This window comes from Knoellia locipacati (assembly GCF_044791685.1).
Lineage (GTDB): Bacteria > Actinomycetota > Actinomycetes > Actinomycetales > Dermatophilaceae > Knoellia > Knoellia locipacati_A.
The window spans coordinates 1194348-1250571 of record NZ_CP087730.1; the positions used below are offsets into that span (position 1 = coordinate 1194348).

The following is a 56224-nucleotide window of genomic DNA, read 5'->3' on the forward strand; positions in this document are numbered from 1 at the left end:
GCGAGGACCATGGTGACCGCGAGTCCCACGGCCTTCTCCATCGGCGAGAACGCCAGCCACGTGTCGGTCTGGAGCGGGCCGGCGACGAGCCGGATCAGCTGACCGACGAGCCACGGGATGCGGATGACGACCAGGAAGGCGAGGCAGAAGGTGAGCATCGGGAGCAGCCCCGCGGTCGCCATCATGCGCAGGCCGTTCCAGAACGCCGACCAGCGCTCGCGCACGTCGGCGACCAGTCCGCCGCCATAGCGACGGACCGGCGCGGGGATCCGCTCCCAGCGCGGGTTCGGCTGGACCGCAGGGCTCTCGGGCGCCGAGAGCTTGTGCCCGAGGACGACGGCGCCGACGGTCAGCCACGCGAGCGGGACGACGACCACCGCGTCGACGGCGCCGAGCAGGCCGAAGAGCCACGTCGTCGCGGTGTCGACGGGGTTGGCCATCGGACCGAGGGTCTCGATGACCTGGTCGTACTGGTCGAGGACGAGCTGCGAGGCACGCCGCTCCTCGACCCAGGTGACCCCTGCCTCGCGGATCTCGGTGACCTTCTGGGCGACCTGCGAGGTGTAGTAGACCTCGACCAGCGCGCCCACGAACGCCAGCCAGAGGAAGCGCGTCACGCTCTCGATCCTGCCGAGCGCGTAGCGCAGCACCCAGGCGATGGCGACGATCGCGAGGATGACCTGCCAGTCGTAGATGGCGAGCCGGCCGGCGAAGTCGACGTCCGGCGGCCCGTCGAGGCTGAACTGGTTGAACTCGGCGTAGGCTGCCTCGTTGGTGAAGCGGTAGAGGTCCTCCTTGAGCAGCCCGTAGGAGACGTAGACGGCGAGGAAGGGCACGAGCACGCTCACCGCGACGTCGACGAGCCGCATCTCGCGCTTCTCGGTCGGAGCCTGCCGGGCCTCGCGACGGGACAGCTCGGCGATGTTGGGCAGCGCCCCCCGCGTCAGCCACAGCATGGCGATCATCGCGAGGAGGAAGCCGAGCGGTGCGAGGACGAGGATGAGCTGCGCGACGAACGCGTTGTGGTCGCTGACGACGACCGCGAGCCAGAGCGCGCCGCTCCGCAGGGCGAGGCCCAGGCAGGCGATGACGACGAACGGCGCCCAGTAGACCCGCAGGATCCGCCACGCCGACACGAGAACGGCGGGGATGTCCCGCACCCTCAGCTCGTCGTTCATGCCGCAGCCCCCCGAACACTCGCCCGTGCGCGGGCGCCCCTCATGACGACCGGAGCATATCCAGTCAGCCGTGCTGTGGCCCGGGCGAGCCGTCGAGGAAGCTGCGCACCGCCGCGAGGAACTCCGTGGGCCGGGCCGCATGGACCTCGTGGCCCGCGTCGATCGTCACCCCGGTGGCCGAGGGGATGGTGGCGACGAGGTCGTCGATCCACTCCTGCGGGACGAAGCTGCGCGGCCCACCACCGATGGCGAGCACCGGCACCGCGATCCGCCGGAGCAGGTCGGGCCATCCTGCAGACGGGCTGTCGACCTGCGGACGGGTCTGCTCGACCATCGCCCAGTCGAAGTCGATGTCACCCCGGGGCCGCGAGGGCATGGACGGTCGGCGCGGGCGCATGAGCCCCACGTCCTCGAGGACGAGCCGTCGCACCAGCGGCGAGTCGGCTGCGACCCGACAGGCGACGAGGCCCCCGAGGGAGTGCCCGACGACGTCGAGCCGGACTCCGTCGTCGGCCAGCTGCGGGAGAAGGGCCTCGACGTCCGAGGCCATGAGCTCGATCGAGTAGGCGCCGGACCGGTCGCTCGCTCCGTGGCCGCGCAGGTCGACGGCGTGGACGGTCCGGTCCCTCGACAGGTCCGCCGCGACGACGTCCCAGTCCGAGGCCGTGAGGCCGGTGCCCGGCAGGAGGACGGCGGGCGGCAGGGTCGACCGCGCCGCATCGTGCACGAGGACGGCGAGGTGGGTTCCTCCGACGTCGAAGCGACGCAGCTCGGCCATGCCGTCAGTCTTGCCCTACCCGCGGGTCAGCGTCTGGGCGATGGCCGAGTTGCCGGCGATCTGGCCCGCCGCCGCAGCCTGGACGACCGAGGCCATGGGCGTCGGGAACACAGCGAGGTGGGCGAGGTCCCCGCCGGCGGTGACCCCCGGCACGCTCGTCCGACCGAACTCGTCGACGCGAACGCAGCCGGACGGGTTGAGGTCGAGGCCGAGCTGCTCCGCGAAGGGTGCGGACTGGTGCAGCGTCGGCACGACGAAGAGGACGGCGACGTCCTGGGCCGACCCGTCGTCGAGAGTGAGACGCAGCCCGTCGTCGTGAGGCTCGACGACGCTGACGCGGGCGGACACGCGCGGGACGTCGAGGACGGACCCCTCCGGGAGCTCCTGCCCCTCGTCGAAGACGACGAGCTCACCCGCGACCGGCCCGAGCAGCGCGGACAGGTGCGGCGCCGCGCCGGCCCCGAGGATGCCGATCCGCCGGCCGGCGAACTCGAACCCGTGGCAGAACGGGCACTGCGCCGCGAGGTCACCCCATACGTCCTGGAGACCGGGGACGGGCGGCAGCTCGTCGCGGACCCCGGTGGCGAGCACGACGGCATACGAGGTCATGACCGCACCACTCGCGAGCGTGAGCCGGAAGCCCTCGCCGTCGCGCTCGACCGTCGCGACGCGCTCGTCGCGCACCGAGACGGTGTCGTATGCCGTGAGCTCACGTCGGGCGGCCGCGCGGAAGTCCGCGGGTGGCGTGCCGTCGTGGGTGAGGACGTTGTGCATGTGGCTGACGGTGGCGTTGCGGTAGGTGCCGTCGTCGAAGAGCGTGACCTGACGGCGCACGCGGCCGGCGGTGAGGGCGGCCTGGAGCCCAGCGGGACCGCCGCCGATGACCGCGATGTCGGTGTGCTGTGGAGTCGTCATGCTCCGATGGTGAACCTTCAGGTCAACCTGAAGGCAAGTCCGGCTACGGCGGGGCGGCAGCGGGCCCTCCGCGGCCCGTCGTGCGGGGCGGCACGTAGCCACCCTCGGGCGGGACCATCTCGGCGCGGACGCCGAGCAGCCGGATGGGGCGGTCGTCGCCGAGCCCGTGCAGCAGCTCGAGCGCGGTCGCCGCGATGACCTCCGGGTCGAACGTCGGCTCGGGCAGCTTGCGGATCCGGGTCGTCGTGAAGAACGGCGCGAAGCGGACCTTGAGGTGGACCCGGGCGCAGGCGCGGTCCTCGCGGCGGATGTCGTCGACGACCTGGACGGCGAGGGCATGCACGGCGTCGGCGACCGCGTCGGGGTCGGTGAGGTCGACCTGGAAGGTCGTCTCGCGGCCATGAGCGCGGGCGACCCAGGGCGTGTCGTCGATGACGGTGGCGCCGAGCCCGCGACCCAGCCGGCCGTAGTGAGGTCCCATGCGTGGCCCGAACTCGGCGGTGAGCACCTCGTCGGAGGCGTCGGCCAGCTGTTGCACCGTGTCGTAGCCGTGGGAGGCGAGCCGGGCGGCGATCCGGTTGCCCACGCCCCACAGCGCCGTCGTCGGCCGCTCGCCCATGACCTCGAACCAGTTGTCACGGGTGAGGACGAACGTGCCCTGCGGCTTGCCGAAGTCGGTGGCGATCTTGGCCCGGACCGTCGTGTCACCCACACCGACCGAGCAGTGCAGCTGCGACGCCTCGAGCACCTCGGTGCGGATCGCGTCCGCGTGGGCGACGGCCTCGGTCACGTCGTCGCCCGGCGTGGTGAGGCCGACGAAAGCCTCGTCCCAACCAAGGACCTGCACGACGGCGCCCTCGTGGGCCCTCAGTGCCTCCATGACCACGGCGGAGGCGGCGTCGTACGCCGGGCCGTCGACGGGCAGGAACACGGCGTCCGGGCACTTGCGCGCGGCGAGCCGCAGCGGCATCCCGGAGTGCACGCCGAACGCGCGCGCCTCGTAGGACGCGGTCGACACCACGGCCCGCTCGGTCGGGTCCCCGCGACCGCCGACGACGACCGGGACTCCGGCCAGCTCGGGCCGCCGCAGGATCTCGACCGCCGCGATGAACTGGTCGAGGTCGACGTGGAGCACCCAGCGGGCCATGGGCTCCAGTGTGCCGTCAGGACCCGACAGGGCGAGGGAGTACGTTCAGGTGGACCTGAAGGAGGGCGGACCATGGACAACTGGAGCATCAGCGACCTCGCCGGTCGCTTCGGCCTGCCGACGCACGTCCTGCGCCACTGGGAGTCGATCGGCCTGCTCGAGCCGCGACGCGACGCCTCGGGTTACCGGCGCTACGGCCACGACGACCTCGTCCGGGTCGCGATCATCCAGCGCAACAAGGTCGCCGGCATGACCCTCGAGCAGATCCGCGTGCTCCTGGACGCCGGTGCGTGGGACCGCCACCAGGTCCTCGAGGCGCACCTGCGCGACATCGACGACCGGATGCTCGCCCTCGAACGCTCGCGCGAGATGACCGAGCACTCCCTGCGCTGCCGCGCTCACGACATCACCACCTGCCCGCGCTTCGTCGCCGCCGTCGACGACCTCGTCGAGGGACACCGTCACCCCGACCTCACGCATGCGTGACGTCGTCGTCGTCGGAGGCGGGATCGTCGGTCTCGCGACGGCATACGAGGTCCTGCGCCGGCGACCGGGCGCCGACGTCCTCGTCATCGAGAAGGAGGCCGAGGTCGCGCGCCACCAGAGCGGCCACAACAGCGGGGTCATCCACGCGGGTGTCTACTACGCGCCGGGCAGCCTCAAGGCGAGGTTCTGCACCGAGGGCGCGGCGGCGACGCGCGACTACTGCGACGACAGGGGCATCCCCTACGTCGACACCGGCAAGCTCGTCGTCGCGACGTCCGAGGTCGAGGTCCGGCGGCTCACCGACCTCACCGAGCGCGCCCGCGCCAACGGGCTCACCGTGACGCCGCTGACCGGGGCCGAGCTGCGCGAGCGCGAGCCCCACGTCACCGGTCTCGCGGCCCTGCTCGTCCACGCGACCGGCATCACGGACTACACCGCCGTATGCCGTGCGCTCGCCTCCGACGTCGTCGCGGCCGGCGGCGAGGTGCGCACCTCAACGGCGGTCACCGCGATCGACGAGTCGACGGGATCGGTCACACTCACGCTGGAGCAGAACGGCTGGGAGACAGCGGAGTCCGCACGACTGGCCATCATCTGCGGCGGCCTCCAGGCGGACCGGCTGGCGGCGATGTCGGGGCTCAACGACGGCGCTGACGCGTTCCGGATCGTGCCGTTCCGGGGCGAGTACCACCGCCTCCCCGAGAGCCGCAACGGGCTCATCGACGCCCTCATCTACCCGGTGCCCGACCCGGACCTGCCCTTCCTCGGGGTCCACCTCACCCGGATGATCGACGGCGGGATCACCGTCGGCCCCAACGCGGTGCTCGGCTTCAGCCGCGAGGGTTACGGCAAGGGCTCGCTCGACCTGCGCGACGTGGCGAGCTACGCCCGTTTCCCCGGCATGTGGAAGGTGGCCCGCGAGCACTGGCGCACCGGCCTGGCCGAGCAGCGTGACTCGTGGCGACGCCGCGGCTACCTCGAGCTGGTGCGGCGCTACTGTCCCGAGCTCACGCTCGACGACCTCCTGCCGGCACCGGCCGGCATACGCGCGCAGGCCGTGCTGCGCGACGGCACGCTCGTCCACGACTTCCTCGTCCGGCGGACCGCGCGGACCGTCCATGTCTGCAACGCCCCCTCCCCCGCCGCCACGTCGGCGTTCCCCATCGCACGCCACGTCGTGGACCTCGCGACGGCCACCGCGTGAGCGGTCAGGAGCTCCTCGACCTCGCTGCACGGATCGGCCCGGTCATGGTCTTCCTCGTGGCGATGACGGTCGTCGCGGAGGTGGCCGAGATCGCCGGCGTGTTCGACGTCGCCGCGCACTGGACCTCGCACGCGGGTCGTCACCGCACCTGGCTGCTCTGGCTCCTCATCGTCGCCCTCGCCACCGGCTGCACCATCGTGCTGAGCATCGACACCACGGCCGTGCTGCTCACGCCCGTCGTCATCGCCATGACCCGGCAGCTGGGCATCCCCGCGATGCCGTTCACCCTGACGACGGTCTGGCTCGCGAACACCGCCTCACTCCTGCTGCCGGTGTCGAACCTCTCCAACCTCATTGCGCTGCACCGCTTCTCGTCGCTCGGCATCGGCACACACGAGTACATCGCGCTCGCGTGGCGGCCGGCGCTCGCTGCGATCGTCGCCACCGTGGTCGTGCTCTTCGTGCTCCACCGACGCGACCTGCTCACCCGCTACGACCCCGACCCGCCTGCCGACCCGCACGACCGGATCCTGCTCTGGGTGGCCGGAGCCGTGTGCGTCTCACTGGGTCCCGCCTTCGTCAGCGGCGTGACGCCGGCGGTCCCCGCAGGCATCGGCGCCGTCGTGCTCGTCGCGGCCCTCGCCTGGCGATGGCCGGCACGGCTGCGGACGGTCGCCGTTCCATGGGTGATGGTGCTCGCCGTCTGCGCGCTCTTCTTGGTCGTCGAGATCGCCATGCGGCACGGGCTCGAGCCGCTCCTGGCAGGGCTCGTCGGGACGGGCGACGGCGACGCCTGGCGGGTGGGGCTCGTGGGTGCGGCCGGGTCGAACCTCGTGAACAACCTCCCCGCCTACCTCGCGCTCGAGCCCGTGTCCGACGGCTCCGGCGAGCGCCTCATGGCCCTGCTCGTCGGCGTCAACGCCGGCTCGATCGTCACGGTGTGGGGCTCGCTCGCGACGCTCCTGTGGCGCGACCGGTGCCGTCGCGCCGGGCTCACGATCAACGCCTGGCCGTATGCCGTCCGCAGCCTGGTCTGTGCCGTCGCCGCCGTCTCGGCCGCCCTCCTCGCGCTCAGCCTCGGCTGACCGACGCAGCGTCGCGCACCCACCCGGGACGCGCCTGCCGGGGCACTCCTCCCCATTGCCCCGGCCCGTCCGTGAGCCGTAGGTTCCACGCAGCGGGTCGCACGGTGCGACCCTGGGGAGGGGAGTTCCACCATGTCCAGAACCACGCGCCTGTTACGCACCCGCATCGCGGCGGGAGCCCTGGGGGCCCTGGCACTCACGGGTGCCACGCTCGTCGCGACGCCGGAGGCGGGGCTGACCAGCGGTGCGTTCGCAGCCGAACCCGAGTTCCCGGCCAACTGCGAGGAGGACGAGTCCTCGTCCGAGTTCGGAGGAGCCAAGATCAGCCAGACCTACAGCGACCTCTTCTCGAAGGGTGCTCCGGCTGCCCGCTACCTCGACAGCTACACCCCACAGGGCCTCGGCCTCTGGGAGAACTGGCAGGGCGGGTCGGGCACGGAGGACCTGCTCCTCGTCGGGATGCACTACTTCAACGACCCGGCCACCTCCGAGGATGACGAGGAGAGCCACCGCTCGCGCCTCTACGGCATGACGACGTCCGGCGCCGTGCGTGGCTTCGCCACGCTCCCGATCGGGGCCCACACCGGCGGCGTCAAGGTCCACGACGGCTGGGTCTACGTCCAGAAGAGTCAGACCGAGATCCTGCGCTACTCGGTGGAGCGGGTCCGGCAGGCCTTCACGGACCCCTCCAAGCGCAAGCTGGGCCCGGGGCGCGACACGGCACCGGTCGAGGGTGCGAGCTTCTTCGACATCGACGACGGCTACCTCTACGCGGGGCGGCACGACGAGAACGTGCGTGGGGAGATGCGTCGCTACACGATCAAGGCCAACGGCGACCTCGCCCTCGACGAGTCCTGGGGACCTCTCGAGATCCCAACGAAGGCCCAGGGCGTCCTCGTCCTCGACGACACGTTCGTGTTCTCGACCTCACTGGGACGTGGCAACCGCGGCAACGTCTACGTCGTCCAGCGCAGCTACGGCGTCGGCGAGGAGTTCACGCAGGCGCCCTACCGCTGCTTCCAGTCGGTGGCGATGATCCAGGAGCTCGTCAGCTGGAACGGCGTCACCTACCTGCTCAACGAGAGCGGCAGCGCGGAGTTCGCGGACGGTCGTATCCACAACATCCGCAACCTGCACGTCGCGAGCACCGCGAGGCTGCGCAGCCTCGTGTGGTGACCCGGCCGGTCACCTGACCTCAGTGGGTATGGGCCTGCCGCGGTCACGAAACGGCCACGGACGCAACCCGCCTCCCGGATGGCGCGTCTACAGGGGTGGAGGATGTCCGGCAACGAGAGCAGGGGAGCGACATGGCAGGCAGCACCGGGCGGCGACTGGCGACGGCGGGGGTCGTCGCAGTCCTCACGGGCTCCCTCCCGGCGTGCGCGGGGGTCAGCTGGACCCCCGACGACGTCGCGGCGGGCCAGAGTGCGGGGGAGCCGAGTGGCAACGCCGGCGCGACGGCGTCACCGTCGTGGGGCGCGGGTCCCAGCATCGCGGTGAGCCCGAGCCGCACGACCGCGCCCACGTCGGCGACCCCCGTGCCCACTCCCGCGGCGACGCGCAGCGCCGGGACTCCGAGCCCGACGCCCAGCGCCTCCGTCACCGCCGGGCCGAAGCCCTCGGCCACCGCCCGGCCCACGCCGTCGGCGAGCGCGCCGCCGGTCCGCGAGGACCTGCGCCTCGGCGACCGCGGGCCCAAGGTCCTCACGCTCCAGAAGCGCCTCTCCTCCCTCGGTTACTGGATGGGCGAGCCCGACGGCCACTTCGGCTCACTGACCCAGCAGGCGGTGTGGGCGCTGCAGAAGACTGCCGGCATCTCCCGCGACGGCCGGGTCGGACCCCGGACCGAGCGCGCGCTCGACGAGGGCGTCCGACCCGGGACCCGACTGTCCGGCAACGGCGTGGACATCGACCTGCGGCGCCAGATCCTCATGGTCGTCCGTGGCGGCACGGTCCGGTACACCCTCAACACGAGCACCGGCGGCGGCTACGAGTACGAGCAGAAGGACGGCGACACCGCCATGGCCCGCACCCCCAAGGGCACGTTCCGGGTCGGCTACACCGTCGACGGGCGCGACGAGGGGTTCCTCGGTGAGATGTGGCGACCGCGCTACTTCAACGGCGGGTATGCCGTGCACGGCTCGTCCTCGATCCCGCCCTATCCCGCCTCGCACGGGTGTGCCCGGGTGAGCAACTCGGCGATGAACATGATCTGGGAGCGGGACCACATGCCGAAGGGCTCGACGGTCCTCGTCCGCTGAGGCCGTCACCGGCTCACGGTCAGCGGTGCGCGGGTCAGCGGTGCGCGGCGGCCTCGACGGCGCTCGCCTCACGGGGCAGCGTCTCGCGGGCCCGTGACCACGGGATCGTCGCGGCCAGGCTGAGCAGTCCGGTGACCCCGAACGCCAGCGCGTAGCTGCCAGAGTCGACGAGGGCTCCGGCGACGATCGGGCCGATGATCGCGCCGGCGTCGGCGGACATCTGGAAGGCGGCGAGCGCGGGGCCGCCGTTGCGGTCACGTCCGACGACGTCGGCCATGCTCGCCTGCTGTGCCGGGTTGAGGGCGCCCGAGCCGATGCCGGCAATGACCGAGAAGAGGACGAGCACCGGGAACGAGGTGGCGAGCCCGGTGGCGATCGTCGCGACACCGGCCACGGCCAGGCCGCCGATGATGAACGGCCGGCGGCCGATGCGGTCGCTGAGTCGGCCCGCGACGTTCATGCCGACGGCGTTGGCGCCGGCGTAGATCGCGAGGACCGCACCGGCGAGCCACGGCTCCTTGCCGATGTTGGCGGCGACGAAGAGTGGGATGATCGCGTTGCGCACCCCGAAGTTGGCCCACCCGTTGGCGAACCCGGACACGAGCCCGGCGCGGAAGGCGCTGTCCTGCAGGCCCTCGCGCGCCGTCATCACCGGGAGGACCGGCGCGTCGGTGGGCGGCCGGAGGGCATGGCCGTTAATGAAGATCGCGACGAGCGCCGCGGCGACGACGAGCGCGGCGGCATACACGAGGAACGGGACACGCAGCCCGAGGCCGCCGAGGGCGCCACCGACCGCGGGACCGCCGATGCCACCGATGAGGAAGGCCGAGCCGTAGGCGGAGGAGACCCGGCCCCGGATCGACGGCGGGGCGAGGCGGACGACGAGCGCCGTCGCCGACACCGTGAACATGACCGAGCCGATGCCACCGAGCCCGCGGAAGACGACGAGCTGCCAGTACGACTGGGCGAAGGCGGTCGCGGCCGTCGACGCCGCGACGATGAGGAGTCCGGCGAGGTACATGGGTCGCTCGCCGAGCCGGACGATGAGGCTACCGCTGGCCGGCGCGAAGATCAGCCTGAAGAAGGCGAAGACGCTGACGACCACGGCACTGGCCGTCGCACCCACGCCGAAGCTCTGCGCGAACTGCGGCAGGACCGGGGTGATGAGCCCGAAGCCGAGCGCGATGACGAAGGCGGAGGCGACCAGGACCCAGATCTCGCGCGGGATGCGGACACGCTCGGGCGGCGCGGGACGGGTGGTGGTCATGACAGGTGACAAGTATGCCGTCCACCTCCGACATTCCCTCGTGCGCAGTCGGGCGCAGCCGGGTGCGGTCAGGCGAGCACGGCGACGGCGATGGGGACGAGGGCGGCGAGCACGACGACGGTGTCGGCCAGGTGCCACGGCGCGGCCGCGAACCAAGTCCGCCGGGACGCCGAGGCGAAACCGCGGGCTTCCATCGCCACCGCGAGGTCGGCCGCCATCCGCAGTGTCCGGACGAGCAGCCCGAACGTCACCGTCGCGAGCCCGCGCACGAGCGCCACGGGTCGGCGTGCATCGGTGCCGAGACCGCGTACCCGCCGGGCCAGCGAGATCTCGGACCACACCTCGCCGAACGTGTGCACCCGCTGGAGCGCAGCCGCGAGCGCGACGACCGGACGGGACGGCATACGGAGTCGTTGGGCGAGGTGGTCACCGAGCCGGTCCGGGTCGACGAGAGGGAGCAGGACAGCCGACGGCAGCACGATGATGAGCACGCGCAGCGCCGCGGTGAGGGCCGTCGTCGTGTCGTGCCCGCCGAGCAGCCAGGTCGACCAGCCGACGGAGAGCGCGCCGAGCACCCCGGGCAGCGTACGCAGGACGACCCGCCTGAGCCGGCCTCGTGGGCGCGGCCCTGAGCCGGGAGTGGCCCACAGCGCGAGGACGGCCAGCACCACCTGTGCGGCGAGGACGACGAGGGAGGTGCGCCAGTGGCCGGGGATGATCCCCGCCGGGATGGCGACGAGCGCCCCGACCATGAGGGCGAGGGGGCCAGCCTGCGCGGCAAGCACCCGACGCGGCTGCTCGGGCTCCGACTCGGCCGCGGGCGGCGCGAGCTGGACCACCGTGTGCGCGCGGCCGATGAGCGCCTCGTCGTGGGTCGACACGACCACCGCTCCCCCGGCTTCGCGGTAGGCGGCGAGCAGCCCGACGACGGCCGCCCAGGTGTGCCGGTCCTGCCCGACAGTGGGTTCGTCGGCGAGGAGCAGGGGCGGCTGGTGGAGCACCGCCGACGCGAGGGCGAGCCGTCGCTGCTCGCCCCCCGAGAGCTCGCGCGGGTCCGCGGCCTCGAGGTGACCGAGTCCGAGATCGGCGAGCAGCGTCCGGGCGAGCGCGACCCGCTCGGCGGAGTCCTCACCCAGCGCACGGCTCGCGACGAGGACCTCGTCGAGGACCGTCCGCCCGAGGATCGTCGAGCTCGACCATTGGGGGACCCATCCGAGCCGCGAGGCCAGCTCGGTCGTGGACAGGTCGGCGACGGGCACCTCCCCGATGCTCACCGTGCCGGTGGCTGGCTCGAGCGCCCCGGCGAGGCCCAGCAGAACGGTGGACTTGCCGGACCCGCTCGGCCCGACGAGCGCGGTGGCGCTGCCCGGCTGCGGGGCCAGCGGCACGTCGAGCCGCGCGGCGGTGCGGGTGCGCGCTGACCCGTCGACGAGTCGGACCGTGCGCTCGATGGTCAGCGGTGTCGCTGCGACCTCTTGCGTCCGGCGAGGTGACGAGACTGCCCCCAGAGCGGCGGACGCAAGTGGGGTGGGCGTCGGCGCACCCGGCACCCAGATCCCCATGTCGAGCAGTCGCTGCCGCTCGTCGGCCAGCACCTCGCGCACGGACCCGTCGGCGACGAGCGCACCCGACTCGTCGAGCACAAGCATCCGCTCGACGAGGTCGACCCACGGTCCGAGGACGTGCTCGACGACGACGGCCGTGATCGGGTATGCCGTGAGCGCCCCTTCGACGCTCTCGCGCACCTGGGCGGCGTGGCCGGGGTCGAGCATGGCGGTGGGCTCGTCGAGCAGGAGCACGCTCGGGTGCAGCGCGAGCGCGCCGGCGAGCGCGAGGCGCTGGGTCTCGCCGCCGGAGAGCGCCGACGTCGGGGTGTCGTGCGGCTTCGCCAGTCCCACGGCCGCCAACGCCGTGGTGACGGAGGCAGGCATCTCGGCACGCGGCATACCGACGTTCTCGAGACCGAAGGCGACGTCGCGCCCGACCGTGGCCGCGACCAGACCGGCACCGGGTTCCTGGAGCACGAGCCCCACCTCGCCGGCGCGCGCACCGGGCGGGTGTCCGTCGATGGTCACGGTCCCGCTCAGCTCACCGGCGTCCGCCGTCTCGAGCAGTCCGGCGATGGCGCGCAGCAGCGTCGACTTGCCCGAGCCCGACGGACCGACGAGGAGGACGCGCTCACCCGGGCGGAGGGTGAGGGAGATGTCGCGCAGCACCGGTTCGCGTCGGCCGAACGGGCGCCACGTCACCCCTTCGAGGATGACGTGGCCGCCCGTGGTCGGCTCGGGGCGCTGCGACGAGTCCGCAGTCACCGACGGCTCCGCGTCCGCTGACGTGGCGGACACGTCAGACGGCGCGGGTCTCGCGGTGCTCCTGGCCGGGTGGGAAGGCGTTGAGCGCACCGGCCGCCGCGAGCGCCCGGGTGAGCAGCCACCCACCGGCGCCCGCGACGACCGCTCCCGAGAGCGCGAGGACACCCGCGTAGGCGACCTTCCACGCGAGCGACCAGTCCTGGATCCAGGTGAACGACTCGTAGGCCGCGGCGAACGGCCCGGCCATCGCACCGGCCAGCATCGCCGCGGCGATGCCGAACGCGCGGTAGCCCAGCAGCGCGAACACGAGCTCGGTGCCGAGGCCCTGGACGATGCCGGACACGAGGGTGGTCGCGCCCCACTCCGTGCCGGGGATCATCGAGACGAGGGCCGCGACGACCTCGCAGAACAGCGCGGCGCCGGGTCGACGGACGACGAGCCCGCCGACGACGCCCGCGAGGAACCACGGCCCGGCGAAGAGCCCACCGAGCGGGGCGAACCCGAACGTGATGGCGCTCAGCGGGCCGTTGTAGAACACGCCCCAGCCCCAGAACGCGATGCCGAGCGCCGCGCCGAGGAAGGCGATCGTGAGGATGTCGACGGTCCGCCAGCCCAGGAGCGGGCGGGTCGCGAGGATGCTCCGGGTGCGGGTCGTGCCCGTCGCTCCGGGGGTGGCGTCGGTGGTGGCCGACGTGTCGGTCTGTGCTGCCATGACTTCTTCTCCCGTGGTCTCCGGGCGTGCCCGGTGAGTACCTCGGGGAGGAAACTGATCGCAGACCTCTCGGTTGGCGCTCAGTTCCCTGAGAACTCGACTCCCTACGCCGGTGCGAACCGGATCAGGTGTGAGGGTCTGCGGTTGCCCGCACTCTCAGCGCCGGAGCGCTCCCCTGTCGTTGACGATCGTCACCCTACTCCCTGCGTGTGGCAGGGTGGAACGCAAGACCAGGCGTGCGTTCCGGCACGGTGAGCTGAAGGAGTGCCCATGGGCAGCATGGTGTGGAAGATCCTCGGGACCGGTTCGGCGATCCTCGCCGGCATCGCCGCGACCAAGGTGGCCGACCAGATCTGGCAGAAGGCGGGTCAGGACGCGAAGTTCGACCCCAAGGACCCCGACTCGCCGTTCACGACGGCGCTCGCGTATGCCGCGCTCACCGGTCTCGCTGCCGGCGTCGCGCGCACGATGGCGACCCGCAAGGCCGCGCAGTTCTACGCCCGCTCGGCCGGTCACAAGCCCAAGGAGATTGTCGACCGCGACCTCTGAGCACTGCTGCGGTCGGCCAACGCCGCGTCGGTATGTGGTCGCGGTGGGCCGATAGCTCATAGGTGTGTATGAACACCTATAGGTCATCGAGCCGCAACGCACACACTGACGCGGTCCTCACCAGGGGCGTGAGAGGGCTGTCCCGATCGGTCCTGTGGACAAGCGAGCGGCACGTCAGGGGCCACGCGCCATCGTGGTGCCATGCCGCCTGAGACCGAGCCCACGCCCGCGCCCGAGCCCGAGACCGAGCCCACGCCCGCGACCACACTGTCGTCGGTGTCCCGCACCTCGTCGACCACGACGGCGCGCGACATCCTCAGGCTGGCGCGCCGGCAGCAGCGCCTCACGCAGGCGGAGCTCGCCGAGCGTGCCGGGGTGAGTCAGAACGTGGTCGCCCGATACGAGTCGTGCCGCCAGCAACCCACCGTGGCCGCCTTGGAGCGCCTCGTCGCGGTATGCGGCTACACGCTGGAGTGGACCCTTCGACACGCACCTGACACAGCGCTCGAGACGGCGCGTGACGGACGGTTCTCCGGGCCGATCGGGCGCCGGCTCATCAGGGAGCTCGACACGGTCCTGGCCGCACTCGACGCCCTCGGCGCGACCGACGCCCGCGTCTACGGCGGAGTCGCCGACGGGTCCGAAGGTGTCGGCTGTCCGGTGCTGATCGGTGTCAATCTGCCGTTGGACGTCGACCAGATGGCACTGTCAGTCATGTCGGGTCATCTTGGACTCGCCATCGACGCCCACGTCACCGTCGTGCCGCACTCCAGGGTCGCAGCCTATGGATACGACGACGAGGGTGTCCTCCTCACTCCGATGCCGGAGGCGTCGTAGAGAGCGTCCGCGCGATGGGGACGCCCGCACGGTAGGCGAGGTGCAGGTGGCTCGGTGCGTCGAGCACGGTGAGGTCGGCCGGGCCACCGACGGCGATGCGGCCGATGTCGTCGCGCAGCAGCGCCTTCGCGGAGCCGCGGGTGGCCGCCCAGACCGCCTCGCCCGGCGTCATCCCCATCTCGCGGACGGCGAGGGCGATGACGAACGGCATGGAGCTCGAGTAGCACGTACCCGGGTTGCAGTCGGTCGCCAGCGCGAGCGAGACGCCCGCGTCGATGAGGGCGCGTGCGTCCGGGTAGGGCGAGCGCGTGGAGAACTCCACCCCCGGCAGCAGCGTGGCGACGGTCGTGTCCGCCGCACCGACGAGTGCCTCGACGTCGGCGTCGTCGAGGAACGTGCAGTGGTCGACGCTCGCGGCGCCGAGCTCCACGGCGAGCTGCACGCCCGGTCCTGGGCCGAGCTGGTTGCCGTGGACCCGGAGCTCCAGACCGGCGTCCCCGGCTGCAGTGAGCACGGCCCGCGACTCGTCCTCGGTGAAGGCGTGCGGTGAGTGCGGCTCGCAGAAGACGTCCGCCCACCTCGCGTGCGGCGCGCAGGCCTCCAGCATGGGACCGGTGACGAGCTCGATGTATGCCGTCCTGTCACCTCGCGCCTCCGGTGGCACGACGTGGGCACCGAGGAACGTGGTCTCGGTCGTGAACTCACGGGCGATGCGCAGCGACCGGGCCTCGTCGACGACGGTGAGCCCGTAGCCGCCCTTGATCTCGACGGTCGTCGTGCCCTGCGCGCGCATCTCGGCGACGCGGGCACCGACGAGCTCGCGCAGCCGCTCGTCACTCGCCGCGCGGGTGGCCTCGACGGACACCCCGATGCCACCGCCGTCGTAGCGCTCCCCCGTCATCCGTGCGGCGAACTCGCCGGCGCGGTCGCCGTCGAAGACGAGGTGGCTGTGGCTGTCGACGAAGCCCGGCAGGAGCGCGCGACCGTCGAGGTCGATGCGGCGGTCCGCGGGGGGCGCCTCCGCCGCGTCGCCGATCCAGGCGATGCGCCCGCCCTCGACGACGAGGGCGGCTCCGGTACGCAGCCCGAGCCCCGAGTCGCCGGCTGGGCCGCCGTCGCCGTCGCCGTCGCAGGTGACGAGCTCACCGATCCCCGTGACCAGCGTGGCGCCAGCGCCACCGGGCGCTGTGGTCGCCGGCGCCTGTGCCGCGGACGGTGTGGGAGACGGGGTCGTCACGGGGCGGCCCGCACGGCGGCGATCGACTCGGCGACGACGTCGTCGACCGGCCCGAGCGGGTGCACGCCCCCGGAGACGATGCGCCGCCCACCGACGACGACGTCGGTGACGTCGGCGCCGGTGGCCCCGAAGACCACCTGACCCAGCCCCACCCCGCTCGTGCGGCGGCTGTCGGTGCGCACCGCGACGAAGTCGGCGAGCGACCCGACCGCGAGCCGGCCCCCGGCCCAGCCGAGGCTGCGGTAGCCGTTCGAGGTGGCCATGTCGAGGAGGTCGCCGACGGGGAAGCGTCCGCGCTCGTGGCTCTTGAGCCGCTCGTGCATCTCGATCCCGCGGATCTCCTCGAACGGGTCGATAACCGCGTGCTGGTCGGAGCCGAGGCTGATCGGGACGTCGCGCTCCGCCAGCTCGCATCCGGGCCCGATGCCGTCGGCGAGGTCGCGTTCGGTGGTGGGACAGAAGCAGGCGCCCGCCCCCGATCGCCCCATGAGGTCGAGGTCGTCCTCGGACAGGTGGGTCGCGTGGACGGCGGTGAACTGCTCGCCCAGCAGCCCGGCATCGGTGAGGTGCTCGACCGGGCTCGCGCCGTAGACCATCTGGGTCGCGAGGTTCTCGGCGATCTGCTCGCTGACGTGGGCGTGCACGGGGCGGTCACCGACGACCTTCGCGAACTCGGCGAGCTGGTCGCCGGTGAGCGCCCGCACCGAGTGCGCCGCGGCCCCGATGCGCACGACGTCGCTGCCGCGCAGGGCCTCGACGCGCTCTGCCCACGCCTGGACCGAGCCGTCCGAGAAGCGCGTCTGCACTTCGTCGAGCGGCGCGTGGCCGTCGGCGCTGAGGCCGCCGGTGAGGTAGCACGTGTCGAGCAGGGTGAGCCTGATGCCCGCCTCGTGGGCCGCCGCGATGAGCGCCTCGCCCATGGCGTTGGGGTCGTCGTAGCGCTGACCACCCGGGCCGTGGTGGAGGTAGTGGAACTCGCCGACGACGGTGTATCCGACCGCGACCATCTCGACGAAGACCCCTCTCGCGAGGGAGAAGTAGGTGTCCGGCGTGAGCCGGGACGTCACGGCATACATCTGTTGTCGCCAGGACCAGAAGTTGCCACCGTCAGCGTGCGTGCGCCCACGAAGCATCCGGTGGAACGCGTGGCTGTGCGCGTTGGCGAAGCCCGGGAGGACGACCCCGCGCAAACGCACGTCACTCTCGCGCGACTTGGTGTCGGGGGTGACCTCGGTGATGCGGCCGTCCGCGACGACCAGGCGGACGCCGCGGTGCACCTTGTCGGGCAGCTGCGCGTGCTCGCACCAGAAGTCCGTCATGCGTGTGCTCCCGCCAGGTCACCCAGGACCGTTGTGAGGGCGTCGACGCCGGCGAGGCAGTCCTCGGACGTCGCGAACTCCTCGGGAGAGTGCGAGATCCCGGTGGGGTTGCGCACGAAGAGCATCGCGGTGGGAACGCCCGCGTTGGCGAGGATGCCCGCGTCGTGCCCGGCTCCGGTCCCGATGACCGGTATGCCGCCGAGCCGGGTCGCGAGGCGTCGCGCGAGTCCCGGGTCGAAGGGGGTCGAGCCGGTCCACGAGTCCTCCACGACGAGGCCGCCGAACTCGTCGACGACCTCGGTGACGTCGGCGACCACGGCCCGGACCGCTGCCTCGTCCTCGCCCCGGGCGTCGAGCCAGCCGGTCACCTCGCTCGGGATCGCGTTGACGCCGCCCGGGGTCACGGCGACCTTGCCGACGGTGGCGACACAGCCGTGGGTCTCCGCCGCACGCCTGGCTGCGATGACTGCCGCGGCGAAGCCGAGCATGGCGTCGTCGCGGTCCTCGAGGCGGGTCGTGCCGGCATGGTTGGCCTCGCCGAGGGTGCGGACGCGCCAGCGACCGTGGGGCCAGATGTCGCTGCCGACGGCGACGGGGGTGTCCGCGTCGAGGGTCGAGAGGTGGCGGCCCTGCTCGACGTGGAGCTCGACGAAGGTACCGATGCGGCGGATCGTCTCGGAGTCGGGACCGAGCTCTTCGGGATCTCGACCCGAGGTGGCGAGGGCCTCGGCCATCGAGAGCCCGTCCGCGTCGGTGAGCGAGCGGGCGCGGTCTGCGGTCATCGCCCCGGTGAGGACCCGCGAACCCGCGCACGCGACACCGAAGCGGGCACCCTCCTCGTCCACGAAGTTGACGACTCCGATCGGGCGGTCGGGCTCGAACCCACTGTCGCGCAGCGCATCCAGCGCGGCAAAGGCCGACACGACACCCAGCGGGCCGTCGAAGGCACCTCCGTCGGGGACGGAGTCGAGGTGCGAGCCGGTGACGACGCCGGGGCGACCAGCGGCGAGGGCTGCGTCAGGGTCGCCCCACCAGGCCCACTGGTTCCCGACCCGGTCGACAGTCAGGTCGAGGCCGCGCCGCTCCGCCTCTGCGGTGAACCACTCACGGAGGGTGTGGTCCTCGCGCGTCCAGGCGAAGCGGCGGTAGCCGCCGGAGTGCGCATCGCGACCGATCGGCGTGAGGTCTCGCCACATCGAGCTGAAGGTCACTGCTGCCTCTTCCGTCCTCAGGTGGTGGTGGTACTGCGGCGCGCTGCAGATGCTGGCCCCATTCCACACCCCTGCGGCGGTGTCCGGCGCGACACCGCGCCGATCGCCGTCTCACATGCGAGACGCGGGAGCAGTGTCCAGAACCCGCGCGACCTGCGACGGCGCCGGGCGGGCTGCCAAGGCGTGTTCCGTGGCCCTGACCGCGGCCCGCCTGTGGTGCGGAGCTCGGCCCTAGAGTCGTGCCATGACTGGCGACGTCGGGAGTGCGGCAGGGGCTCAGCGCGCAGGCGAGAGCGAGGGCGCACGCCGAGCCCGAGAGGCGCTCGAGTCGAGCGGCATCGAGCACCGGATCCTTGTTGCGACCGAACGCGCCAACTCCCTCGCCGAGGCCGCCCGGCAGCGGGGCATCGAGCCGCGCGACATCGTCAAGTCGCTCGTGGTGCGGCGGGGCTCGGGCGACTACGTCTTCGTCCTCGTGCCCGGTGACCGCGAGATCTCCTGGCCCAAGCTGCGCGGCCACCTCGGCGTCAGCCGGCTGTCGATGCCACCCGCCGACAAGGCCAAGGAGGCGACGGGCTACGAGCGCGGCACCATCACCCCGTTCGGTTCGACGACCGCGTGGCCGGTCATCGCCGACGCCACCGTCCCCGGCCGGACCATCTCGATGGGCGCGGGTGCGCACGGGACGTCCGTCACGCTGGCGGCCGACGACCTCGTGCAGGCCCTGGGCGCCGAGGTCGTCGACGTCACCGACCCCGCCCCCACCCCGGACTGATTGCCCCACCACCACCGCCGAAGGCCCACATCAAGGCCCTCGGCGGTGGTCTGCGGGCAAGAAGTCAGGTGGCGCTGCCGGCGACGACGTCCTTGACGAGCTGCGGCGGCAGGTAGTCGTAGCGCGCGAACCGGCGCGTGAACGTGCCCGTGCCGTGCGACACCGAGCGCAGGTCGATCGGGTAGCGCGACAGCTCGAGCGCCGGCACCTCGGCGTGGATCACCGTGCGCCCCTCGTGCTCGGACGGCTCGGTGCCGTGGACCTGTCCACGGCGTCCGCGCAGGTCGGCCAGCGTCGGCCCTACCGAGACGTCCGCGACGTCGATGTCGACGGCGTCGATCGGCTCGAGCATCGCGACCGTCGACTCGTTCGCCGCCTGCCGGAGCGCCAGGCCGGCGGCGGTCTGGAACGCCATGTCGGAGGAGTCGACCGAGTGCGCCTTGCCGTCGACGAGCGTCACGCGCACGTCGACCGCCGGATATCCCGCGAGCACGCCCTTCTCGAGCTGGGCCCGGGCTCCCTTCTCGACCGAGGCGATGAACTGGCGCGGCACCGCACCGCCGACCACCTTGTCGACGAACTCGATGCCCGACCCGCGTGGCAGGGGCTCCACCTTGAGCGTGCAGACGGCGTACTGCCCGTGACCGCCGGACTGCTTGACCTGGCGCCCCTGGACGTCGCACGGCCGGACGAACGTCTCGCGCAGGGCCGTCCGCAACGGCTCGGCCTCGACCGCCACGTGGTGACGCTCCTCCAGCGACGAGGTGAGCAGCGCCACGTGCGCCGGCCCCATCGCCCAGATGACGACCTGGTGGGTCTCCGGGTTGAGGTCGAGGCGCATGGTCACGTCCTCCGACACCAGCGACTGGAGCACCGTGGCCAGCTTGTCCTCGTCGCCCTTGCTCTTGGCGTGGATGGCGACCGGCAGCAGCGGTTCGGGCAGCACCCACGGCTCGACCAGGGCGGGCCTCGACGGGGACGAGAGCGTGTCCGTCGTCTCTGCCGCGGCGAGCCGGGCGACGAGGACGAGGTCACCCGCGATCGCCTGCGACTTGGGCGACAGATCGTCCCCGACGGCCGCAGCCAGCGCCCCGACCCGGTCGAGGTCGGCGTCGTGGTCGCGGTGGCCGCCGATCTCCTCTCCCGCGAACTGCTGGAGGTGGCCGGAGACGTGCACCGGGTCGTCGGGGCGCAACGTCCCCGAGAACACCCGGACCAGTGACTGCCGCCCGACGAACGGGTCGGTCGTGGTCCGCACGACCTCGGCGACGAGCGGCCCGGCCGGGTCGCAGGCCAGCTCGCCGAAGTCGCCGCCATTGGTCCGGAACACGCGCGGCATCGCGGCGTCGGCCGGCGACGGCAGCCCGTGCTCGATGAGGTGGAGCACCTCCTCGAGGCCGACACCGCTCGTCGCGTGGGTGGGCAGCACCGGGAAGAAGCGCCCGGTCGCCACGGCCGCGTGCAGGTCGTCGCGCAAGGTGTCGGCGTCCACCTCCTCACCCTCGAGGTAGCGCTCGAGCAGGGTGTCGTCCTCGGACTGCTCGATGATCGCCTCGACGACCGCCGCGCGTCGCTCGGCGACGTCCGCGGGAGCGGACGGGTCATCAGTGGCCAGCGACAGCAGGTCGAGCAGCCCCGTCACCACCGTCGCCGGGCCGTCCGGCTGGACCGGCAGGGCGAGCGGCTGGGCGTCGCCGAAGACGCGCCGGCAGGTCGCCACCGTCTCGTCGAAGTCCGCACGCGCCTGCTCGAGGCGGGTCACGGCGATGGCACGCGGCATACCGACTGCGGAGCACTCGCGCCACAGCATCTTGGTCGCCTCGTCGACACCGTCGGCCCCCGAGACGACGAAGAGGGCGGCATCCGCCGCCCTCAGCCCTGCTCGCACCTCACCGACGAAGTCGGGGTTGCCCGGTGTGTCGACGAGGTTGACCACCACCTCCCCGCTGGCGAAGGTCGCCGCCACGAGTCCGGTCGACGCCGCCCGGTCGTCGTCGCGCGGTCGCCGACCTTCGACGCGTGCCGCGACGAGGTGGTCGAAGAGCGTGCTCTTGCCCGCTCCCGGCGGTCCGACGAGCACGACGTTGCGGATCTGCTGCGGGCTGCTGGGGGCAGGGGCGTCGTCGCCACCTGACGAGCGGTTCATGACCTCACCTTCCACCCGCCCGCCGTTGCCGCACAAGGGGCCGGGAGGGGCGAATCGCGCGTATGCCGTCCGATCACGACCGCGAGCGCGCGCGTCTGTCCGGACGGGCCCCGGGGCGTAACGTCTGAGGGCGGGGGCCGCACCACACCGCACGCATGGAGCAGCGATGAGACCAGAGCCGAAGCCGGTCCGGGACCGGATCTCACGCTGGTTCGACGGGTCGGATCCGCGGTCCACGGCGCGGCTGGGCTGGGCGGCGGTCGGGGGTCTGGCGGTGGCACTCGTGTGGTCCGTCGCGTCCCCGGACGGTGCGACACGGCACCTCCTGGAGGACCGGGGGCAATCGGCGGCGACCGCCTCCTCGACCGCCGTCGTCCCGAGGGCTCCGGCCTGCTGGCCCGAGTCCGGTCGACGGGACCCCCGCCCGGCGGGTCTCTCCGCCGTCTCGACCGGGCCCGTCCAGCAGGGCGGCGTGGTGGAGTCGACGCGGTGGGGAGCGGCCGGCCGCAACGGCCTGTGGGGCGTGGCCGCCGTCGCCGACTGCAACACGGTCCGGCTCGACGCCGTCTGGTTCGAGCCCAGCGGCCGGAAGCAGCGGCACCGGATCGGTGGATCCGGACTGTCCGCCACGGGGGTCGTGGCGAACGGCCTCGACGGCGCGATCGCCGTCTACTCCGTTCGAACCGACCCGTCAGGACGACTCGATGCCCTGCTGCACATCAGTACGGACTGGGGCGCGACGTGGCAGGAACGCCGGGTCCCCGCGTCCGCCGAGAGCGACGTCCGCGCCGGACTGCTCTCGTCGCAGTGGCGGCGGTGGCCGGTGCTCGACGGCTGACGCGGGCCAGTACCTCCGAGCCGCACCGCCGCGCGGCCGGTCGGAGGACGATGGACGAGCCGAGATGTCTCCCCGGGAACCCGGGGAGGGCCCCGATGGTCGTTGTGGTGTCGACGGCTCGTCGACAGCTCGCCGTCTCGAGCACGGAGGTAGGGCCATGGCAGGAAGTGAGGCGCTGTCGGCGATCTACGACGCGTCCTACTCCCGCCTCGTTGCCCAGCTCATGGCCATCACCGGCTCCCAGGAGGAGGCCGAGGACGCCGTGCAAGAGGCCTTCGTCCAGGCCATCCGCCAGGGCCGCCGCTTCGAGGCGGTCGACCGGCCGGAGGCCTGGCTGCGGACCGTGGCGATCAACACCCAGCGCACCCGCTGGCACCGGAGCGCCGTGCTGCGGCGACTCCTCCCGCGGGTGCCCGGACCGCTGCGAGCGGTCGAACCCACCCCCGAACGGCTCGCCCTGGCCGAAGCTCTCTCCCGCCTGCGTCCCGAGTGGCGCACCGTCGTCGTGCTGCACCACCTCGCCGACCAACCTGTGGCGACCATCGCCCAGGACCTCGGCCTGCCCATCGGGACCGTGAAGTCCCGTCTCGCCCGCGCCCGGGAGCAGCTCGGGACCGACGTGGCCCTCGCCGAGGAGGCCGACCATGCCTGACCTCCGTTCGTATGTCGCAGGGCTGGAGCGCGAAATCGTCGCACCGGACCTCGCCGAGCTCGAACGCGTCGCCACCGCGCGTCGCCGGGTGCGCGCGACGACCTGGGTGGCTGCAGCCGTGCTCGCCATCGCGGGGTTCATCGCCCTCGTCCCCGACGGCACTCCGGGACGGACGCTCCCCGCCGTCACGCCGACGCCGACAGCCACAGGTCTGGCGGCACTGGAGGCCTTGGAGCTCAGAGAGATCGCCGACCCGTCACCCGCCATCCCGGACATGATCACCAGGGCCGACGACGGTCACCCTGCCAGCATCCGCTACGCGGCGGCCTGCCTGGATGACGCCACGGGCGTCCTCGTGGGCACACTCAACGGAAGCGCGAACTGTCGTGTCGTGTGGGAGGTCACCAACGGAGACAAGCGCCTCTACCTGCCTGTCGACGCGAGCCAGCGGAACAGTGCGCAGTACCTCGGCGACGGAGACTTCGTGTACGCGCTCTGGGGCGGTGCGGGTACGAAGTCGGTCATCATCGACGCAGACACGATGACCATGACACCGCTGGTCGAGGGGCAACGCTCACCGTCGCCAGGTGCTGGACGTCATCTCGTCGGGTGCGGCTTCGACCACCTCGCGTGTGTCGTAGACGTGCGGACCGGCCATCTCGACCTGCTCGACAGGAAGTCTCTTCCTGCATGGATCACCGAGATTGCGGCGAAGCATGGGCACATGCCGATCGAGGTCGTGCGACGTGGTCGGGAACTCCTCCATGTCCTCCCCGACGGGCTCGGGCGCGGGCCGCGGGACGACTCGTCACCACTTCTGGTGTCGGAGCGGATGCCTGAGGCAGTGCCGCTGACCATCGGCCCACCATCGCTCCCGGAGGCCGGTGCCGCCTGGATGCCCTGCGGTGAGGGAGGCACGTGCATCGTCGATGTCGAGAAGAGGACCATGCAGCAGGTCGAGCTCCCGCAGGCCAGCGAGTGGGCGCACAACACCATCGACGGGTTCTGGGGACTGCAGCTCGCCGGCCCGACGACTGGCCCGGAGCGAGAGGGCGACACGATCAGGGCAACCGCGGTGTGGGTCGATGAACGCGGCAAGGTGTCGACGCACATGCTGGTCGACTACCAGCTGAGCACCGATGTCACGATCGCCGATGGCGGAACAACGGGCGCGATGACCTACTACGACCGCACCTCCGGTCCAACGCGGCTCCACGTGAGCACCGACCGCGGCCGCACGTGGCGCGTCCTCACCGCCCCCGCGAGCGCCGGTGACGACGTCGACAACGGCCGCCTTTCCTCCGGCTGGGAGGCGTGGCCGGAGGTGCGCTGACCCTCCAAGGCGAAGGTATGCCGGGTGGTGGGCACCCGGCATACCTCGCCTTTGTCGTCCGCTCGGGACGACGGAAGGTCTGCCTCGGTCAGAAGATGCTCACGCCATAGGCGTTGGCGGCCTCGCGGACGGGCTGGAAGAACGTCGTGCCGCCCCTCCGGCAGTCCCCGCTGCCACCGGACGTCAGGCCGAGGGCCTTGGTGCCGTCGTACATCGGGCCTCCGGAGTCACCCGGCTCGGCGCAGACCGTGGTCTGGATCATCCCCGAGACCCGGCCGCCACCCTGGTACCTGACGGTGACGTTGAGCGCGGTCACCGTGCCCGAGTGCGTGCCGGTCGTCGAGCCCGTGCGCTTGACCTGCTGACCGACGAAGGCGTCGCTGACGGTGTAGCCACCGGGGTGCGAGAGGGAGGTGTTGTCGTAGCGCACGAGGGCGTAGTCGTTGCCCGGGAAGCTGTACCCGGTCGTCGGGCCGATGAGGGTGGACTGGCTGGAGTTGGCGTACCACGTCTTCGCCACCTTGCCGCAGTGGCCTGCGGTGAGGAAGTAGTACGTGCCGCCCTTGACGACGTTGAAGCCGAGCGAGCAGCGGTAGCCGCTGCCGTAGATCGCGTCACCCGCCGACCCGAGGGCACGGAAGACACCGTGCGTGCGCTCGATCCGGAGGGCGCCTGCGTCGGAGCCCGCCGCCCGGCGGAGGGTCGCGAGCTCGCTCGCGGTGACGGAGTCGTCAGCGGTCACGACGACCCGCTTGGCGCTGGCGTCGGTCGACCAGCTGATGCCGTCGACACCCGACCGGTCGATCCTCTGGCTGATGGCGGCGAGCCGATCGGCCGAGGCGCCCTCGGCGGCCGGTGCGGCACCGGCGGCCGTGGGCGAGGACAGGGCGAGGGCGGCCGCGGCACCGGCCGCTGTCGCGAGCAGTCCAAGGGCCTTGCGGCGTGGGCGGAGCTGGTCGTGCTTGCCTGACTTCACGGGTCCTCCAGGAGGTTGGGTCCGGGTCGTTCATGGACGAGCGCCAGCTCGACGCACCACCACGTGGGCCCGGGTGACAAGCGGGCGCCGGCTCTCCCGACCACTGTGGACCCATCACCGCGGGTCTGTATCCGGAACGCGAACTCCGGCCCGCCTCCGGCTGGACACACCGGCTGGCTGCGGCGTTCGGGTCAGCCCTCGCGCATCGGGACGCGGATGCCCTGCTCGGCCGCGGTGCGCTCGGCGATGTCGTAGCCCGCGTCGACGTGCCGGATGACACCCATCGCCGGGTCGTTGGTGAGCACGCGGGCGAGCTTCTCGGCGGCCAGCGGCGTCCCGTCGGCGAGCGACACCTGCCCGGCGTGCAGCGAGCGGCCCATGCCGACGCCGCCACCGTGGTGGATCGAGACCCACGAGGCCCCGGACGAGGTGTTGACGAGCGCGTTGAGCAGCGGCCAGTCGGCGATCGCGTCGGAGCCGTCGGCCATCGCCTCGGTCTCGCGGTAGGGCGAGGCCACCGAGCCGGTGTCGAGGTGGTCGCGGCCGATGACGATGGGGGCGCTCACCTCACCCGTGCGGACGAGCTCGTTGATCGCCAGCCCCGCCTTGTCACGCTCACCCTGGCCGAGCCAGCAGATGCGAGCAGGCAAACCCTGGAACGCGATCCGCTCCTGCGCGCCCTTGATCCAGGTGTGCAGCCGCTCGTTGTCGGGGAAGAGGTCGAGCACCGCACGGTCGGTCGCGGCGATGTCCTTGGGGTCGCCCGACAGCGCCGCCCACCGGAACGGTCCCTTGCCCTCGCAGAAGAGCGGGCGGATGTAGGCCGGCACGAACCCGGGGAACGCGAACGCCCGGTCGTAGCCACCTTGACGGGCCTCGTCGCGGATCGAGTTGCCGTAGTCGAAGACCTCGGCGCCACCGTCCTGGAACTCGACCATCGCCTGCACCTGGCGGGCCATCGAGGCCCGTGCCCGGTCGGTGAACTCCTCGGGCTTCCTCTCAGCGTACTCGTGCCACTCCTCGAGCGAGATGCCCTCGGGGAGGTAGGAGAGCGGGTCGTGCGCCGAGGTCTGGTCGGTGACGATGTCGATGGCCACACCGCGACGGAGCAGCTCGGGGAAGACCGAGGCCGCGTTGCCGACGACCCCGACCGACCAGCCACGCCGCTGGTCCTTGGCCGCGAGCGCCTTCTCGACCGCGTCGTCCAGGGAGTCGGCCACCTCGTCGAGGTAGCGGTGCTCGACGCGTCGTCGCAACCGCGACTCGTCGACGTCGACGATGAGGCAGGCGCCCCCATTCATCGTCACCGCGAGGGGCTGCGCGCCACCCATGCCGCCGCACCCGCCGGTCAGCGTCAGCGTGCCGGCCAGGGTTCCCCCGAAGCGCTTCTCGGCCACGGCCGCGAAGGTCTCGTAGGTCCCCTGGACGATGCCCTGCGTGCCGATGTAGATCCACGAGCCGGCCGTCATCTGGCCGTACATCGTCAACCCGAGGTGCTCGAGCCGGCGGAACTCGGGCCAGTTCGCCCAGTCGCCGACGAGGTTGGAGTTGGCGATGAGGACCCGCGGCGCCCACTCGTGGGTCTGCATGACACCGACGGGACGGCCCGACTGCACGAGCATCGTCTCGTCCTGCTTGAGCGTGCTCAGCGTCCGGACCATCGCGTCGAAGGACTTCCAGTCGCGGGCCGCGCGGCCGGTCCCGCCGTAGACGACGAGGTCGTCCGGGCGCTCGGCGACCTCGGGGTCGAGGTTGTTCATGAGCATCCGCAACGGAGCCTCGGCACCCCAGTGGGTGGCGTGGGTCAGGGACGTGCCGCGCGGGGCGCGGACGGGACGAGCGCCTTCCATTTCGTGCTCCTATCTCGTGCCTCGTGTGTCTGAGCGCGCGCTCTGGCGCGGGCTCAGGCACACAAGGCGAGGGTTTTCAGTTGAGGCGACCGGTGACGCTCTCGGCTGCGGTCACCACGGTGCCGTCGAGCACCGCCTCGTAGGCCGCCTCAAGGTCGGGGGCGAGGAAGCGGTCGGGACCGGGGGCGACGTTGCCGACCGCGGCGAGCGCGGCGATGACGGCCGCCGAGGCCGCGGCCGGCTGGAGCGGTGCCCGCAGCTGGATCCCGCGCGAGGCCGCCACGAGCTCGATCGCCAGGACGCGCGTCAGGGCGTCGACGGAGCGGCGGAGCTTGCGGGCGGCGGACCAGCCCATCGACACGTGGTCCTCCTGCATCGCGCTGCTCGGAATCGAGTCGACCGAGGCGGGCACGGCGAGCCGCTTCATCTCCGACACCATGGCGGCCTGCGTGTACTGCGCGATCATCAGCCCCGAGTCCACACCCGGGTCGTCGGCGAGGAACGGCGGAAGGCCGTTGTTGCGGGCCTTGTCGAGGAAGCGGTCGGTGCGGCGCTCCGAGATCGAGCCGAGGTCGGCGGCGACGATCGCGAGGAAGTCGAGGACGTAGGCAACCGGCGCCCCGTGGAAGTTGCCGTTGGACTCCACCCGGCCGTCCAGGGTGACGACGGGGTTGTCGATCGCCGACTCGAGCTCCCACTCGGCGACGCGCGAGGCGTGGTCGATGGTGTCGCGGGCTCCCCCGGCCACCTGCGGAGCGCAGCGCAGCGAGTAGGCGTCCTGCACGCGGGTGCACGCCTCAGGGTCGCGGTGCGAGTCGCGAATCGGGCTGTGGGACAGCACCTTTCGCATGTTCTCGGCAGAGCGCGCCTGGCCGGGTTGCGGTCGCAGGTCGTGCAGGTCGGCGGCGAAGACGTCGTCGGTGCCCAGCAGCCCCTCGACGCTCATCGCCGCCGCGACGTCGGCCGTCGTGACGAGCTGACGGAGGTCGGCGATGGCGAGGCAGAGCATGCCGAGCATGCCGTCGGTGCCGTTGATGAGGGCCAGGCCCTCCTTCTCGGCGAGCACGACCGGCTCGATCCCGGCGTCAGCGAGCGCCTCCCCCGCCTCCATGACCTCACCGTCGTCGTCCCGGACGAGGCCCTCGCCCATGAGCGCGAGGGCGCAGTGTGACAGCGGCGCGAGGTCGCCGGAGCAGCCCAGCGAGCCGTACTCGTGGACGACGGGGGTGATGCCCGCGTTGAGGATCGCGAGGTAGGTCTCGAGGGTCACCGGGCGTACCCCCGTGCGGCCGGTCGCCAACGTGTTGATCCGCAGCAGCATGAGCGCGCGCACCACCTCGCGCTCGACCTCGGGTCCGGCGCCGGCGGCGTGGGAGCGGACGAGCGAGCGCTGCAGCTGGGCGCGCAGCTCGACAGGGATGTGGCGCGTCGCGAGCGCACCGAACCCGGTCGAGACGCCGTAGTGGGCGACCGTGTCCTCGGCCAGCCCTTCGATGGTCGAGCGGGTCGCGCGCACCGACTCCAGCGCCGTCGGGCTGAGCTCGACGCGCACGCCGTGACGCGCGACCCGCACGACGTCGTCGATGCCCAGCCGTGCACCGCCGACGACGACCGGGTGCTCGTGGGTCTGGGTGTTCGTCATGCCCCAAGCACACCGCAGGTATGCCGTCCGCGACAGTCGCGCACCCGGCATACCGTCTCGGATGCGAGACGTTGCGCGCGGTCCGCTCGTCACGCCCCACCGCGGCCACGCCGGGTCTAACGTGCAGGTCAACGAGCTTTCGGAGGGCACATGTTCAAGAAGATCAAGGCTGCCAAGGCCTACCTCGAGCACGGTGACGAGTTCGCCCAGGGTCTCGTCCCGGACGACGCGGTGGTGCTCGACACACCGTCCGACGCCGCTCGGCCCGCGATCGACGCGGCGCTCGACGGCGCGTACGAACCGGCCGCCGAGCTGCTCCGCAGCAGCCGCGGGGCCCGGGCCTGGGAGGACCGCGACGTCGATGTCGCCAGCCTCGGCCGGCTGTCCCTCAGGGCGCCGCAGTGGCTCGACTCCTGGCGCGAGGCCGCCCCGGACGATCCCGACCTCGCCGTCGTGGATGCCCGGCGTCTCGTCGAGCAGGCGTGGGAGCAGCGCTCGCACGACGACGCCAGCCAGGTGTCCGCCGAGCAGTTCGCCGCCTTCGGCGAGACGCTGGAGCGCGCGACCGAGCGGATCCAGCAGGCCGTGGACGGTTCGCCGGGCGACCCCGTGCCCTGGGCCATCGCCCTGCGCCATGCTCGCGGCACGGAGGGCGACCGCGGGACCTTCGAGCGCTACCTCGACGCGCTGGGGTCGACCGACCCCCACCACTACGGCGCCCGCTACGAGGCGATGCAGTACGTGTGCGCCAAGTGGTTCGGCTCGCACGACGAGATGTTCTCGTTCGCCCAAGCGAGCGTCGACGCCGCACCTCGGGAGGCGCGGGTCCAGACCCTGCTCCTGGATGCTGTCCTCGAGCACGTCGCGTCCGAGGAGTCGGCCCTCACCGGCAACCGTGACCGGGTCGAGGAGGCCATCGCCCGGGCCCGCGGCTACCTCGACGCCAACCCGGACGCCGGCCACCACCTCACGGCACAGACCCGCAACGTGCTCGCGCGGATCCTCTTCCACCTCGAGCGCCACCGTGAGGCCTACGAGCAGCTGCAGGCGATCGGCCCCCACGCGACCTCGTACCCGTGGCGCTACTGGGGAGACGCGCGCGAGGAGTTCCTCACCCACCGGTCCCACATCGTCACCCTGGCGGCCGGCGCGTCGTGACCTCGATGATCCTGCTCGTCCGGGCGTCCGCGGCCGAGCTGCAGCGCCCGGTCGTGTGGGCTCGGACCCGGGTGCGACTCGTCGACAGCGAACAGCCCGGGTGGTGCCTCGCCGATGTCGGCGAGCCCAACCAGGCCGCGCTGGAGCGGGTCGCGGGGGAGGCGAGCGCCTTCGGTCCGGCGCTCCTCGTCGTCGTCGGGGACCTCCGGACCGGCGTGCAGCTGTGGCAGGGCGGACGCGTGCTCACCCGTGTGGGATGGACATCGGGAGAAGTCAACGCCATGCCATCCGCTGACGCGGACGTCTCCGCCCGGGCGTTCGCCTCGGCGCTCGGAGTCGAGCCCGGTCCGGTCGCGCGCGTCCTGCGGGAGGCGACGACCCCCGACCGCGCCCTGCGCGCCCTCATGACCGCCTTGGGCGCGCCCGTCCCCAGCCATTTCGGTCGGCACCGGAGCGGTCCGCTGGACTCCGAGCGCACCACCGTCGTCCGGCGTCACGGCATCGTCGAGGCCGCCGTCGAGGATCACTGGGGTCACTGACCCTTCGGTCACACCGTGGGTATGCCGTCCGCGCGACTGTCGCGGACGGCATACCGCCTGGCATCTCAGGCCTCCGGGGCAGGCGAGGAGCAGCCGGCCGGAGTCGACGGCCTCACCGCACGAGCCCGCTGACCTTCGTCGACGACGACGGCAGGGTCACCTCGTAGACGTCGAGACCGCGCACGAGGTCCACCGACCACGCGATGTTGGTCCGACGGTCCGTGCGCCGGTCGGCGTTGTTGTAGACGGGCACGAAGTAGGAGTCCCACACCTCGGAGGCACCGTGCACCGCGTGACCCCAAGGAGTGAGGTTGCGCGGGTCGCGTGCGTCGACGAGCTGCGTTCCGCCGCCGTAGTAGCCGACGGTGACGATGCCGGAGGGGTGCCAGTCGAACCAGTGGGCGGAGCAGAACGCGCCGACCGGCGAGGGGAACGATCCGAGGTCGGCGAGCTCCACCTTGTCCAGCGGCACGATGGCGTCCGGAGTGCCATCGAGGCGCTTGACCCACCAGGTCTGGAACGAGCCGGCGGTCGCGCAGTTCACGTCCTCGTAGTCCTCCTCGGTCACCAGCAGGACGTTGCCGTTGGCGAACGACGGCGCCGCGTCCGGCCGGAAGGCAGAGGCATTGGGTCGCGAGGAGTTGTGGTGGATGAAGTCGTTGTAGCCGTTGCGGGTTCCGTCGCCGGCGTCACCCCGCCCGGCCGCTCCCGTCGTCGTCACCACGGACGGGTGGAGCGGGTCGCGGACGTCGAAGATGGCGGACCCGTTGTAGCCCGTGTGCGTGGCGAAGCCGGCGTCGTCGAAGTTCCACTTGTGACCACCGGTCGGGGTGGCGTGGGGCTGCGTGCCGGCGACCTGCGGGTCGGCGTCGACCTCGACGGGGGCATCGAGGTCGCTGAGGTCCATGAGGGAGAAGGTCGTCCGCCCCCCGGCGGAGTAGGCGTAGCGGCAGTCCCGGGAGTCGACGCAGGCGACCGTGTGCGTCGAGGTGGTGGCCGGTGCCGTCGAGCGGAGGCGAGGGGTGGTCGGGTCGGTCACGTCGACGACGATGAGCTGCTTGCCGCCCGCCGCCTCGGACGTGTGGTCGATGTCGGCCGACACGTCGTAGGTGTCGACACCGATGAGAGCGAACCGCTCGACCGACTGCCCGACCTTGCGCTCACCACAGTTCATCGCCTCGTTCTCGAAGGCGAGGTTCGGCAGGACGCCGAGCTGGACCGGATGGCGTGGGTCACTGGCGTCGAACACCGTGATCGAGTCCAGGGACGACATCACGAAGATCGGCGCGCTGGGCATGAAGCAGCCGGAGATGCCGGTCTTGCCCGGGACCGAGTCGAGCAGGGTGGCGTTCTTCGTCGAGAGCGCGGGGAGGGATGCGGCGGTGATGCTCGCCGCGCGGGTGCGGTCGGTGTGTGCGTCGCCATGGGCCTCCGCCGGTGCGGCGGCGGCGAAGGCCAGACCGACGGACGCGGCGACCGCCAGGACAGCACGCGCGAGTGGAGTGACGGGGCGTGCAGCCCCGTCGCGATCGGTGGTGAACCTCATTGACGTCACGTGAACCTCCAGGGGCAGGGGCGCGAAGTGACGGGCGTCGACGACCGTCAGCGCATCCGTCAGTATCCAGGCGGCCGGGACCGCTGGTCAACTCTCAGTAACCAGGATCACGCGACGCCGGCGGTCAGGAGGGGTTGCAGCCGGTGGCCGCGGTGGCGAAGCGCTCGATGGCCAGCCGCGCCTGGGTGGGGTCCGCGGCGCCGTTCTCGATGATCGAGAAGACGCGCAGCCGGCCGTCGACGCCGTAGGCCGTCCCCGACAGCGAGACGACGTCACTGAGCCAGCCGGTCTTGGCCTTCACCTTGCCTCGCGCGCACGAGGTGTCGGCCGTGGCGAACCGGGTCCTCAGGGTGCCCGAGACCCCGGCGATCGGCATCCCGGCCGAGCTGTAGAGGACGTCGTGGACCACCGGCGTCTGGTGGACGCGGCGAAGCAGGCTGGCGAGGTTCTGCGAGGTCAGGCGGTCCGAGCGGGACAGCCCGGAGCCGTCGTAGGTCGCGCTCCCGTACGTGATGACGCCACGGGCCTTGAGCGTCGCCACCGAGTGCGAGCTCGCCGCCGCCCAGGTCGCGCCCTTGCCGTTGACGCGGGCCGACTGCCGGTGCAGGTTCTCGGCGTAGTCGTTGTTCGAGGAGTTGATGAGCTGGGTTGCGATGGAGCGGACGTAGGGCGAGGACGTCGTGGCCAGCGTGGCGGCGCCGGACACGACCGTGCCTCGGGCCATCGACGTCACGCCGATCCCCAGGCGCTTGAGCTCGTTGGCGAAGGTGGCACCGGCGTCGAGTCCGGTGTCCATGACGTTGCGCCCGTCGACGACGAGCGGCCGGACGGGCGCGACGTCCCCGGGCAGGTAGCTCGCCTTCCACCCGATGGCGGACGTCGGCGCGGGGAACAGCGAGTCGTCGACACGCACCGCCACCGACCTCACGCCCTTGGCGACGAGGGCCGACCGGGTCGTGCTCGCCATGCTCCGGGCAGCGGCGGCGGACAGTGCGGGGTCGCCCCCGCCGACCAGCCAGACGACGCTGCGCGCGGAGTTCGTCCTCACCTGGGTCGAGAACCGCAGCGTGTGCGACAGGCTGCTCAGGGCGACGAACGCCGTGTTGAGCTTCATGTTCGACGCCGGCAGGAGCGCGAGCGTGGGGTTGCGCTGGTAGACCACGGCACCGGTCTCCGCGTCGAGCACCAGGGCACTCACCCGGCTGCCGAGGGCAGGGTCCGCCCCGGCCGCGGCCAGGCGCTGCGGGATCGTGCGCGTGTCCCCTGCCGAGAGCCTCAGCTGCCCCTGGTGGGGAGCCTGCCGCAGGTCCGCGGGAGAGTCGGCCGGCGCCGACGACTCGGGCCGCGGGACCGGCTGCACCGCCGCGGGACCCGCTGCGGTCGCGGGGCCGCCTCCGGCCGCCAGGGACAGCGCCAGGGCCACGGCCCCGGCGCCGACGAGGAGCGAGCGGGTCGACCGGTGGAGGCTCATGACTAGGAGAGTGGCACGGATGTGACTAGTTCGCTCGTCGAGCAGATCCGGTGTCGGTTCCCGGGCGAGGCCGGAGGCGGCGCCGGCTGCCGCTGCCCAAGGATGCTCGGGCAGCGGCAGCCGGACGGCGGCGGTCAGGCCGCGGCGTAGGACGGGCGACCCGCCAGCGCTGCATAGCGCCCGCCCAGCCCGACCAGCTCGTCGTGGGTGCCGCGCTCGACGACGTGGCCGTGGTCGAGGACGGCAATCTCGTCGGCGCCCTCGATGGTCGAGAGACGGTGGGCGATGGTGATCGTCGTGCGGCCACGCACCAGCTCGTCAAGGGCCTTCTGCACAGCGCGTTCGGTGTCGTTGTCGAGCGCGCTCGTGGCCTCGTCGAGCACAAGCACCCGCGGGTTGCGCAGGATGGTGCGGGCGATGGCGATGCGCTGCTGCTCACCTCCGGAGAACCGGTGCCCGCGCGCGCCGACGACCGTGTCGAGCCCGTCGGGCAGCGAGGCGACGAGGTCGGCGACCTGCGCGGCGCCCAGGGCCCGCCACAGCTCGGCCTCCGAGGCGTCGGGTGCGGCGAGCAGGAGGTTCTCGCGGATCGAGGCGTGCACGAGGTAGGTCTCCTGCGAGACGACTCCGACGATCCGGGCCAGCACCTCGGGGTCGAGGTCGCGCAGGTCGACACCGTCGACGGTCACTCGCCCGGAGGTGGGGTCGTGCAGCCGGGCCACGAGGGAGGCGAGGGTCGACTTGCCCGAGCCGGTGTGACCGACGAGCGCCAGCGAGCCACCGGCCGGGACCACCGCGGAGACGTGCGCGACGGCGAGGGGTGCGTCACCGGCATACCGGAAGGAGACGTCGTCGAGGCGGACCTCGCCACGCACGCGCTGCGGGTCGAGCGCGACAGGAGCGGTCGGGCCGGCGACGTCAGGGACGAGGTCGAGGTACTCGAAGACCCGCGAGAACAGGGCCATCGACGACACCCACTGGGCGCCGACGTTGAGCAGACCCATGAGCGGGCGGAAGATGCCGGCCTGGAGGGTCGTGAACGCGATGAGCGTCCCGATCGTCATGCCGGCGGAGGTCGCGGGGAGGCCGGCGACGAGGTAGATGAGGGCGGGGATGGCCGAGAAGATGACCTGCATCGTGGCCATCCGCCAGCGGCCGGCCAGCTGGCTGCGCAGCTCGAGGTCGACGAGCTCGGACGACGTGTCGGCGAAGCGCTCGGCGTGGCGACGGCCGGCGCCGAGCGTCTTGGACAGACGCACGCCCGAGACCGACAGCCCCTCCTCGATCTGGACGTTGAGGTCGGCGCGGCGGGCCTGCTGGCGAGCGGTGACCTCGCGGCGGATGAGCGCGACGCGCCGGGTCAACCACACGGCCGGCGGGATGACGACGAGCGAGAGGAGCGAGAGCCGCCAGGACAGCGCCACCATGGCGACCGAGGTCGCGATGGCGGTCGTGAGGTTGGAGGCGATGGAGGTGGCGGTCGTGGTGACGACGCCCTGCATGCCGTTGATGTCGTTGGTGAGGCGTGACTGCACCTCTCCGGCGCGGGTGCGCGTGAAGAAGCCCAGCGACTGCTGCTGCAGGTGGGCGAAGAGGTCGGTGCGCAGCCGGTGCATGACGCGCTGGCCGACGCCGGTGGACATCCACGTCTGCACGACGCCGAGGACCTGGGTCGTCGCCGCGACGGCGAGCATGCCGCCGACGGCGAGGAGGAGCAGGTGCACGTCCTGCTGCGGGATGGCGACGTCGACCACCTCGCGCACGAGGAACGGCTGGGCCATCGAGATGACCGAGGTCGCGGCGATGATCGCGGTGACGACGCCGATCGGACGGCCGAAGCCGCGGAAGAGCCCCATGACCCGGCGGAGCGGGACGGGGGCGATCTCGAGCTGCGCGCGGTCGCGCGGGTCGATCCGCATCGGACCGCCGCCGCGGCCGGAGCCGCCGGGCAGGCGGGACCGGGCGTCCCGGGGGGCGTGGTCGAGGGTGGGGTGAGGGGTGGCTGTCATGCGCACCCTCCTTCTGGTCGAGCCGAGTCTTAGTGAGGTTGACTCACAATGAGCCCAACAGGCTAGTTGCCGATATCATTCCCGTATGCCGTCTGCCGGACTCCTTGCACACCGGGGACAGTTCTCATCCCCTCGCGACCCCGAAGACGTCCTCGATGCGCAATGAGTCGAGTGGGGTCGAGGGCAGCGCGGGCGGCGTCGAGCCCGCGCTGGGTGAGCTGGTCATGGAGGTGGCGCGAGGGCTGCGACGACGGTTCGCCGCGACCCTCGAGCCGTGGGGCATCACGCCCCACGAGGCCCGGGCCCTGCGCGTCGTCGGGCGCCACGAGCCGACCCGGCTCGGCGTCGTGGCCCAGCACCTGCGCATCGCGCCGAGGTCCGTGACGGACGTCGTCGACTCCCTCGAGAGCCGCGGCTTCGTCGCCCGGGAGCCGGACCCGAGCGACCGTCGGGCGACCCAGGTCTCGCTCACGACACAGGGGCGCCGGGTCCTCGACGAGCTCGACGAGGCGCGGCGTGCCGACCACGAGGGCTACTTCGCGGACCTGTCCGAACGTGACCGCACCGCCCTCGCCAGGATCCTCGGTCGCCTCGTCGACGAGCGCTGACGACCGTCGACCACGGCTGTCAGGGTTCCGTCGTCGTGGCGACCGCGCGGGTGGATGATGGGGCCACAGCCCGTTCCCTGAGGAGGCCCCGATGACGCGCGCCATCCACTTCGAGATCCACGCCGCCGACGTCCAGCGTGCCGTCGAGTTCTACCAGGCCGTCTTCGACTGGAAGGTCGAGGATTGGGGCGACGTCGCCGGGATGCCCTACTTCGGGGTGATCACCGGTCCGGAGGACCAGCCCGGCATCAACGGCGCGATCATGCAGCGCTCCGGACCCAACCCGGAGCCCGGCGCCGCCGTGGCCGGGGCGGTGCTCACGATGGGCAGCGAGGACTTCGACGCGACCGCCGCCAAGGCCCTCGCAGCCGGGGCCACCGTGGCCCTCGAGAAGCACGCCCTCACGGGCATGGCGTGGCAGGGCTACTTCGTCGACACCGAGGGCAACGTCTTCGGCGTCCACCAGCCCGACCCCGAGGCGAAGTAGGCGTCGGCCCGGAGCGCCCGACGACAACCTCATGACTCGCGAACGTCCCGTCAGCTCGAGCGTGCCCGCGGCCGGCCACGCGCTCGACGTCCTCGAGCTGCTGGCCCGCCGCGGCGAGCCACTGCCCGCCGCGACCGTCGCCCGCGAGCTGGGACTCCCCCGCTCCAGCACCTACCACCTGCTCGGCGTCCTGCGGGACCGTGGCTACGTCTCCCACCTCGAAGGTGAGCGGCGCTACGGACTGGGGGTCGCGGCATACGAGCTGGGTTCGGCCTACCAGCGGCAGGCGCCCCTGCAGCGGATCGCGCGCGGCGCCCTCGACCGGCTCGTCGACGCGACCGGCCACAACGCCCACCTCGCCGTGCTGCACGGTCGCGACGTCCTCTACGTCATCGAGCAGCGCGCTCCCCAGGGGCCGGTGCTCGTCTCCGACGTCGGCGTCCGCCTGCCGGCGACGCTCACCGCCACCGGTCTCGCGATGCTCGCGGCCCTGCCTCCCGGACAGGTGCGTGCACTCTTCCCCCACGCCGACACCCTCGTCCAGCGGGACGGGCACGGACCCTCGACGACGACCGCGCTGCGCTCGCTCCTCCAGTCGGTCCGAGGACGTGGGTATGCCGTGGAGGACGGTCACATCACGAGCGGACTGAGGTCCGTGGCGCAGTCCGTGCTCGACCACAGCGGGCACCCGGTCGCGGCGGTGGCCGTGACGTTCCGCATCGAGGCGGTCGACGAGGTCGAGGAGGCGCGACTGGTGTCGGAGGTCGGCGCCGCAGCCGAGGACCTCTCGGCACGGCTGCGGGGTCAGGTGCGGCCACCTCGCCGAGGCTGACCTCAGTCGCGTAGCGGGTGCGCGAGCTCGTCGGCCGGCAGCCTGGCCCAGAGGATGGCCACGACGGCGATGACGCCCGGAGCGATCCCGGCGATGAGGAACGTCGGGCGGATCCCGATGGCCTCGGACACGGGGCCTGCGAGCGCCATCGAGACCGGCATGAGGCTGATCGAGACGAAGAAGTCCAGGCTCGACACCCGTCCGATGAGGGCAGGGGGCACGCGCCGCTGGAGCAGCGTCCCCCAGATGACCATCGGCGCGGAGAACGTCACGCCGAGCACGAAGGCGGCGGCGATGACGACCCAGATGTGGGTGGCGAAGCCGATGACAGCCAGCGGCAGGGACCCGACTCCCCAGAGGAGGTTCATCCAGGTGAGGTAGCGCCGGGGCATGCGCAGCGAAGCCATGAGGAGCGAGCCGACCGCTCCCCCGATGCCGAAGGCCGCGAGGACCCACGAGTGGTCGCGGGGTCCGCCGCCGAGCCGGTCCTTGATGAGGAACGGGACGAGGACCTCGAACGGGCCCATCATGACGAGGATCATGAGGCTGGCGAAGAGAAGCGTGGCCAGGAGCCAGGGCGTGCGCATCATGTAGGAGAAGCCCTCGCGGACGTCGGCCACGGCGGACCGGACCGGGTGCTGGGCGTGGCTCTCGTCGAGCTGGCGCCGCAGCGGGGTCTCGGGCACGGACATGAGCGCGAGGAGCCCGAGGAGGACCGACGTGGCGGCGATGACGATGGCTGTGCCGGGGTTGGCGGCGGCGATGGCCGCGCCCGCGACGGCGGGCCCGACCGCCTGGCCGATCGTCGGCCGGACCATGCCCTCGAAGCCGTTGACGGCCATGAGGTCGCGCTCCTCGACGAGCGCGGGCAGCCACGCGGTGTAGGCCGGGTAGTAGAACGCCATCGCCATGCCGAAGGTGAACGCGATGGCGGCCAGCATCCACAGCTGGGTGAGGTCGAGGAGCGAGAGCGTGGCGACGGAGGCCATGCAGAGCAGCTCGATGCCGGCGACGACGAGAAGGATGCGCTTCTGCGGGATGCGGTCGGCCACGACCCCGGCGAGCAGGGCCGGGAGGATGACGCCGAGCGCAGCAGCGGTGGCGACGACGCTCAGCTGGGAGGCGCCGCCGCCGAGACGCACGACCTCCCAGACCTGGGCGACCACCCAGATGCCGCTCGCGAACGTCGAGAAGACGAGGGCGATGGCGAGGCGGCGGTAGGCCGACCCGCGGAACGGCGTGAGGGCACGCGGCAGCTGGCGAGCGGGCCGATGTGCCGACGGCGTCTCGGTGGTCGTGTCGCTGTCCGGGCCGGTCATGGTCTGCATCCTCGGACCTCAAGCTCACATGAGGTCAAGCCCCCTGTGGGCTGCCCGTCCGTCTCGAGGCCGGGGTCCAGCATCCACCGCGACACCGACAGCCCGCCACCGGTTATCTCCAACGCCGCCCACGGGGGATGGCCCGCGACCACCTCCCTCAGTCCAGCAGCGCCTCGCGAAGGACGCGGCCCTCGTTGGCGGCGGGTGGCTCGGCCCCGAGCAGGTGGCTGATCGTGGCCGCGAGGTCGATGTGCCGTGGACTGCGCGGCTGCACTCCGGGGCGTACCCGGTGGCCGGACAGCACGAGGGGTACGTCGAGCTCCGAGCGGCCGCCGTGGCGGCCGTCCGAACCCTCGCCGGGCGCGGTCACGAACAGCGCATAGGGCTCACGTGTCTCGACGACGAGCTGGCCGTACTGCGGCGCCATCCGCATCGAGGCCTGGTCGGCCTTCGTGAAGACTCCGCTCACTCCGTCGATGCCGCCGAACACCTCGGCAACCCGAGACGTGGCGGATGACGAACCCGCCAGGTCACCGAGCAGGTGGACCGACGCGATCGAGCCGCCTCCCACGAAGACGACCTGCGTCTCGGGGCGAGGGGGTCGTCCCCCGCTCGAGACGTACTCGGCCGCAAACCCAGCCGAGGCCAGCCGCTCGATGGCCAGCCCTCCCAGCGGAGTCCGCCACGAGCTCATCCCGTGGTCCGCCGTCACGAGCCACGTGGTGCGCCCCCAGAGGTCGGCGTCCTTCACGGCTTGGATGAGGCGACCGATCGCCAGGTCCGTCTCGCGCAGGGTGGCGAGCATCCGCGAGTCGTCCGGACCCCACAGGTGTCCGTCTCCATCGATGTCGCTCGAGTAGACGGCGAGGAAGTCGGGCGGAGCGGGCATGGTCACGGTCGTTGACCCGCTGCGCACGGGCTGTCCGGTGAGCATGGCGATGGCGTCGTCGACGCGGGCATCGATCCGTCCACCCGGCTGGGTGTAGAGGCCCTCGACGTCGCCGTACGCCACGCCCTTGTCCTGGAGGATGAACCACTGGGCCGACCCGATGGTCAGGCCCTGACGACGCAACGACTGGCCCAGCCCCTCGACAGCACTGTCGCGACTCTGGCCCCGGGCCACGCCGGCAGCCTCGTCGAACCAGTAGGCGGCGTTGCGTGTCCTGTCCGGGTGGGTGCCGCACGAGATCGACGTCCACGACGGGTTCGTGATCGTCGTCATCACCCCACGACTCGGCGTGACCGAGCCGCGGTGTGCCAAGGACATGAGGTGCGGCAGCTCCACGCGCCCGTCGAGGTACTCGAGGTCGAGACCGTCCAGCGCCAGGAGGATGACGTGGCCTCGCGGACGCGAAAGGGCGGCATCCGCAGCGCTGGCGGAGGCGAGGGGCGCCGCGGCGAGAGAGCCGGCAGCGACGGCGCCGCCGAGCACCGCGCGGCGGGACACGGAGAGGTGTGAGGGCATGCGCTCGACGCTAGGTCGGAGACGGCGACGCCCCGGCGAGGCTCGGGTGAACGTCGAACGAACTAGGTCCGAAGATGCGCGACCGCACGCCAGGCGGGATCCGGCCGGTCGGCCACCTCGGCGCTCCCCTGGTCCCAACCGCTCACGGCTGCACGCACCACGTCCGCGCCGGGCCCGGTGGAATCGACGTAGTAGTGCAGTGTGCGCACGCCGGCACTGGTCTCGTGGGCGACGACCCGTCAGCTCGTCCCCAGCCGCTCTGCGACGTGGTCCTCGAGCAGGCGGAGCGCGCCCAGCGACCCCTCGCCGGGCAGCCCGTCCTCGGTGAGGTCGCTGAACGGGACCTGGACGGCGACGTGGCGGTCGAGCTCCGGGGCCGAGGTCGCGGCCAGCGGCACCTGCGCGGAGGCGATGACACGACCTCGAGGACCCTGCCCCTGCAGGAGGACCCACGTCGGCTCCCCGGACTCGTCGCGGTGCTCGGCGGCCAGCCCGTCGACAAGCGGTGCGAGCTGGGCGAGCGGGAAGCCGTCGAGCGGCGCCTCGACCGCAGGCGTGATGCCGCCGAGCCACGTCTCGACGTCGTTCTCGCCGATCGCCTCGTCGAGGGCGAGCATCGTCACCTGCTGGCGCGCCTGCTCGGGGAGATCGCGGAACGACGGGTGGTGGATCGAGACGTCGAGGTGGCTGCCCTCGCGACGCGCACCGACGACGACCTCGGAGAACCTGATGCTGTGCGGGCCGATCGCGAGCGAGCCGTCGCACGTCCCACGCTGCCGCGCGTCGGCGTACTCCCAGGTCTCGTCCGTCGCCGGCTCCGGTGCCGCACGCAGCCACCGGCGAGCGACCGCACGCACGTCCGGGTCACCCTCGGGCGAGACGACGAGGACGTGCTGGGCCACCCGACCCGGTCCGAGCTCCCACGCGAGCCGGTCGTCGACGGCCTTCACCCGTGAGGAGATCGGCTCGACCAGGTGCGACGGGTCGCCGGCGGCGATGGCGTCGGCGGTGAGCCGCGCCCCCTCACCGGTCCACCACTGCCAGAACGCCTCGATGGCCTGCTCCTGAGCCATGCCTTTGTCCGCTGGCGCCTTGCGCCGGAAGATCCCCATGGCCCCAGATCGTCGCACTGCACGAAAGGCGACGTATGCCGGTCAGTGGACTGACCGGCATACGTCGCCGTGCGTCGTGCGAGGGGAGAGCAGCGTCAGACGCCGATGCGCTCCCACGGGCCCCAGATCGCGAAGGACATGCCCGCGCTCGCCTGGATGTTGACGAAGAGCGTGCGGCCGTCGGGGCTGAAGGTCGACCCGGCGAACTCGTCACCGAACCGCGGTGCCCCGTCGCCGCCGACCCGCAGCCGGTTGAGCGCGATGTCCCAGAGCTGGCCACCACGGCTCAGGCCGCGCAGGTAGTTGTCGCCGCTGCTGTCCTCGCAGACGACGAGCGTGCCGCGGTCGCTCACGGTGATGTTGTCCGGGAAGTCGAACGTCTCCTTGCCCGGCGACTGGTAGACGAGGCGCAGCTTCTCGGAGCGCGTGTCGTAGGCCCAGACCTGGCCGAAACCGTTGCCGTAGCCGTTGATGAGCTCGTTGCCGGTCTCGGCGTCACCGCCGCCCTGCGTCGAGGTGAAGTAGACGACGCCGTTGTCGTAGACCTGACCCTCGAGCCGCGAGAACCCGGCGGCGCCCAGGGCCCGACCCTGGCCGCCGACGTACTGGAGCGCCGTGTCGTTGGCGGTCGGCGCGGTCTGGCCCGGGGTGTAGGGGAACTCGGGGTCCGGGTCCTCGATGTCGACCCACTCGACGGAGTAGACGGCGCCCTTGGGCTGGTGAGCCTCGAGGTGCGCGTTGGGCTGGCCCTTGACCGCGAGCATCTGGAGCGTGCCCTCGTTGTCGAGGCGACCGGACTCCATCGGGTTGGTCTTCGGGGTATAGCGGTAGAAGCCCGACGGGAAGGCGAAGTTGTCCTCGGTGAGGTAAAGACGCCCCTCGCGCGGGTCGAACGACACGGCCTCGTGCGGGAACCGGCCGGCCTTGGTGATCGGCATGGCGCCGGCCGTGCCCTCGACCGGGACCTCGAAGACGTAACCGTGCGGCTTGGTGAGCCCGGTGTTGGGCGCACCGGTGAAGTCGGGGCCGACGTCCGGCCCGTTGACGGTCTCCTCGCAGGTCACCCAGGCGCCCCACGGCATCTGACCGCCGGAGCAGTTCATCATCGTGCCGCTGAGCGCTGTCCACGCCGCCTGCACGTTGCCCTCGCCGTCGACGTCGACGTGGGTGCAGCCACCACGGGCCATCTCGTCGTAGACGTGGTCGCCGCCGCCGGGCGGGCCGAACGCCTTGCCGGTGCCGTTGACTTCGTGGTTGCGGATGAGGGTGATGGCGCCGTCGGGCCCGTCGAACGCGCCCATGCCGTCGTGGCGGCCGGGCAGGTTGGTCTTGTCGTCCAGCACGATGGGCGTCTCGGTGTCGTGGAACGAGCGGTAGCTGAACCCTTCGGGCAGGTGCAGCCGCACCTTGTCGTCCCGCAGGTCGGGGATGGCCCGGAGGCGCCGGAAGGCGGGAGCCCCGAGCGCGCCAACGGGGGCTGCGCCGGCCGGTCCGGCCACCAGCCCCTGGAACGGTCCGGCGAGGGCGGTGGCCCCGGCCGCTACTGCTGCACCCTTGAGGACGGTGCGCCTTTCTACTGCCATGAGTTCGACTCCTTTGTCGTGTCGCGATCGGTCCAACGTATGCCGTGGGTGTGACGCGCGACAATGGTCACGTGAGTGGATCCGTGCAGGTCATCGTGCTGGCCGGGGGTTCATCACGCCGTTTCGGCTCGGACAAGCTCGCCGCCCTCCTGCCCGACGGACGCTCCGTCCTCGGCCACTGCCTTGCCGGTATGCCGTCCGGCTGGCCCCTCGTCGTCGTGGGGCCTTCGCGGGTCGTCCCGGAGGCGGTGGCCGGGCGTGTGAGCTGGGTGCGGGAGTCCCCGCCCGGTGGCGGACCGCTGGCGGGGATCGCAGCGGGGCTGGAGGCCGTCGGGAGCGACGTCGTGTGCGTGGTGCCGGGTGACGCACCGAGGGCGGGCGAGGTGCTCGCCCTCCTGGTGGCTGAGCTCGACGGTGATGTGTCCGTCTCGGCGGCCGTGCTGAGCGACGGTGAGGGACGGGCGAACCCGGTGCTCGCGGCATACCGGACGGATGACCTGCGCCGAGCGCTCCCGGACTCGACTGCGGGAGTCCCGGCGCGCACGCTGCTCTCGCTCCCCCACGTCGAGGTGCGTGCAGCGTTCGAGGTGCGCGACGTCGACACCCCCGAGGACCTGGACGCGATGACGCGGAAATCGTGAACCGACCCGGTTGCAGCCGGGTCGGGTGACGATTTCCGCCACATCCCCGGCCGCCACCCGCCCGCCGTGGGCTGCTACCACTGGCTCGAGGGCGAGGGCGCGTACCTGCCGCTGACCATCGATGTCCTGCGCGTGGCCGACGGCAAGGTCGCCGAGATCACGACGTTCCACGCCGACCAGTTCCCGCGGTTCGACCTGCCCGAGGGCCTGCCGGCCGATGAGAGGGGGACGGCATGAACCGGCTTCGCAGACTCGCCCTCACGGGCACTGCGGCGACCGCCACCGCCGCCGGGTCGACCACCCTTGTCGCAGCGCTGATCCGGGCCGTCGGTGTCGACTTCGAGGTCACCGATGGTGGCGAGACCATCCCGCTGTCCGGGATCGCCTTCGTCACCGGCTTCTTCTCGCTCGTGGGCGTCGCCATCGCTGCGGTCGTGATGATCCCCGTCCTCACGCGAGCCCTCGACCGTCGGACGCGGTGACGTCCAGAGGGTGGCATGGCCCCGCTGTCGGGACCGGCTCGCGCTGTCGGAGGCATCTCCAGCCTCGACAGCGCAGCGTGACCCCGACAACGCCCCGGCACCGCCGCGCAACCGCCCCGGTCGTACGTTGGACCGCATGAAGGCGATCACCATCCCGAAGCCGGGCGGCCCCGAGGCCCTCGTCCTGTCCGACGTCGACACCCCCGAGCCCGGGGCTGGCGAGGTCCGGATCAGGGTCGCGGCCGCCGGGGTCAACCGGGCCGACATCATGCAGCGGATGGGCCACTACGACCCGCCTCCCGGCATGACCGACATCCCCGGCCTCGAGGTGTCCGGCGTCATCGACGCGGTGGGCGACGACGTCGGCGAGTGGGTCGTCGGTGACCAGGTCTGCGCGCTGCTCGTCGGTGGCGGCTACGCCGAGCAGGTGACCGTGCCCGCGGGTCAGGTCCTCCCCGTCCCCAAGGGTGTCGACCTCGTCGACGCCGCAGCCCTGCCCGAGGTCGCATCGACCGTCTGGTCCAACGTCTTCCTCACCGCGAACCTCCAGCCCGGCGAGACCCTCCTCGTCCACGGCGGCTCCTCCGGTATCGGGACCATGGCGATCCAGCTGGCCCGCGAGGTCGGGGCCCGCGTGGCCGTCACCGCCGGCTCGCAGGAGAAGCTCGACGCCTGCCGCGAGCTCGGGGCCGAGATCCTCATCGACTACAAGGAGCAGGACTTCGTCGAGGAGCTCGCCCGCGCGACCGACGGCCACGGCGCCGACGTCATCCTCGACAACATGGGCGCGAAGTACCTCTCCCGCAACGTCCAGGCCCTCGCCACGTCGGGTCGCCTCGTCATCATCGGGATGCAGGGCGGCACCAAGGGCGAGCTCGACATCAACGCCCTGCTGCGCAAGCGCGGCGCCCTCATCGCCACCTCGCTGCGGGCCCGGCCGGTCGCCGAGAAGGCCACCATCGTCGCCGCCGTACGCGAGCACGTCTGGCCGATGATCGCCGACGGTCGCGTCCGCCCGATCGTCCACTCCCGCCGCCCGCTGGCCGAGGCCGCCGAGGCGCACGCCGAGATGGAGGGCAGCACCCACATCGGCAAGATCCTCCTCCTCGCCGACTGACCGGCATACGCCGGCTCGTCACGTCGCGCCCAGCTGAGCGTGGCGAAGACGTGCTTGCCAACTCGCTGAATACTCGGTATACATATCCTGCCCGAGCACGACATACCGAGTATTCAGCAGGTTCAGGGACCGACTGAAAACCTCTCGGTATGCCGGCTCGGCACCGTACGCGGGAGCGCAGGGGTTCTCGCGTCGAACGTCGAAGGAGATCCGAGATGTCGGTCAAGCAGGGGCTCATGGCCCTCCTAGCGCAGGGCCCGATGTACGGCGCCCAGCTGCGCGTCGAGTTCGAGGAGCGCACGGGCGGCACGTGGCCGCTCAACGTCGGGCAGGTCTACACGACCCTCGCCCGGCTGGAGCGCGACGGGCTCGTGGAGCCGACAGGGGAGGCGGACGGCGAGGGCCGGATCTCGTACCGCCTCACGGAGGCCGGGGCCGCCGAGGTCGGCACGTGGTGGACCACGCCGGTCGACCGTGACAGCACTCCGCGCGACGAGCTGACGATCAAGCTCGCGCTCGCCGTGACCGTCCCCGGCGTCGACGTGCAGGCCGTCGCGCAGACCCAGCGGACCGCCACGCTCAGGCACCTGCACGACCTCACCCGGCTCAAGCAGCAGGTCATGCGCAAGCAGCGCGACGCTGAGGGGCGCGCCGAGGAGGGCACCCAGCCAGCTGCTGCCGGTGACGCCACGGGTGAGGGCAACCACGACCTCGCCTGGCTGCTCGTCCTCGAGAACCTCATCTTCACCGCCGAGGCCGAGGTGCGGTGGCTCGACCACGTCGAGACCCGGCTGCACCGGGAGTCGCTGCGCCCTTTTCGCCGTTCGGGGCCAGCGGCCGCCGAGGGCGCGGCACGGGCGGAGGCGGAGGACACGGCATACCGGCGTGAGCTCCGTGACCAGAGCGAGCGCGAGGCACGACGATGACCGGCCCCAGCCTGCTGCTCGAGAACGTCACCCGGGTCCACGGCACCGGTGACACGGCCGTGCGAGCGCTCGACGGCGTGAGCCTCGAGGTCATGCCCGGGGAGCTCGTCGCGGTCATGGGCCCGAGCGGCTCGGGCAAGTCGACCCTGCTCAACCTCGCCGGCGGCCTCGACCAGGCCACGAGCGGCCGGGTCGTCATCGAGGGCGAGAACCTCACGGCCCTGGGCGCCAAGGGCATCGCCCAGCTGCGCCGCCGCCGGGTCGGGTTCGTCTTCCAGGACTACAACCTCATCCCGAGCCTCACCGCCGCAGAGAACGTCGGGCTCCCGCTCGAGCTCGACGGACAGCGCGCGAGCAGGGCTCGACGACAGGCGCGCCAGACCCTCGAGCTCATGGGGCTGCGCGAGCTGTCCGACCGCTTCCCCGACCAGATGTCGGGAGGCCAGCAGCAGCGCGTCGCCATCGCCCGCGCACTCGTCGGCAGCCGCCGGCTCGTCCTCGCCGACGAGCCCACCGGCGCCCTCGACTCACACACCGGTGAGGACGTGCTTCGCGTCCTGCGCGAGCGCTGCGACGAGGGCGTGGCCGGGCTGCTCGTCACCCACGAGGCGCGTCACGCCGCCTGGGCAGACCGCGTCGTCTTCCTCCGCGACGGTGTCGTCGTCGACTCGACCGGACGCGCGAGCTTGCCCGAGGACCTGCTCGCGACGGGCCTGCCGCGATGACCACACTGGCGCGGCGGGGGGCCCGTTCAGGGGCGTGGCCCCCCGCCGGTTCGTCCGACGGTCCTTCCGGATCCGGTTCGGCGAGAGGGCGGTTCACCGGCAGCTGGGGCATCGCGCTGCGCATGGCCCGCCGCGACGTCCGCCGGCACAGGGGCCGCAGCGCCCTCATCCTCGTCATGGTGGCCGTGCCGACGATGCTCCTCGTCTTCGCGCTCACGGCCATGGCCACGAGCCAGATCGACGGCCCCGAGCAGATCCCCTTCCGGATGGGCAACGGGGTCGGCGCACTGGAGTACCCCCAGCCCAACGCCGTGGACCAGCCGTTCGACCCCTCGTCGGGGATGGCCTCGTCGGGCGAGGTCGCGCCCATCCCCGGCTGGGTCGGCGGCGGGTCCTCGTTCGACAACGCGCAGGCGATCAGCTCCCTGACGGGGACGACCGCGGTGCCCTGGCTCGAGGAGTCCGTGACGACCCGGCGCGACGAGCGGCGACTGTCGTTGCAGTCGCTGGCGATCGACGTCAGGTCGGGCCTCACCGACAAGGTGACCCTCACCGGTGGCCGCCTGCCCGAGCGGGTGGGCGAGGTCCTCGTGACCGAGTCGGGGGAGAACCGCGGCCTGCCGACGAGTGGGAGCCTCACCCTTCGGGTCGGCGGGTCCGAGCGGGAGGTCGTGGTCGTCGGCACCGCCAGGGCGCTCTCGCAGCACGGTGGCATGCACGAGGACCTCGTCACCCCGGCGCCGTTCGTCGCAGGGCAGCCGGCCGGCGGCTGGATCCTGCTCGACAACGAGCCGGTGTCCTGGCGCGACGTCCGCGACCTCAACCGCTACGGCCTGGTCGTGTGGTCGGCCGACGTGCTGCGCAACCCTCCGGACGCGAGCGCCCTCTCCGCGAGCCAGCGCTCGATGGCCCAGTTCGACCAGGACCGGATGGGGACGTTCGTCGCCATCGGCGGTGCGCTCCTTCTCGTCATCACCACCCTGCTCGTCGGGCCGGCGTTCGCCGTGAGCGCGGCCCGCCAGCGCCGGACCCTCGCCCTGTCGGCGAGCAACGGCGCGACCACGGCCCAGCTGCGACACACGGTGCTCGCCCAGGCACTCGTGCTCGGCGTCATCGCCGCCCTCGCGGGTGCAGGCCTCGGCGTCCTGCTGACCTGGGTCGTGGCGACCCGGAGCCTCCTCGCGGAGTTCCTCGGGGTCTGGGGTCCGTTCGAGGTCCCGGTCGTCCCGGTTCTCGTCACCACCGCGGCGGCGATGGCCAGCGCGGTGATCGCGGCGCTCCTGCCCGCCCGTCGCCTGGGCCGGCTGGACATCGTCGGCGTCATGAAGGGTCAGAACGTCTCGCCCAGGCCGAGCAAGGTCGTCTTCGTCATCGGTGCCCTCCTCGCCGGACTCGGTGGCTTCTCGGTGATCTCGTTGGCGGCGACACAGGCCGCCACCGGCCGCGACGGCGGCGAGGTCAAGACCGTCCTCGCGACGCTCGCCCTCGTCGTCGGCGCCGTGATGCTCGCGCCGATGCTCCTCGTCGGCATCGCACGCGTCAGCTCACGGCTCCCGGTGTCCCTGAGAATGGCCACCCGCGACGCCGGACGCCAGCGGTCGCGCAGCGTGCCTGCCGTCGCGGCCATCCTCGCCGGCGTCGCCGTCCTGACCATGGTGCTCATCGCGAGCGGCAGCGACGAGGAGCAGCGCCGTCGTGAGTACACCGCCCAGAACATCCTCGGCGACGCCACCGTGCACAGCTCCAAGGCCGACCTCAGCGCCCAGGAGGTCGAGCGGATCGCGGCCGGTTTCCGGGCGGTCCGACCGGGGCTGGAGATCGCTCCCGTGGCGATGGTCGACGCCGGTGAGGCGTGGATGTACGCCCCGAACCCCGCGCCACCCACCCGGCCCTACGACCTCCACGCGGTCAACGTCGTCCCGCCCGGCTGCACGCCGGAGCGCACGGTCAACGACGCCCCCGTCGCCCCGACCGGGACGAACGAGCAGCCTCCGTGTCAGGTCATCGGCACCCAGGGCATGGGCAACGCCCAGATGAACTTCACGACACCGGACGAGATCCGGCGGCGCCTCACCGCCATCGGACATGCCAAGGACGTCGACGCCGTGCTCGCCGGTGCCGTCGTCATCGCCCGTGCCGCCGGAACCCCACGGGTCGTGACCGACGGCACGGTCACGGTCATGACGGCGATCCAGCGCATCGACCCCGTGAAGGAGCAGCTCGGCGACGGCAGCGCGCAGGAGCTCAGGGACATCCGGACGACCGCGCTCCCCGCCGTCGAGGTCGAGCTCGACCGCGACACGATCGGTCCGCTGCTGTCGTCGAGCCTGCTCGCGACGACCGACACCGCGAAGGCGCAGGGATGGCCGGTCCGCACCTCCCGGCTCACGCTGCACGACCCGGCCGGGCCCATCTCGCAGGACCTGTCCGACCGCCTCGGCTTCGGCGCCGACGACGACGTCTACATCGCGGCCGAGCGCGGCTTCGTCTCCGAGTACGCCACGATCATCGCCGTCCTCCTCGGCATCTTCACCCTGCTGCTCCTCGTCATCACGCTGACCTCGACGGCGCTCACGCTCACCGAGCAGGAGAACGACCAGGCGACGCTCGCCGCCCTCGGCTCCGGTCGCGGCACCCGACGCGTCATGGCCGCGGCCCAGGCGTTCACGCTCTGCGCCATCGGCGCGGTCCTGGGCGTCGCCGTCGGCATCGTCCCCGGCATCGCCCTGGCCTACCCGCTCACCGCGCAGTCCTACGACCCGCTCACCGGGGAGGGGATCACCGGCGACCCGGTCCTCGTCTTCCCGTGGCTCGTGCTCGTCGGGTTCGCGGTCGCGGTCCCGGTCGTGGCAGCGGGACTGGCTGCGGCCGGCATACGGAAGGCTCCCGACGCGACCCATCGCACGGCGTGACTGGCAGCGCCACCTGACAGACTCCTCGTATGCCGTTCCCTCACGACCCAGCCGGGCGTCACCGCGCGATCGCGGGCATCTTCACCGAGCGCGTGCAGGGGGTGTCGGACTGGGACACCCCGGCCCCGGTCGCTGGCTGGGCGGCGCGCGACGTCGTCCGCCACCTCGTCGAGTGGTTCCCGGGGTTCCTCGAGGCGGGCGCCGGGGTGACCCTCGAGAGCGGACCGTCCGTGGACGACGACCCGGTGGGCGCGTGGACGACCCACGCCGACGCGGTCCAGGCGCTCCTCGACGACCCGGAGACGCAGACCAAGGTGTTGAGCAACCGCCACATCGGCGACGTGCCCCTGCCGCAGGCGGTCGACCAGTTCTACACGAGCGACGTCTTCATGCACACGTGGGACCTCGCACGCGCGACGGGACAGCCCGACCGGCTCGACGAGGAGTTCGCCAACCAGCTGTTCAGCGGGATGCAGGACTACGACGAGGCACTGCGGACCTCCGGCCAGTACGGCCCGCGGGTCGACGTGCCCGAGACGGCCGACATCACGGACCGGCTCATGGGCTTCGTCGGGCGCGAGCCGTCGTGGACCCCTCCGGGCCGATCCAAGGGGTGACCCGTGGGGCAGGATGGCTGACATGAGCCAGACGCCCCACCAGCCGCAGTCGCCAGCGTCGGACGAGTCGGCCGAGTCGGTCGAGTCGGTCGAGGAGCCCCGCGAGGTCCACGGCACCGCCACGATCGACGACGACCGGGTCGTGGTCGTCACGCCCGAGGGCATGGGCGTCGCCGACCGCTCCCCCGGGGCCGGCAAGGCGAGCCAGAACCCCGCCGACCTCGTCGAGCAGCCGGCCAAGGTCATGCGGATCGGCTCGATGATCAAGCAGCTCCTCGAGGAGGTCCGCAACGCGCCCCTCGATGACAAGGGCCGGGCTCGGCTGGCCGACGTCCACGAGCGCTCGATCGCCGAGCTCAAGGACGGCCTCGCCCCCGAGCTCGTCGAGGAGCTCGAGCGGATCGCGCTGCCCTTCAGCGAGGAGGCGCCGTCCGACGCCGAGCTCCGCGTCGCCCAGGCGCAGCTCGTCGGCTGGCTCGAGGGCCTCTTCCACGGCATCCAGACCGCGCTCGTCGCCCAGCAGATGGCGGCGCAGGCGCAGCTCCAGCAGATGCGCGCCCTCCCGCCGGGCCACGGCCCCGCGCCGGGCCACCCGGGGCAGGCCTCCGGGCCCATCGGGATGCCCAACATGCCCGGCGGACCGTCGCGCCCGGCCGACCCCGGACACGGCGAGGGCACCGGCCAGTACCTCTGACCCGCTCGACGCGCGCCCCGGCGTGATGTGCGGCAGGGTGCCTCCATGCGCACCCTCTCTCGAACGCTCACCGCTCCCCTGTATGCCGTCGCCCTCGTCGCGCTGTCGGCTCCCGTCGCCGCGGCCGCGCCGCTGTCGCCCGCTGCCGACCTCGAGTGGTCGGTGTCGACGGTCGACGCCGACCAGAGCTTCCGCGGGCTGGACGCGGTCGACGCGCAGACGGCGTGGGTGAGCGGGGCGAGCGTGAGCGGCGGTGCGGCCAAGGTCTACCGGTCGACCGACGCCGGCTCGTCCTGGGTCGACGTGAGCCCTCCGGGCAGCACCGGGCTGAACTTCCGTGACGTCGAGGCGGTCGACGCCCGCACCGCGACGGTCCTCGCGATCGGCGAGGGCGAGGCGTCACGGGTCTACCGCACGACCGACGGCGGCGCGACGTGGACCGAGACCTTCCGCAACGACGAGCCGACCGCCTTCTACAACTGCATGGACTTCTACCCCGGCGGCCAGCGCGGGCTCGCGGTGAGCGACCCCGTGCGCGGGAAGTTCCGGATCATCGCCACCGAGGACGGCGGCCGCTCGTGGGAGGTCCTGCCCGACGCCGGCATGCCCGACTCGACCGGTGAGGCGAACTTCTCCGCCAGTGGCGACTGCCTGACGATCTCGGGCCGTGACGCGTGGTTCGGCTCCGGTGGGGCTCAGTCGCGCGTCTTCCACTCCGAGGACGGTGGACTGACGTGGAGCGCGACCGACTCCACCATCCCGGCCGGGGAGGCGGCAGGTGTGTTCGCCCTGGCGTTCCGCACGCCCGGGCAGGGTGTGGCCGTCGGTGGCGACTTCGCCGCGCCGGCGGACGGTGTCGACGCGACGGCACGCAGCAACAACGGCGACACGTGGCGCAGCGCCGGCGACCTCGCCCACCTCGGTGAGGACGTGTCGTGGCTCGGGCACCGCCTGGTCGTCGTCGGTCAGGGCGGCTCCGTCGGCGGCAGCAGCGTGTCGATCGACGGGGGGCGGAGCTGGCGCCAGTTCAGCACCGCTCTGTTCCACACGCTCGACTGCACCGACGACGGCGCCTGCTGGGCCGCGGGTGGTTCGGGTCGAGTCGGGACGCTCTGAGCGGGAAAATCGAACCGCCGAGTAACTGGCGGGTCCAACCTACGGGAGCGTAGGTTGGCCCGCATGACCGCCACCACGTGGAGCCAGACCGACCTCCTGCGCGAGCTCAGCCCCGTCGTCGAGGCGAACCTCAACCGCCACCTCGGCGTCGCCAAGACGTGGTACCCCCACGACTTCATCCCGTGGAGCGACGGGCGCAACTTCGACGGCCTCATGGGCGGTGACGCCTGGAGCCCCGACGACGCGCCCATCTCGGACGTCGCCCGCTCGGCGCTCATCGTCAACCTGCTCACCGAGGACAACCTCCCGAGCTACCACCACGAGATCGCGATCATCTTCGGGCGCGACGACGCCTGGGGCGAGTGGGTCCACCGCTGGACGGCCGAGGAGGGCCGTCACGGCATCGCCATGCGCGACTACATGCTCGTCAAGCGCATGGTCGACCCCACGGCGCTCGAGGACTTCCGCATGACGCACATGTCGCAGGGCTACGAGTCGGCGCACAGCGGTGAGCTGCTGCACTCGCTGGCCTACGTCTCGTTCCAGGAGCTCGCGACCCGCGTCTCGCACCGCAACACCGGTCGCTTCACCAGTGACCCGATGGCCGACCAGCTGCTCCAGCGGATCGCGGCGGACGAGAACCTCCACATGATCTTCTACCGCAACCTCATGGGCGCCGCGCTCGAGCTCGACCCGAGCCAGGGGATGCAGGCGATCCGCGACGTCGTCCTCAACTTCGCGATGCCGGGCACCGACATCCCCGGCTTCCAGCGCAAGGCCGTCGAGATGGCCGTCGCCGGGATCTACGACCTCCGCCAGCACGCCGACGACGTCGTCGCGCCGGTGCTGCGCTTCTGGAAGGTCTGGGACCTCGAGGGACTGACCGCCGAGGGCGAGCAGGCGCGCACCGAGCTCGCCGAGTTCCTGGCCGGGCTCGACACCAAGGCCTCGCGGTTCGAGGACAAGCGCGACACCCTCGCCGCCCGCATGAACCTCTGACCCGAGCCCCCACCCGCTCCACGCCCGGACTGATTGCCCCTGGACCACCGATCGGGGCCCGATTTCGGGCGGCCACGGTGGTCATGGGGCAAGGAGTCGAGGCAGACCCGGCGTATGCCGTTCAGCCGACCTCTCGAGCCGCCGCCCGTCCCGCGGCGCGACCGGAGAACAGGCAGCCTCCGACGAAGGTGCCCTCGAGGGACCGGTAGCCGTGCACCCCACCGCCACCGAACCCGGCGACCTCGCCGGCGGCATACAGGCCCGGAACGGGTTCGCCGTCGACCCCGATGACCTGGCTGTCGAGGTTGGTCTGCAGCCCGCCGAGTGACTTGCGGGTGAGGATGTTGAGCCGCACCGCGACGAGCGGTCCGCGCTTCGGGTCGAGGATCCGGTGCAGCGGGAACGCACGCTTGGTGAGCTTGTCGCCGCGGTACTGACGGGCCACGTGGATGGCGGCGACCTGGGCGTCCTTGGTGAACGGGTTCTCGACCTGCCGGTCCCGCTCGACGACCTGGCGCTCGATGTGCCCGAAGTCGACCGGCGCGTCGGGGGTGAGGGCGTTCATCCGGTCGACGAGCTCGCGCAGCGTGTCGGCCTGGACGAAGTCGACCCCGTGGTCGAGGAAGGCCTGCACCGACGGCTGCACCGCGGTGACCGGGCGCTTGAGGATGTCCCGGTAGTTGCGCTCCGTGAGGTCGAGGTTCTGCTCGCTGCCCGAGAGCGCGAACTCCTTGCCGACGAGGGTGCGGTTGGTGATGAACCACGAGTGGACGTGGCCGGTCGTGCGCAGGTGGGAGAGGGTCCCGAGGGTGTCGAAGCCGGGGAAGTTCGGCGGTGGCAGCCGGTCGCCGTTGCCGTCGAACCACAGTGACGACGGCCCCGGCAGGATGCGGATGGCGTGGCTGGGCCAGACCGGGTTCCAGTTGTTGATGCCCTCGACGTAGTGCCACATGCGGTCGCGGTTGATGACCGTGCCGCCGGCCTCCTCGGTGATCGCGAGCATGCGCCCGTCGACGTAGGCCGGGACGCCGGTGATCATGTGGTCGGGAGCGGCGCCGAGCCGGTCCGGCCAGTTGGCGCGGACGAGGTCGTGGTTGCCGCCGATGCCACCGCTGGTGACGAGGACGGCGTGGGCGGCGAACTCGAAGTCGCCGACGACGTCACGGTTCGAGGCGACTCCACGCTCCGAGTCGTCCTGTGCGAGAACGGATCCACGCACTCCGGTCACGGCGCCGCCGGTCGTGACGAGCGAGTCGACCCGGTGTCGCGGACGGTAGATGATGCGCCCACCGCTGATGTGCTGGCGAACCCGCTCGATGAACGGTGCCACCACGCCGGTGCCGGTCCCCCACGGGATGTGGAAGCGCGGCACCGAGTTGCCGTGACCACCGGCGCGACCGTCCCCGCGCTCAGCCCACCCGACGACGGGGAAGAAGCTGATCCCGAACTGCCGCAACCACTCCCGCTTCTCGCCGGCCGCCCACTCCACGTAGGCCCGTCCCCAGAGGCGCGGCCAGTGGTCCTCCTCGCGGTCCCATCCGGCGCTGCCCTCCCAGTCCTGCCAGGCGAGGTCGAAGGTGTCCTTGATCCCCATGCGCCGCTGCTCCGGGCTGCCGACGAGGAACAGCCCGCCGAAGCTCCACCACGCCTGCCCCCCGAGGTTGGCCTCGCTCTCCTGGTCGAGGAGGACGACGGACCGTCCGGCGTCGGCGAGCTCGTTGGCAGCGACGAGACCGGCGAGGCCGGCCCCGACGACAAGGGCGTCAGCGTCCATGCCGCGACCCTAGTGCTCGCTACCCGCGGGTACCAGAGCCCCCTGCCGCTCGGGTCCGCTGTCGGGGATCCGGGACCACCACGGCCGTCATGGGGCCGGATGTCCGACACCCCGCACCGCAGCTTTCGACCAATAGGTCACGAAATGTCATCCACCCGGGCTGCACTTCCTGACCTATTGGTCGATTCTTGTCGCGCGCGGACGAGTGGGTCACCGGCCGGTGAGGAGGGTGCGCCAGTGGATCGAGGCGATGCTCTCGAACACCGCGTCGGCGTCACGCGCGAGCACGTCGGCCGGCGTCGTCCCGAGCACGGCGAGCAGCCCGCCCGCTCCGGCCGCGCGACCGGACACGAGCCCAGCCGTCGCATCCTCGATGACGAGGCACTCCGACGGCGGCACCCCCACGAGCGAGGCGCCGAGCACGTAGGGCTCCGGCCCGGGCTTGCCGTGGGACACGTCGCTCGCGGTCACGACGAACGTCGGGGTGGGCAGGCCGGCGGCGGCGATCCGGACGCCGGCCAGCTCACGCTCGCACGACGTGACGATCGCGTGCGGGACCCCGAGCTCGTCGAGCAGCTCGAACGTCTCGCGCGCACCGTCGAGGGCGACGACCCCGTCGGTGTCGGCGAGCTCGATCTCGCGGATCCGCGCGTGGGCGGCGGCCTGCTCCGCCTCGGACCGGGCGGCCATGACATCGCGGATCGTGTTGATGCTCGTGCGTCCGTGCGACCCGGCGAGTGCTGCCGGCTCGATCCCGAACTCGTCGCACCACCGCAGCCAGGAGCGGAGGACGGCGCCGGTCGAGTCGATGAGCGTGCCGTCCATGTCGAACAGGACCCCGCCGAACGCGCGGTCGGGGAGCAGTCCGGCGAGGGGTGCGTTCATCGGTTCAGCCTAGGGTTGACCCATGGCGGCACCGACCTCGGGACACGTGCGCGGTGCCCTCGCGACCGCAACCACGGCGGCCCTCGCCCTCATCGGCGGCTGGACGTGGGCTGCCATGCAGCAGCCCGACGGCTACGACGCGGTGCGCGAGTCGATCAGCGCCCTCGCCGCCTCGGAGACGCCGCACCGGTGGATCATGACCGTCGCCCTCGTGGTGACCGGCTTGGCCCACGTCGGCTCCGCGATCCTCCTGCCCGGGATGCGGCGCACCGGTCGATGGGTGCTCGCTGCCGCCGGTCTCGCCACCATCGCGGTCGCCCTCCTGCCCCTGCCCTCGCGCTCGGACGGGTCGCTCGCCCACGTGGTGGCAGCCTCGATGAGCTTCGTCCTCCTCGCGGCCTGGCCGTGGCTCGGGGCCGACCCGCGGGCGACCCCCCTCCTCCGGCCGCCGGCGGCGCGCAGCGCCTCGGTCGTGCTCCTCGTGCTCG

Annotated in this window: 51 protein-coding genes and 1 riboswitch (2 of these 52 only partly in view); of the genes, 28 read left to right on the top strand and 23 right to left on the bottom strand. The window is 72.1% G+C overall.

Annotation, left to right across the window (positions count from 1 at the left end):
- The 4 genes from LL946_RS05625 to LL946_RS05640 form a co-directional block, all read right to left on the bottom strand.
- On the bottom strand, nt 1-1178 hold the 5' portion of the coding sequence (locus LL946_RS05625; protein WP_404385639.1) for a hypothetical protein. 118 nt of this gene lie to the left of the window's left edge; the window shows 1178 of its 1296 coding nt (coding positions 1-1178); its start codon is at nt 1176-1178; its stop codon lies off the left edge, out of view.
- Between the two features lie 64 nt (nt 1179-1242).
- Complete coding sequence (locus LL946_RS05630) at nt 1243-1956, bottom strand: alpha/beta fold hydrolase (protein ID WP_404385641.1); 714 nt, start codon at nt 1954-1956, stop codon at nt 1243-1245.
- A gap of 15 nt (nt 1957-1971) precedes the next feature.
- Entirely contained in the window at nt 1972-2871 is a 900-nt protein-coding gene (locus tag LL946_RS05635; RefSeq protein WP_404385643.1) for an NAD(P)/FAD-dependent oxidoreductase, read from the bottom strand.
- A 43-nt stretch (nt 2872-2914) separates the two neighbouring features.
- Nucleotides 2915-4018, bottom strand: coding sequence for a DNA polymerase IV (locus LL946_RS05640; protein WP_404385645.1), 1104 nt, complete (start codon nt 4016-4018; stop codon nt 2915-2917).
- Nucleotides 4019-4090: 72 nt separating this feature from the next.
- Between LL946_RS05640 and LL946_RS05645 the strand changes: the two genes are divergently transcribed.
- The 5 genes from LL946_RS05645 (at nt 4091) to LL946_RS05665 (ending at nt 9054) form a co-directional block, all read left to right on the top strand.
- Nucleotides 4091-4504, top strand: a complete 414-nt coding sequence (locus LL946_RS05645) for a MerR family transcriptional regulator (RefSeq protein ID WP_404385647.1) — start codon at nt 4091-4093, stop codon at nt 4502-4504.
- Nucleotides 4497-5708 carry an L-2-hydroxyglutarate oxidase gene (gene lhgO / locus LL946_RS05650; protein ID WP_404385649.1) on the top strand — a complete coding sequence of 404 codons (1212 nt, stop codon included), beginning with the start codon at nt 4497-4499 and terminating at the stop codon, nt 5706-5708. The genes LL946_RS05645 and lhgO overlap by 8 nt, the downstream gene beginning before the upstream one ends.
- Nucleotides 5705-6793, top strand: a complete 1089-nt coding sequence (locus tag LL946_RS05655) for an SLC13 family permease (protein WP_404385651.1) — start codon at nt 5705-5707, stop codon at nt 6791-6793. Before lhgO ends, LL946_RS05655 begins: the two co-directional genes overlap by 4 nt.
- A 132-nt stretch (nt 6794-6925) precedes the next feature.
- Entirely contained in the window at nt 6926-7969 is a 1044-nt protein-coding gene (locus LL946_RS05660) for a hypothetical protein (protein WP_404385653.1), read from the top strand.
- 131 nt (nt 7970-8100) lie between these two features.
- Nucleotides 8101-9054 carry a peptidoglycan-binding protein gene (locus LL946_RS05665; RefSeq protein ID WP_404385655.1) on the top strand — a complete coding sequence of 318 codons (954 nt, stop codon included), beginning with the start codon at nt 8101-8103 and terminating at the stop codon, nt 9052-9054.
- A 34-nt stretch (nt 9055-9088) separates the two neighbouring features.
- Here the strand turns inward: LL946_RS05665 and LL946_RS05670 are convergent, their stop codons facing one another.
- The 3 genes from LL946_RS05670 to LL946_RS05680 all read right to left on the bottom strand — a co-directional run bounded on the left by LL946_RS05670 (nt 9089) and on the right by LL946_RS05680 (nt 13345).
- Nucleotides 9089-10321, bottom strand: a complete 1233-nt coding sequence (locus LL946_RS05670) for an MFS transporter (RefSeq protein ID WP_404385657.1) — start codon at nt 10319-10321, stop codon at nt 9089-9091.
- Nucleotides 10322-10389: 68 nt separating this feature from the next.
- Nucleotides 10390-12633 carry an ATP-binding cassette domain-containing protein gene (locus LL946_RS05675; protein WP_404385659.1) on the bottom strand — a complete coding sequence of 748 codons (2244 nt, stop codon included), beginning with the start codon at nt 12631-12633 and terminating at the stop codon, nt 10390-10392.
- A 34-nt stretch (nt 12634-12667) separates the two neighbouring features.
- Nucleotides 12668-13345, bottom strand: a complete 678-nt coding sequence (locus tag LL946_RS05680) for an ECF transporter S component (RefSeq protein ID WP_404385661.1) — start codon at nt 13343-13345, stop codon at nt 12668-12670.
- 84 nt (nt 13346-13429) lie between these two features.
- Nucleotides 13430-13532, bottom strand: a riboswitch (TPP riboswitch).
- Between the two features lie 83 nt (nt 13533-13615).
- Between LL946_RS05680 and LL946_RS05685 the strand changes: the two genes are divergently transcribed.
- Nucleotides 13616-13894 (top strand): DUF4235 domain-containing protein, encoded by a 279-nt coding sequence (locus tag LL946_RS05685; protein WP_404385663.1) that lies wholly within the window; start codon nt 13616-13618, stop codon nt 13892-13894.
- Nucleotides 13895-14095: 201 nt separating this feature from the next.
- Complete coding sequence (locus LL946_RS05690) at nt 14096-14731, top strand: helix-turn-helix domain-containing protein (protein WP_404385665.1); 636 nt, start codon at nt 14096-14098, stop codon at nt 14729-14731.
- Here the strand turns inward: LL946_RS05690 and hutI are convergent.
- The 3 genes from hutI to LL946_RS05705 all read right to left on the bottom strand — a co-directional run bounded on the left by hutI (nt 14706) and on the right by LL946_RS05705 (nt 18483).
- Complete coding sequence (gene hutI, locus LL946_RS05695; protein ID WP_404386801.1) at nt 14706-15893, bottom strand: imidazolonepropionase; 1188 nt, start codon at nt 15891-15893, stop codon at nt 14706-14708. The two genes, LL946_RS05690 and hutI, sit on opposite strands and share 26 nt — an antisense overlap.
- Nucleotides 15894-15964: 71 nt before the next feature.
- Complete coding sequence (locus tag LL946_RS05700; protein WP_404385666.1) at nt 15965-17287, bottom strand: formimidoylglutamate deiminase; 1323 nt, start codon at nt 17285-17287, stop codon at nt 15965-15967.
- Nucleotides 17284-18483, bottom strand: coding sequence for an allantoate amidohydrolase (locus LL946_RS05705; protein WP_404386803.1), 1200 nt, complete (start codon nt 18481-18483; stop codon nt 17284-17286). Before LL946_RS05705 ends, LL946_RS05700 begins: the two co-directional genes overlap by 4 nt.
- A 259-nt stretch (nt 18484-18742) precedes the next feature.
- On the opposite strand from LL946_RS05705, the gene LL946_RS05710 reads away from it, so the two are divergent.
- Nucleotides 18743-19273 (top strand): aminoacyl-tRNA deacylase, encoded by a 531-nt coding sequence (locus LL946_RS05710; RefSeq protein WP_404385668.1) that lies wholly within the window; start codon nt 18743-18745, stop codon nt 19271-19273.
- A 64-nt stretch (nt 19274-19337) separates the two neighbouring features.
- Here LL946_RS05710 and LL946_RS05715 read toward each other — a convergent pair whose 3' ends face one another.
- Nucleotides 19338-21419: an elongation factor G-like protein EF-G2 gene (locus LL946_RS05715; protein WP_404385670.1), complete on the bottom strand. Its 2082-nt coding sequence runs from the start codon at nt 21417-21419 to the stop codon at nt 19338-19340.
- Between the two features lie 166 nt (nt 21420-21585).
- On the opposite strand from LL946_RS05715, the gene LL946_RS05720 reads away from it, so the two are divergent.
- The 3 genes from LL946_RS05720 to LL946_RS05730 all read left to right on the top strand — a co-directional run bounded on the left by LL946_RS05720 (nt 21586) and on the right by LL946_RS05730 (nt 24242).
- Nucleotides 21586-22257 carry a hypothetical protein gene (locus tag LL946_RS05720; RefSeq protein WP_404385672.1) on the top strand — a complete coding sequence of 224 codons (672 nt, stop codon included), beginning with the start codon at nt 21586-21588 and terminating at the stop codon, nt 22255-22257.
- A 157-nt stretch (nt 22258-22414) separates the two neighbouring features.
- Nucleotides 22415-22909 carry an RNA polymerase sigma factor gene (locus LL946_RS05725; protein ID WP_404385674.1) on the top strand — a complete coding sequence of 165 codons (495 nt, stop codon included), beginning with the start codon at nt 22415-22417 and terminating at the stop codon, nt 22907-22909.
- Entirely contained in the window at nt 22902-24242 is a 1341-nt protein-coding gene (locus LL946_RS05730) for a hypothetical protein (protein ID WP_404385676.1), read from the top strand. The genes LL946_RS05725 and LL946_RS05730 overlap by 8 nt, the downstream gene beginning before the upstream one ends.
- A gap of 88 nt (nt 24243-24330) precedes the next feature.
- Here the strand turns inward: LL946_RS05730 and LL946_RS05735 are convergent, their stop codons facing one another.
- The 3 genes from LL946_RS05735 to hutH form a co-directional block, all read right to left on the bottom strand.
- On the bottom strand, nt 24331-25218 hold the full coding sequence (locus LL946_RS05735; RefSeq protein WP_404385678.1) for a S1 family peptidase: 888 nt from the start codon (nt 25216-25218) through the stop codon (nt 24331-24333).
- A 191-nt stretch (nt 25219-25409) separates the two neighbouring features.
- Nucleotides 25410-27068, bottom strand: coding sequence for a urocanate hydratase (hutU, locus tag LL946_RS05740; RefSeq protein WP_404385680.1), 1659 nt, complete (start codon nt 27066-27068; stop codon nt 25410-25412).
- Nucleotides 27069-27144: 76 nt separating this feature from the next.
- Nucleotides 27145-28710, bottom strand: coding sequence for a histidine ammonia-lyase (gene hutH / locus LL946_RS05745; protein ID WP_404385682.1), 1566 nt, complete (start codon nt 28708-28710; stop codon nt 27145-27147).
- 150 nt (nt 28711-28860) lie between these two features.
- Between hutH and LL946_RS05750 the strand changes: the two genes are divergently transcribed.
- Nucleotides 28861-29868, top strand: coding sequence for a hypothetical protein (locus LL946_RS05750; protein WP_404385684.1), 1008 nt, complete (start codon nt 28861-28863; stop codon nt 29866-29868).
- Nucleotides 29865-30407, top strand: coding sequence for a hypothetical protein (locus LL946_RS05755; protein ID WP_404385686.1), 543 nt, complete (start codon nt 29865-29867; stop codon nt 30405-30407). Before LL946_RS05750 ends, LL946_RS05755 begins: the two co-directional genes overlap by 4 nt.
- A 112-nt stretch (nt 30408-30519) precedes the next feature.
- On the opposite strand, the gene LL946_RS05760 is transcribed toward LL946_RS05755, so the two are convergent.
- The 3 genes from LL946_RS05760 to LL946_RS05770 form a co-directional block, all read right to left on the bottom strand.
- Nucleotides 30520-31953, bottom strand: coding sequence for a hypothetical protein (locus tag LL946_RS05760; RefSeq protein WP_404385688.1), 1434 nt, complete (start codon nt 31951-31953; stop codon nt 30520-30522).
- Nucleotides 31954-32086: 133 nt separating this feature from the next.
- The gene (gene dacB / locus LL946_RS05765) at nt 32087-33433 is read right to left on the bottom strand and encodes a D-alanyl-D-alanine carboxypeptidase/D-alanyl-D-alanine-endopeptidase (RefSeq protein WP_404385690.1); all 1347 of its coding nucleotides are present in this window, start codon (nt 33431-33433) and stop codon (nt 32087-32089) included.
- A gap of 134 nt (nt 33434-33567) precedes the next feature.
- Nucleotides 33568-35442 carry an ABC transporter ATP-binding protein gene (locus LL946_RS05770; RefSeq protein ID WP_404385692.1) on the bottom strand — a complete coding sequence of 625 codons (1875 nt, stop codon included), beginning with the start codon at nt 35440-35442 and terminating at the stop codon, nt 33568-33570.
- 155 nt (nt 35443-35597) lie between these two features.
- On the opposite strand from LL946_RS05770, the gene LL946_RS05775 reads away from it, so the two are divergent.
- The 3 genes from LL946_RS05775 (at nt 35598) to LL946_RS05785 (ending at nt 37369) form a co-directional block, all read left to right on the top strand.
- A complete protein-coding gene (locus tag LL946_RS05775) occupies nt 35598-36050 on the top strand; it encodes a MarR family winged helix-turn-helix transcriptional regulator (RefSeq protein ID WP_404385694.1) in 453 nt (150 codons plus the stop codon).
- 91 nt (nt 36051-36141) lie between these two features.
- Complete coding sequence (locus LL946_RS05780) at nt 36142-36537, top strand: VOC family protein (RefSeq protein WP_404385698.1); 396 nt, start codon at nt 36142-36144, stop codon at nt 36535-36537.
- A 31-nt stretch (nt 36538-36568) separates the two neighbouring features.
- Entirely contained in the window at nt 36569-37369 is an 801-nt protein-coding gene (locus LL946_RS05785; protein ID WP_404385700.1) for an IclR family transcriptional regulator, read from the top strand.
- Between the two features lie 2 nt (nt 37370-37371).
- Here LL946_RS05785 and LL946_RS05790 read toward each other — a convergent pair whose 3' ends face one another.
- The 4 genes from LL946_RS05790 to LL946_RS05805 form a co-directional block, all read right to left on the bottom strand.
- Complete coding sequence (locus LL946_RS05790) at nt 37372-38688, bottom strand: MFS transporter (RefSeq protein WP_404385702.1); 1317 nt, start codon at nt 38686-38688, stop codon at nt 37372-37374.
- A 157-nt stretch (nt 38689-38845) separates the two neighbouring features.
- Nucleotides 38846-40153: an alkaline phosphatase family protein gene (locus tag LL946_RS05795; RefSeq protein ID WP_404385704.1), complete on the bottom strand. Its 1308-nt coding sequence runs from the start codon at nt 40151-40153 to the stop codon at nt 38846-38848.
- Nucleotides 40154-40392: 239 nt separating this feature from the next.
- Nucleotides 40393-41265, bottom strand: coding sequence for a hypothetical protein (locus tag LL946_RS05800; protein WP_404385706.1), 873 nt, complete (start codon nt 41263-41265; stop codon nt 40393-40395).
- A gap of 95 nt (nt 41266-41360) precedes the next feature.
- Nucleotides 41361-42848 (bottom strand): PhoX family protein, encoded by a 1488-nt coding sequence (locus tag LL946_RS05805; RefSeq protein ID WP_404385708.1) that lies wholly within the window; start codon nt 42846-42848, stop codon nt 41361-41363.
- Between the two features lie 71 nt (nt 42849-42919).
- Between LL946_RS05805 and LL946_RS05810 the strand changes: the two genes are divergently transcribed.
- The 11 genes from LL946_RS05810 to LL946_RS05860 all read left to right on the top strand — a co-directional run bounded on the left by LL946_RS05810 (nt 42920) and on the right by LL946_RS05860 (nt 53077).
- Nucleotides 42920-43489, top strand: a complete 570-nt coding sequence (locus LL946_RS05810; RefSeq protein WP_404385710.1) for a molybdenum cofactor guanylyltransferase — start codon at nt 42920-42922, stop codon at nt 43487-43489.
- A gap of 66 nt (nt 43490-43555) precedes the next feature.
- Nucleotides 43556-43726: a hypothetical protein gene (locus LL946_RS05815; RefSeq protein WP_404385712.1), complete on the top strand. Its 171-nt coding sequence runs from the start codon at nt 43556-43558 to the stop codon at nt 43724-43726.
- The gene (locus LL946_RS05820) at nt 43723-43971 is read left to right on the top strand and encodes a DUF6069 family protein (protein ID WP_404385714.1); all 249 of its coding nucleotides are present in this window, start codon (nt 43723-43725) and stop codon (nt 43969-43971) included. Before LL946_RS05815 ends, LL946_RS05820 begins: the two co-directional genes overlap by 4 nt.
- A gap of 136 nt (nt 43972-44107) precedes the next feature.
- On the top strand, nt 44108-45088 hold the full coding sequence (locus LL946_RS05825) for an NAD(P)H-quinone oxidoreductase (RefSeq protein ID WP_404385716.1): 981 nt from the start codon (nt 44108-44110) through the stop codon (nt 45086-45088).
- Nucleotides 45089-45303: 215 nt separating this feature from the next.
- A complete protein-coding gene (locus LL946_RS05830) occupies nt 45304-46014 on the top strand; it encodes a PadR family transcriptional regulator (RefSeq protein ID WP_404385718.1) in 711 nt (236 codons plus the stop codon).
- Nucleotides 46011-46739: an ABC transporter ATP-binding protein gene (locus LL946_RS05835; RefSeq protein WP_404385720.1), complete on the top strand. Its 729-nt coding sequence runs from the start codon at nt 46011-46013 to the stop codon at nt 46737-46739. The genes LL946_RS05830 and LL946_RS05835 overlap by 4 nt, the downstream gene beginning before the upstream one ends.
- Before the next feature lie 122 nt (nt 46740-46861).
- Nucleotides 46862-49651, top strand: coding sequence for an FtsX-like permease family protein (locus LL946_RS05840; RefSeq protein ID WP_404385722.1), 2790 nt, complete (start codon nt 46862-46864; stop codon nt 49649-49651).
- A 29-nt stretch (nt 49652-49680) separates the two neighbouring features.
- A complete protein-coding gene (locus tag LL946_RS05845) occupies nt 49681-50268 on the top strand; it encodes a TIGR03086 family metal-binding protein (RefSeq protein ID WP_404385724.1) in 588 nt (195 codons plus the stop codon).
- Nucleotides 50269-50281: 13 nt separating this feature from the next.
- On the top strand, nt 50282-50962 hold the full coding sequence (locus LL946_RS05850) for a bacterial proteasome activator family protein (RefSeq protein ID WP_404385726.1): 681 nt from the start codon (nt 50282-50284) through the stop codon (nt 50960-50962).
- A 45-nt stretch (nt 50963-51007) separates the two neighbouring features.
- Nucleotides 51008-52078, top strand: coding sequence for a WD40/YVTN/BNR-like repeat-containing protein (locus LL946_RS05855; protein ID WP_404385728.1), 1071 nt, complete (start codon nt 51008-51010; stop codon nt 52076-52078).
- Nucleotides 52079-52141: 63 nt separating this feature from the next.
- A complete protein-coding gene (locus LL946_RS05860) occupies nt 52142-53077 on the top strand; it encodes an acyl-ACP desaturase (RefSeq protein ID WP_404385730.1) in 936 nt (311 codons plus the stop codon).
- Nucleotides 53078-53198: 121 nt separating this feature from the next.
- On the opposite strand, the gene LL946_RS05865 is transcribed toward LL946_RS05860, so the two are convergent.
- Together LL946_RS05865 and LL946_RS05870 are read right to left on the bottom strand one after the other, a co-directional pair.
- Complete coding sequence (locus tag LL946_RS05865) at nt 53199-54851, bottom strand: FAD-binding dehydrogenase (RefSeq protein ID WP_404385732.1); 1653 nt, start codon at nt 54849-54851, stop codon at nt 53199-53201.
- Nucleotides 54852-55061: 210 nt separating this feature from the next.
- Nucleotides 55062-55736 carry an HAD-IA family hydrolase gene (locus LL946_RS05870; RefSeq protein WP_404385734.1) on the bottom strand — a complete coding sequence of 225 codons (675 nt, stop codon included), beginning with the start codon at nt 55734-55736 and terminating at the stop codon, nt 55062-55064.
- 22 nt (nt 55737-55758) lie between these two features.
- On the opposite strand from LL946_RS05870, the gene LL946_RS05875 reads away from it, so the two are divergent.
- On the top strand, nt 55759-56224 hold the start of the coding sequence (locus LL946_RS05875; RefSeq protein ID WP_404385736.1) for a DUF998 domain-containing protein. Its footprint extends 1688 nt past the window's final position; only the first 466 of its 2154 coding nucleotides appear in the window; the start codon lies at nt 55759-55761; its stop codon lies off the right edge, out of view.

What these genes read in the sequence shown, in the direction of transcription:
- LL946_RS05660 (WP_404385653.1), top strand. Translation starts at nt 6,926, where the DNA reads ATGTCCAGAACCACGCGCCTGTTACGCACCCGCATCGCGGCGGGAGCC.
- hutU (WP_404385680.1), bottom strand. Translation starts at nt 27,068, where the DNA reads ATGGAAGGCGCTCGTCCCGTCCGCGCCCCGCGCGGCACGTCCCTGACC.
- LL946_RS05680 (WP_404385661.1), bottom strand. Translation starts at nt 13,345, where the DNA reads ATGGCAGCACAGACCGACACGTCGGCCACCACCGACGCCACCCCCGGA.
- LL946_RS05685 (WP_404385663.1), top strand. Translation starts at nt 13,616, where the DNA reads ATGGGCAGCATGGTGTGGAAGATCCTCGGGACCGGTTCGGCGATCCTC.
- LL946_RS05870 (WP_404385734.1), bottom strand. Translation starts at nt 55,736, where the DNA reads ATGAACGCACCCCTCGCCGGACTGCTCCCCGACCGCGCGTTCGGCGGG.
- LL946_RS05645 (WP_404385647.1), top strand. Translation starts at nt 4,091, where the DNA reads ATGGACAACTGGAGCATCAGCGACCTCGCCGGTCGCTTCGGCCTGCCG.
- LL946_RS05780 (WP_404385698.1), top strand. Translation starts at nt 36,142, where the DNA reads ATGACGCGCGCCATCCACTTCGAGATCCACGCCGCCGACGTCCAGCGT.
- LL946_RS05690 (WP_404385665.1), top strand. Translation starts at nt 14,096, where the DNA reads ATGCCGCCTGAGACCGAGCCCACGCCCGCGCCCGAGCCCGAGACCGAG.
- LL946_RS05800 (WP_404385706.1), bottom strand. Translation starts at nt 41,265, where the DNA reads ATGGGGATCTTCCGGCGCAAGGCGCCAGCGGACAAAGGCATGGCTCAG.
- LL946_RS05855 (WP_404385728.1), top strand. Translation starts at nt 51,008, where the DNA reads ATGCGCACCCTCTCTCGAACGCTCACCGCTCCCCTGTATGCCGTCGCC.
- LL946_RS05640 (WP_404385645.1), bottom strand. Translation starts at nt 4,018, where the DNA reads ATGGCCCGCTGGGTGCTCCACGTCGACCTCGACCAGTTCATCGCGGCG.
- LL946_RS05775 (WP_404385694.1), top strand. Translation starts at nt 35,598, where the DNA reads ATGCGCAATGAGTCGAGTGGGGTCGAGGGCAGCGCGGGCGGCGTCGAG.
- LL946_RS05840 (WP_404385722.1), top strand. Translation starts at nt 46,862, where the DNA reads ATGGCCCGCCGCGACGTCCGCCGGCACAGGGGCCGCAGCGCCCTCATC.
- LL946_RS05670 (WP_404385657.1), bottom strand. Translation starts at nt 10,321, where the DNA reads ATGACCACCACCCGTCCCGCGCCGCCCGAGCGTGTCCGCATCCCGCGC.
- LL946_RS05665 (WP_404385655.1), top strand. Translation starts at nt 8,101, where the DNA reads ATGGCAGGCAGCACCGGGCGGCGACTGGCGACGGCGGGGGTCGTCGCA.
- LL946_RS05830 (WP_404385718.1), top strand. Translation starts at nt 45,304, where the DNA reads ATGTCGGTCAAGCAGGGGCTCATGGCCCTCCTAGCGCAGGGCCCGATG.
- LL946_RS05845 (WP_404385724.1), top strand. Translation starts at nt 49,681, where the DNA reads ATGCCGTTCCCTCACGACCCAGCCGGGCGTCACCGCGCGATCGCGGGC.
- LL946_RS05805 (WP_404385708.1), bottom strand. Translation starts at nt 42,848, where the DNA reads ATGGCAGTAGAAAGGCGCACCGTCCTCAAGGGTGCAGCAGTAGCGGCC.
- dacB (WP_404385690.1), bottom strand. Translation starts at nt 33,433, where the DNA reads ATGAGCCTCCACCGGTCGACCCGCTCGCTCCTCGTCGGCGCCGGGGCC.
- LL946_RS05820 (WP_404385714.1), top strand. Translation starts at nt 43,723, where the DNA reads ATGAACCGGCTTCGCAGACTCGCCCTCACGGGCACTGCGGCGACCGCC.
- hutH (WP_404385682.1), bottom strand. Translation starts at nt 28,710, where the DNA reads ATGACGAACACCCAGACCCACGAGCACCCGGTCGTCGTCGGCGGTGCA.
- LL946_RS05635 (WP_404385643.1), bottom strand. Translation starts at nt 2,871, where the DNA reads ATGACGACTCCACAGCACACCGACATCGCGGTCATCGGCGGCGGTCCC.
- LL946_RS05710 (WP_404385668.1), top strand. Translation starts at nt 18,743, where the DNA reads ATGACTGGCGACGTCGGGAGTGCGGCAGGGGCTCAGCGCGCAGGCGAG.
- LL946_RS05705 (WP_404386803.1), bottom strand. Translation starts at nt 18,483, where the DNA reads ATGTGGCGAGACCTCACGCCGATCGGTCGCGATGCGCACTCCGGCGGC.
- LL946_RS05750 (WP_404385684.1), top strand. Translation starts at nt 28,861, where the DNA reads ATGTTCAAGAAGATCAAGGCTGCCAAGGCCTACCTCGAGCACGGTGAC.
- LL946_RS05760 (WP_404385688.1), bottom strand. Translation starts at nt 31,953, where the DNA reads ATGAGGTTCACCACCGATCGCGACGGGGCTGCACGCCCCGTCACTCCA.
- LL946_RS05860 (WP_404385730.1), top strand. Translation starts at nt 52,142, where the DNA reads ATGACCGCCACCACGTGGAGCCAGACCGACCTCCTGCGCGAGCTCAGC.
- LL946_RS05725 (WP_404385674.1), top strand. Translation starts at nt 22,415, where the DNA reads ATGGCAGGAAGTGAGGCGCTGTCGGCGATCTACGACGCGTCCTACTCC.
- LL946_RS05715 (WP_404385670.1), bottom strand. Translation starts at nt 21,419, where the DNA reads ATGAACCGCTCGTCAGGTGGCGACGACGCCCCTGCCCCCAGCAGCCCG.
- LL946_RS05850 (WP_404385726.1), top strand. Translation starts at nt 50,282, where the DNA reads ATGGCTGACATGAGCCAGACGCCCCACCAGCCGCAGTCGCCAGCGTCG.
- LL946_RS05795 (WP_404385704.1), bottom strand. Translation starts at nt 40,153, where the DNA reads ATGCCCTCACACCTCTCCGTGTCCCGCCGCGCGGTGCTCGGCGGCGCC.
- LL946_RS05835 (WP_404385720.1), top strand. Translation starts at nt 46,011, where the DNA reads ATGACCGGCCCCAGCCTGCTGCTCGAGAACGTCACCCGGGTCCACGGC.
- LL946_RS05630 (WP_404385641.1), bottom strand. Translation starts at nt 1,956, where the DNA reads ATGGCCGAGCTGCGTCGCTTCGACGTCGGAGGAACCCACCTCGCCGTC.
- lhgO (WP_404385649.1), top strand. Translation starts at nt 4,497, where the DNA reads ATGCGTGACGTCGTCGTCGTCGGAGGCGGGATCGTCGGTCTCGCGACG.
- LL946_RS05700 (WP_404385666.1), bottom strand. Translation starts at nt 17,287, where the DNA reads ATGACGGACTTCTGGTGCGAGCACGCGCAGCTGCCCGACAAGGTGCAC.
- LL946_RS05825 (WP_404385716.1), top strand. Translation starts at nt 44,108, where the DNA reads ATGAAGGCGATCACCATCCCGAAGCCGGGCGGCCCCGAGGCCCTCGTC.
- LL946_RS05770 (WP_404385692.1), bottom strand. Translation starts at nt 35,442, where the DNA reads ATGACAGCCACCCCTCACCCCACCCTCGACCACGCCCCCCGGGACGCC.
- LL946_RS05720 (WP_404385672.1), top strand. Translation starts at nt 21,586, where the DNA reads ATGAGACCAGAGCCGAAGCCGGTCCGGGACCGGATCTCACGCTGGTTC.
- LL946_RS05730 (WP_404385676.1), top strand. Translation starts at nt 22,902, where the DNA reads ATGCCTGACCTCCGTTCGTATGTCGCAGGGCTGGAGCGCGAAATCGTC.
- LL946_RS05785 (WP_404385700.1), top strand. Translation starts at nt 36,569, where the DNA reads ATGACTCGCGAACGTCCCGTCAGCTCGAGCGTGCCCGCGGCCGGCCAC.
- LL946_RS05865 (WP_404385732.1), bottom strand. Translation starts at nt 54,851, where the DNA reads ATGGACGCTGACGCCCTTGTCGTCGGGGCCGGCCTCGCCGGTCTCGTC.
- LL946_RS05790 (WP_404385702.1), bottom strand. Translation starts at nt 38,688, where the DNA reads ATGACCGGCCCGGACAGCGACACGACCACCGAGACGCCGTCGGCACAT.